Origin of the sequence: Penaeicola halotolerans (assembly GCF_016464625.1) — a bacterium.
GTDB lineage: Bacteria > Bacteroidota > Bacteroidia > Cytophagales > Cyclobacteriaceae > Penaeicola > Penaeicola halotolerans.
This window is the reverse complement of sequence record NZ_JAEAGO010000006.1, coordinates 1-50,387: the sequence shown is the minus strand read 5'-3', so window position 1 is coordinate 50,387 and position 50,387 is coordinate 1. Positions and strand designations below refer to the sequence as shown.

The following is a 50,387-nucleotide window of genomic DNA, read 5'->3' as shown; positions in this document are numbered from 1 at the left end:
AGTGGGAGTTGAGGGATTCGAACCCCCGACCCTCTGCTTGTAAGGCAGATGCTCTGAACCAGCTGAGCTAAACTCCCGATTAGCTTCGTAGCATGCGTAAATGCTATGAATTCGGACTGCAAATGTAACAGCTAATTTCTTACCTACAAACAGTAGCGCGGATAATTTAAAGAGAAAAATATAACCTATTGGCTTTTAGCTACTTTAATTCGCTTGCTTTCTAAGCGTTTGATCTCCTTGGGAGAAGGATAGAGGTCCTTGATCTTTTTTCGATAAATTTTTGAAAAAGCAGCATCTTCCAATATGTACTTTTTGGTCATACTGATGAAGTCATATAGACCATGCTCGATCGCATAATGATCAGCCCTCAACTCTGCTTCCCTCATAAAAGGTTCTGAGATCACATATCGCAGCCCAAAACTCAGCATGTCAACTTTAGAGCGGTGCAAATAATCTTGGATATGCCCTAGTTCATGCGCAAACCACCCTACTAAAACCTCTTCGGGCAGGTCAAAAATAGGGACAGACTCCCCGTCTATATTGACAGTTTCACTGATTTTGATGCGATATCTTCTGTTTTGCTTCTTGTCAAATAAGAGGCTCAGCACCTTAGGCTGCGCTTGCATCACGGCAGTTTTGAGTGGTTTGACTAGCTCGAAGCTGATATCAACTTCCGCTAGCTCGGGATAAGATGCCAAGGCAGTTTCTATAGAAGCACTCAGTGATGAGGGATAGGATTTGTAGGAGAATTGGACTTCGTCAGTAGGCGGATCTCCAGCCACTAATAAGCCAAGTGTGCCAATGAGGGCGATATAATTGTATAAAAAGCTGAAATACATAATTTTTTGAAGATACTAAAAATGCTTCTTTCTTCAAAAAATTAAATTATTTATTCTTGATGGAGTGAGTAATGTACAAATAAAAAAGACTTGCAGTGAACTACAAGTCTTGAGAGTGGAGAATATCGGAGTCGAACCGATGACCTCTTGCATGCCATGCAAGCGCTCTAGCCAGCTGAGCTAATCCCCCAAAAGCTTTGCAAATATAATAGTCCCCCGCAGGAAATTGCAAGGCACCTAAAAATTAATCCGTTTGATAATGGGTTCTCGTCAAGATGCTTCTTCCTAGGGTGATTTCATCTGTATATTCGAGTTCACCCCCTATCGGAATGCCTCTAGCGATGGTGCTGACTTTGATATTAAACTCCTTCAGCTTTTTCGTTACAAAGAAGGCTGTAGTATCTCCTTCCATGGTAGGGCTGAGCGCTAAGATGATCTCTTCTACGGGAGTCTCTGCCGTTTTGATCCTTTCTATGAGTTGCTCGATTTTAAGCTCGCTAGGCCCTATACCTCGCACTGGGGAGATGACACCTCCAAGTACATGATAGAGTCCTTGATACTGGGCAGTGTTTTCTATAGCGAGTACGTCTCTCGTATCCTCTACCACACAGATGAGCTGCTGCTGTCTGCGAGGGGAGGTGCAGATTTGGCATATCTCAGCATCAGAAATGTTGTGGCACTTTGCGCAGTACTTGATCTCTGTTCGCAGCTTTACGATCGCTTCGGCTAGTTGCATACTGCTGGATGTGTCTTCTTTCAAAAGATGCAATACCAATCTCAATGCTGTCTTTTTACCAATACCCGGAAGTCTGGATATCTCATTGACTGCATCTTCTATGAGTTTAGAGGGGAAGTTCAAAGGAGCCTAATTTGAGTTTATACGATTGCTGCATTGATGCCTGCATCGAGGATGCCTTGGCAGTAGGGCTTGAGTTCTTTTTGAGAACCTTTTTTCACACTGCATTTACCCTTGAAGTGTATGAGCCAAGTGCACTGTTCTGCTTGCTCTGGATTGTGCTTGCAGACTTTAATCAGCGTTTGGATGACATGTTCAAAGGTATTGACATCATCATTAAAAACCATCAGATCATGGGCATCATCAAGTGCCACATCATCCAAGAGGAGCTCCTCTAATGTGTCTCCTAATGTGTATTCGATAGCTTCCATATTCATTTGGCAAATTTAATAAATATCATCAACTTTAGCGGTTTCTAAAAGACAAAAGAAATGAATGCGCCCCTGATTCTCCTTGTTATAACAGTCTATTTTGCCCTCTTGTTTTTAGTTGCCCAGCTGACGTCTCGCAAAGTGACCGCTAAGTCATTTTTCACAGGAGATAGAGAGTCTCCATGGTTTTTGGTGGCCTTTGGTATGATCGGAGCATCGCTGTCTGGGGTGACTTTCATCTCTGTGCCGGGTGAGGTAGGAGGGTCGTATTTCAATTATTTCCAACTCGTGCTAGGCTATGTGCCCGGCTACTTGGTGATCGCTACGGTATTGATGCCGATGTACTACAAGTATAATTTGGTTTCTATCTACGCTTACCTAGACCAGCGCTTTGGTTTTTGGTCCTACAAGACAGGAGCTTTTTTCTTTATTTTATCTCGCACATTGGGCTCTTCTCTGCGCGTATTCTTAGTAGCCAATGTCCTACAACTGGTGCTTTTTGACTACTGGGGGGTGCCATTTTGGGTGTCTGTCGCCATTACCGTCTTATTGATTTGGGTCTATACTTTTAGAGGAGGGATCAAGACAGTCGTATGGACAGACTCCCTTCAAACATTCTTTATGCTAGCCTCTGTGGGAGTGAGTATTTACCTGATTTCCGATGAGCTAGGCATACACTCTCCTGCTGCGCTGATCAGTACGGTAGGAGAAAGTGAGCTTTCAACCATTTTCAATTGGGACTGGCAGTCTGGGAAGAACTTCTTTAAGCAGTTCTTCTCTGGTGCATTTATCGCCATCGTGATGACAGGACTAGATCAAGACATGATGCAGAAGAACCTTACTTGTAGAAATATCGGGGAAGCGCAAAAAAACATGTTTTGGTTTACCATCATCTTGGTGATCGTCAACCTGCTCTTCTTGACTTTGGGAGCCTTACTCTATATCTATGCAGAGGCCAAAGGTATCGCGATACCAGCTAGGACAGATGATCTCTATCCGATGTTGGCTACGCAGTATTTTCCAGCTTTGGCAGCGATAGTGTTTATCTTAGGGATCACGGCAGCCGCCTATTCGAGCGCTGACTCTACTTTGACTGCCCTGACTACGTCCTTTTGCTTTGACTTTTTGGACATCGAAAAACGCTATCCAGAAGAGCGTCAGCAGTCAGTGAGGATGCGCGTACATGTCATGTTTACTGCAATCATGTTTGTGGTCATCTTACTCTTCAGGTGGCTTAATGACCAAAGTGTCATCAACTCTGTCTTCACTGTGGCGAGCTACACCTATGGGCCGCTTTTAGGACTGTATGCTTTTGGTCTATTTACCAAATGGCAGATCAATGACCGTTGGACACCATTGGTGGCGATATTGGCACCAAGCATTGCTTTTGCCTTGAGTACTTATTCGCAGGAACTTCTCTTTGGCTATAAGTTTGGTTTTGAGATATTGATTGTCAATGGCCTATTTACTTTCTTAGGCTTGATGCTGATCAGGAAAAAATCAAATGCTTAAAGCCATGGCAGGATCCCAAAAGACCTTGTCAAAATCTTGAATCTGATCATTGATCACTTGGATGCCTTCTTGCTCGAGTAGCTCTTGCATGCGCGTAGGGGTTGAGAAGTGGTGCTTGCCTGTCAAAAGACCATTTCTATTGACTACACGCTGTGCTGGGATCCCCTCTATACTAAAGGAAGCATTCATCGCCCAACCTACCATGCGCGCACTGCCTTTGGCTCCCAGATAATTAGCGATAGCACCATAGGTAGTCACACGTCCAGCAGGGATTTGCTTGACTACTTCATAGACATCTTCAAAGAAATTAGCTTGATCCTTTTTCACTGGCTAAAGAGATGATATTAGCATTGATCAGTCGTTTGATTTTCTTTTCATCTTTCTGATCAGCTTTTGGTAGTAAGAACTGCAACTTGAATTTCACATAATCCTTTTTGACTTCCATCACTTTGAGCGAGAAGCTATTATCCAGAATATTGGATGAAAAGGGCTTGAGTATTTCTTTGAACACTACTTCTATCGCCTCTATAGAGGTGATTTTCTTGGGTTCTAACTCAAACTCAAAGTTTAGCTTCTTGATGTTCTGCTTAGAGTGATTGAGGATATTGGAGTTGAGGATAGTGGTATTAGGGATGTAGACGATGTCATCATCTTCGTTGAGAATGATCACATTGATGAGGGTCACATCGATGATTTTTCCCTTATGATCTCCAACCTTGATATGGTCATTAAGAGAAAGCTGGTCTGAAAACATGATGATGAGTCCATTGATCATGTTGGAAATGTAATCTTTAGATAAGATCGCCAAGGCTGCTGCAAAGATGGATATTGAAGCTAGGAGTCCTAGCGGATCTACTTTGAAGAAGATCAATACTGCCGCAATACCAAAGATGGCATTGATCACCGAAGCGATGCGGTTGATCCCAAGGATGAAATTGTTGTTTTTAGTTTCTGACAGGCCATTTTTATTCATGTAATAATACACTGTCAGGATCCTAGTCAAGGAGATCAGCACATTGGCCTCCAGAAAAATCAATAATGCACGAAGTGATCTGCTGAATAAGGTAGTACTATCAAACCATTCCTTTTGCGTTTCAGACAATACAACTAAGGCCCCCAAGAGGATAATCTTAATTAAAAATACAAAACGCTTACGTGGTTCTTTTTCCACTACATAGCGGGTAGTGTTGTTTTTAACTGCCGTTGGTTTGACCGTATTTTGCTTAGCTTTTCCTTCCAAAGTATTCAGATTTTAAAAATGACCAATAAGTACTAACTTGGTTGACGTAAAAATAACGATATTATGAATAAAGTAGCATTGATTACAGGAGTTGCAGGAAATTTAGGTAAAGCTGTTGCCGCAGCATTTTTAGCCGCAGGATATCAAGTCACAGGCACCATACTGCCAGGAGAGGGCGCAGGACTAGATCCAGCCATAGATGCCAAAGCAGTAGATTTGACCAGTGAGGAGGCCACTCAGTCGTTTATCAATCAGATAGCGCAGCAGTATCAGCAGATAGATGTGGCGGTATTTACGGTAGGAGGCTTTGCTATGGGTGATATCACAGAGACAGATTTATCCGCGATACACAAGATGCTGAAGCTCAACTTTGATACTGCTTATAATAGTGTCAGGGCTACTTTGCCTCTCATGAAAAAGGCAAAAAAGGGAAACATCACCCTGATCGGTGCTAGACCAGCCCTAGATCCTTCGGCAGGAAAGGGGGTAGTGGCTTATGCGCTGAGTAAGTCACTGATCTTTGAACTGGCTGCTATGGTGAATGCAGAAAAATCAGGCGTAGTCGCTCAAGTCATCGTACCAAGCATCATCGATACTCCTCAGAATAGAGCCGGCATGCCGGATGCTAATTTTGCAGATTGGGTCAAGCCAGAAGAGATCGCACAACAAATCTTGGCTGGTGTTTCCTCCAGTGCTTTGAGAGAGCCTATTTTTAAAATGTATGGTAATGCTTAGCCTTTGGCAACGAATTTGCGTTTAATCTTTTATCAAAAACCAAAAAACGATCATGATGAAATCTATCAAGCATTTTTTATTACTGACATTGATCCTTTGTGCGACTATCGTATCTGCACAGACTACGGAGACTACTCGAAATCTAGGTGCCTTTAACCTACTAGATGTGGGGAATGGTATCAAAGTAGAGCTGGTCAAAGGCGATAAGGAAACCATCAAAATCATCGCGAGAGGCATAGAGACCGAAAAGGTCAGAACAGAGATCAATAACAGACTTTTGAAAATTGATTTGAAGCCAGGTGTTTTTAAAAATATCGAGGTAAAAGTCATCTTGACTTATAAGGATATCTATGAGATCACTGCTTCTTCTTCTGCTGAAGTCAAGGCGACTGATGTGATCTCAGGAGATGATATCCGATTTAAAGTTTCGAGCAGTGCATATCTAGAAGCAGAAGTGGATGCGGAGTTTATCAACCTAGAAGCAGCCAGCAGTGGTAAGATGTATATCAAAGGGTCGAGTAATTCTCAACTTTCCAAGGCCATGTCTAATGGAGAGATCAATGCCCTAGAACTTAGTTCGGATGTGGTGAACGTAACTGCTAACTCAGCTGGTAAAGCGACTGTGCAAGCCAATAAAGAACTGAGTGCGAGTGCTGCCACCGCAGGCAAAGTCATCTATAAAGGTAGTGCTGCTAAGAAGGACGTGAAAAGCACGACAGGTGGTAGTGTAACGCAAAACTGATATGAACAAGAAAATCATCTTTTTACTGACTTGCCTCATCTGTCTTCAGGTGCAGGCAAGTTTTGTTTTGGCACAGGACAAGTCCACAGATGAAGCAGCTGTGCAGCAAGTGATCGAAAATCTCTTTGATGGGATGCGAGGGGCAGACTCTGCTATGGTAGCAAGTGCCTTTGCCGAAGGGGCTATCATGCAGACGATCAGCCAAAATCAAGCGGGGGAGACCGTAGTGAGGGGCAATGCTGTAGCGGCTTTTACGCGTAGTATCGCAGCACAAAATGCCAATACCCTAGATGAGCGTATCCAGGATTATGAGATCCGTATAGATGGCAATTTGGCCAGTGTGTGGACGCCTTATTCCTTTTACTTTGATGGCAACTTTAGTCACTGTGGGGTCAATTCTTTCCAACTGGTGCGGATGGCTGAGGGCTGGAAGATCGTGTACCTGATCGATACTAGGCGCAAGGAAGGCTGCGAATAAGCAGCCTAGCGTTTTTTGATGATAAACTCTCCGATGGTGAAATAGATGATGGTAAGCTCTGTCACCACAAAGGCTATGGTGAAGATGATCTGCCCGAGTTCGTTTTCTACTTGATTTTTGAGCAGCATAAAAAGTAAAAATATCACGATGCCAGCTACTATTCCTTTTACCATTTTGGTCATGCTTTAATTTTGCGACAATATACTAAATATTTTTTGGCTAGCGGCTAATCGAAGTCCTGAATCCTCTCTGCTTCTGTCAAGGAGCAAATTCATATCGATATCAACTGTTTAAAGAGACGCGATAAATCTTATAAAGACGCGATAAATCGCGTCTCTACGTGGAAACGCTAGATTCTGACATCCTCTTTCCTTATAATCCTTAAGGCTTTCTTGTATTAATCATCGATCTGTATTATTTTAAGAAAAAATTAATTCTTATGAAGTTTTTGGTCAGAGTGGTTTGCGGTGTTTTTGTGGCTATGCTTTCTTTTCATGCAGTGAAGGCGCAAGTGTATGTAGGTGGAGGCTGGTCGCTGATCCAGTTTAGTCCTTCGGGCTTGGATGAAACGCAGGGCTTTGGCTTGATGGTGCAGCGGCAGCTAGATTTGAAGCGAGATCGCTTTTCGCTCAGTCCGACACTGCAAGCCAATGTGCTCAATCAAAGGATCGATAATGATGTATTTGCAGAACTTTATGTCTCTATCGGTTTGGCTTCCCACCTCAATTATGACTTGATCCGCTGGGGGAAGTTTAGCTTTACGCCTTTTATAGGTCCTTCGGTCAACTGGGTCATGGGCTTGCGCAATAATCCTGTAGAGGTAGCGCCCAGAGATGTCAATTTTGTCCGGGTGGGGGTCGATGCTGGGGCTGCTCTGAGCTATGCTTTTTCGGAGGACTTTAGCCTTAAGTTTATCCCACTGATCTACACCTTTGGTAATCAAAACTATGTACAAGGCAATTTCTTTACCTTGCTTTTTCAGATTAAGTAATGAACAAATGAATAGAGATGAAAAAATAACGATTTTCGAGGCATATAAAGCCATGTTCAAATATTTAGAGAACCTCTATGAATTGACTGAATCTGATGATTTAGCGGGTTTTCTTGGGTCAATGACATTATTGGAAGATGGTAAACCAGCAGATCAAGCCGTATGGGATGATTGGGTTAAATCAATCAATAAAGTTATAAATAATGCATAGGATTAATTAATAAATTCATGTTTGGATTTGAGATAAGGTATAAGGGTCGGACCATTGAGGTAGGCATACCAGGAGGCAGCATATTACTGTATGCTGGCCTGCTGTCAAGGGATGCGCCTCAAATTTATCCCACTGATCTACACCTTTGGTAATCAAAACTATGTACAAGGCAATTTCTTTACTTTGCTTTTTCAGATTAAGTGAGGGATTTATTTCGTTACTAATTATTTGTATCAGCTATGATAAAACTTTCAAATTCGCTTCTGTTTTGCATTTTCATCTGTTTGCTAATTTTTAGCTGTACTGAAAAAAGAGCTAATGAAACGGTGTACTTTCCAGAGCATGGTTCCTTAGAATACATGACTTTCGATTCGATCAGCTATGTTTATGACTTTCCCAAAACCTTATTTATAGCCGAAGGGCAGCAAGTCGGAGAGGAGATCATTGGTCTATTGAACTTTGCCATTGAAGGTGACTTGCTCATCACTTCAGTCAGAGGTAACAAAGATTTGTTGCAAGTATCTAGGCTACCTGATATGCAACCTTATGGAAACTTTTTAAGCATAGGTCAGGGGCCTAAAGAAGTGTCTTCTACCCTTAGTGCGAATGATTTGCGTTTTGAATTTACTGAAATGGATACTTCGGCTCTGATTTATGATTTTCAGCGAGGTCGACTTTTGCGCTTGGATATGGATGAATCTGTTCGTCTGGGGAGAGACTCGATTCGAGCTGTGGATGAAAGCGTTTCCCCTTTTCTTTTTGACTTTTTGGTATTGGACTCAGCTTTCTATTTTGTCAGAAAGCCTGAGAATCGAGATCAGGCTCTAAACCGTTCCCTTGATTCTGCGGGAGTGTCCACCACTAGAGATGTATTGGAGCAGTTAAACCAGTCTCAAATTTCAAATAGTTTGAATATTGCCATCATAACATCTATGACACAGCTGCAGCCGGGGAAAGAAACCATTGCAGAGATGTATTTACAATTGAATTATTTTAATTTATATGCTCTTGATGGTTCACTAAAGAAGACTATTTGCCTTGAAAGTCAACCGGACAACTTGAGAGCTGTAGAGGCCTTGGGGCCGATGGATAGAAAGTACAGGTTTTCTGATTTGCGGGTATTTGACGATTATTTTGCTTTACTTCATTTGAATGAAGTGGAGAGCGATTTTGCCACTGAAAGGAAATCCAAGCCTGAAATTTTGTTTTTCGATTGGGAGGGGAAGCCTTTAGCCAAAATCGTGTCGGAGGATTTTTTCACCTCTTTCGATATTGATGAGACTCATCAAGTGCTTTACACCTTTGATGTTGAGACAGATACGTTTCTAAAATATTCTATGCCTAAATTTTAAGGTTCTAGAGGACCTCAAACTATGATTTTCATTATGACAATGGTAATGAATAGCTGATAATATTCGATTTAAATTAATTATATGTTTGGATTTGAGATACGGTATAAGGGGCGTATTATTGAGGTAGGCATACCAGGAGGCAGCATATTACTGTATGCTGGCCTGCTGTCAAGGGATGCGCCTCAAAAAGAAGTTAAATTTGAGGTCTCTGGATTTGACTCTATCAATGCGCAAAAATATCAATGGCTCGATGAAACAATGGACTTGGGCGATGAAATCGAGATTCGGGTCATCGATCAAGAAAGTTTTGATCCAGCTAGCTCGGTGGAACCCTATAAAAACAGGACAGATGAGGAGAAAGTTGCACACTTTTATGAGTTAAAAAAAACCTTATCCGATGAAGGACTCATTTAATACACCATGATGCAGGCATTTGAGATTAGGGTAAATCAGGAAACCAAAGTCATGGGGCATGAGGATGCCTCTGTGCACATCACGATGATAGCTTCAAACCAAGAAGGCAATGAAGATCTTCACTTTAGTGCTATGGGGAGTGACTTTAAAGCTTCTATTCGTCATCAATGGTTTTATCAAGCCTTGGCAGTAGGAGATAAGATTAGTATCAAACTCGTGGAGGTGGCCCAGGCTGATACTCCCATAATTACTCCGATAGAAGATTATAGAGAGACCCTCAAGCAAAGTAATCTGAGGGCCTATCATAAGCTCAAAAAAGAGCTAGAGGAGAAGGGATTGATAAGTAAGGGATGAAGATGATAGGATTATATTATAAAATCTGGGCAGATGCGATTCATCGAATAAAAAGAGTTTGTAGCATTCCCTATATTTATCCTCTGTCCGAAAATAGGGAAGGCTACACTTTCATTATAATAAATTGAATAGATATGGATAGAATAAGACATTTCTTTTTAGTATATCTATTCATATTAAAGAATTATTATGATAAAGGTGTTTATAGTAATAGCTCTTATACGAAGGCAATAAGTATCTTTATTTTACTTCTTTTATTTCATGTATCATTTATTTTTATCTTGTCAGATTTATACCTTTTATTTCCATATATAGAAAATTCATACTTACGATATTCTATTATCCTTTGTGTTGTTTACCTACTTTACTGGGTTTTAAAAAAGGTTTTAGATGAGGATGCTGTAAATTCTATTCATTTAAGTAAGCCAAAAATTAAAATTTACTCTATTCTAATTTTTTTTCACTGTTGTTTTACTGTTTTATTCTTTATTTACTTAGCCATAAAAAACAAGGCGTGACCAGAAAAACTAGTTTATTTTATCTCCTGCTAAGGTAGCAGGCTACTGAACATTTCAGAAAATTGACCTCAGATGGAAACGGTTTTAAAATTAAACTTTTCAGTAAATACACATAACATTTCTAATGCAATACTTTCTGAGCCAACTTGATATACAGAAAGGGATTTCAGAAGATATATTGTATTTTACTAAGTTTACATTATATCATTAGGTTACTCTTCCTCGACTTTACCTAGGGTTTCCCCAGGGTTATCCTCGACTCTTCCCCGACTCTTCCTCGAGTATACTTCGACATTATGCATTTTGGGGCGCGACATATGCGTCATTTAACGACAAAAGTGTCGATTTGCGACAAAAGCGACATTTTACGCCAAATGCGCCAAATGCGACAAAAGCGACATCTCATTTTTTTGTTCAATTCAGCCTCACTATTTTGCAATCATCAAACTAGAGAAGCTAAAGTCATGTAAATACAAAAGGAAGAGTTAGTGGACTTGAAAAAATAATAAGTCTATATGTTTAACCAAGTGAGCCACCTAGTGCCCAACTATCAAAATACTTAGAAAACAAAAAACCCTTGAACTCAGCTGAATTCAAGGGTTTTGGGATGTAAGGTTGCAGAGGAGGAGGGATTCGAACCCCCGGTACCTTGCAGTACAACGGTTTTCAAGACCGCCGCATTCGACCGCTCTGCCACTCCTCTAGGTCTGATACAGTGCGAGAGGATGACCCTCCGTGCCCTGTTTCGGTTTGCAAAGATAGCTCAAATCAATTTCAGTCCAAATCCTAGAAATGGAATTTTTTACTTTTTTTCGACCTGTCTGCTTAAGCGCTTCTCATTGAGCTCTTTAAGGTAGCCTTTTTTTACTTTGTCGATGGTGACATTGATCTCAAAGCAGATCAAAAGCACTAAGGACATGATGAATAGCCAGAACATAAAGGCTAGCATGGCACCGATGGATCCGTAGAGCTTGTTGTAGCTGGAGAAATTGTTGATATAGATGGCAAAGCCAAAAGAGGCGAGTGTGCAGAGTAGGGATGCTAGTACAGAACCTATGGAGAAGAACTTCCACTTGTCATGGATGGCAGGGGCATAGCGAAAGATGAATGAGATGGTCATCTGAAAGAGTAGGACCAGCGAAAGTGTCCTCAGCACAAGGATGAGGTAATAGGTAAAGGACTCTCTGAAGACATTGATCTGTACGAGGTAGTCTAAGACTTGCTGTCCTACGATCAGCAGTGCGATGGCTGCTAGAAAGCAAAATACGAGGACGAATAGCAGTCCGGTAGCCACCATTCTGGTGCGTAGAAAGCCTCGTTTGTCGGAGGTTTTGTACACGGCATTGAAGGCATGCATGAGTGCCAGTACGCCATTGGTCGCTAAAACGAGCGCGGCAACAAAACCAAAGGAAAGTAAGCCCTGTCGGGGTTTGGTGATGATGTCTTCTACGGTAGGGGCGATGTTTTCATATAGCGAGTAGGGCATGACATCATCTAGGTACTGCATGATGGCTTGGGTGTTGATCTCAGGATAAAACTCCTGTACAAAAGGCACCAAGTTGATCATAAAGAGTAGGGCAGGGAAGGTGGCTACTGTAAAGCTGTAAGCTACACTACTTGCACGCTCGGAGATCTCATCATTTTTGAGTTGATCTAAAAACATGTTGATGAGTACATAGAGGTTGGCCTCTGGGTCTCCAAAGTGTATCTTACTCAAGTAGTGGATCAGTCGATCTTTTTGAGCTTCATAAAAAGACTTGAGTGCTTCAATGAGCGCCATCGCTAAAATAAGGGTCTAATAAGTCAATAAGATACTGCGGTGGTCGACACGGCTTGCCTGTAAATTTATTGGCAAAGACCAAGGTCGTTTTCCCTTCGTTGATCAAGATGCCTGATTCATTTGTGATTTCATAGTAGAAAGTGATTTTTACGCTTGGCTTTTCTTTGAGCATCACCTTGATACTGAGCAATTCATCATACTTGCCAGGCTGGTGAAACTTGGTGTAATTCTCCATGACGGGCATCATGATGCCATCCTCTTCCATTTTTTTATACTCAAAGCCTGCTTGTCTGAGGGCCTCTACTCGGCCTACTTCATAGTACATGGCGTAGTTGCCATAGTACACGTAGCCCATTTGGTCTGTTTCTGCGTAGCGAACGCGTATTTGTGTGGTAGCTGCAAACATTATTTATAAACTCTGGCGCGGTTGAGCGCTTGCTGATAGATGCGGGCATTGCGGTTGTGCTCTGCTAGGTTAGTGGCAAAGCGATGATAGCCCGAAAAGTCCTCCTTGGCACAGAAGTACAGGTAGTTGTGTTGCTCAGCATCTAGCACGGCATTGATGGCGGAGATGTCTGGCAAGTTGATAGGCCCGGGAGGAAGGCCTCTGTACTTATAGGTATTATAAGGAGAGTCGATCTCTTTGTGTACATTTAGTACCCGCTTGATGCTGAAGTCATTGAGTGCAAAGACCAGTGTAGGGTCTGCTTGGAGTGGGATGCCTCTCTTGAGGCGATTAGTATATACACCAGCGATTCGCGGTCTTTCATCTGATTTGACACTTTCGGCTTGTACGATAGAGGCTAGGGTAGAGACTTCGACAGGGCTGAGCTTGAGGGCAGCTGCTTTGGCTAGTTTTTCTTCTGTCCAGAAGCGCTTGTATTCTGTATGCATGCGGTCAAAAAGTTCCTCTGCAGAAGTGGTCCAGTACACTTGGTAGGTGTTAGGAATAAACATGCTCATGACTGTCTCTGGCTTGAAGCCAAACTTCTCGATGTAAGCCGTGTCCAACAGTAAAGCTTCAAACTGCTCTGGTTTGATCATCAAGTTTTTGGTGATTTTTTCAGCCAAATCTCTCTTGGTACGGACATTATTGAAAGTGATATTGAGCGGCTGCTGCTGTCCAGAGCGGAGGAGGGTGACGAGTGAGCGATTGGTCATGTCTGGACTGATCTCGTAAAGCCCTGGTTTGACAGCTTTGTCATAATCCATCAGTTTGGCCACAAAGCTAAAAGCTACCAAGTCTTGCACAATGTCTTGGTCATAAAGTGAGTCTTGTACGGCCTTGAAGGTGGCGCCTTCATAGATTCTAAAAGTTCTCGCTTCCTTGTCTACGAGTACGTTTTCAGTAAAGAAAAGCTGGTAAAAGTAAAAGGCGAAAGTCGTCAAGAGCATGGAGAATGCGACCATCGCAATGAGTAATATTTTCTTTCTTTTGAGCATAAATCAATGATATAAGCGAATCGCTTGTTTAGATTTAAAACAGGATTTTCAGCGATAGCGTATGCCGCTACTCGGCAAAAATAGCTAAATTTAATGATTCATTTTTGACCAAAGCACAGAAGCGAACTCATGGCAGCAGAATTCATCAAATTGTACGAAGAGAATCCCGATATGAAAAAACTCCTACACATCGTGGATGTTTTGAGAAACGGGGGTGTCATCATCTATCCAACAGATACTGTCTATGGTATAGGCTGTGACATCCACAATAGTAAAGCTATCGAGCGTATCTGTCGCATCAAAGGAGTGAAACCTGATAAAAATAATTTCTCCTTTATCTGCTATGACTTGAGTAATATCGCTGAGTATGTGAAGAACTTACCTACTCCTACTTTTAAGTTGATGAAAAAAGCTTTGCCGGGGCCTTTTACCTTTATTCTGAATGCGAACAGTAATGTGCCCAAGCTACTCAATCATAAAAAGAAGACGGTGGGTATTAGGATCCCTAATCATCAGATCCCAAGGCTTTTGGTCAAAGAACTGGGACAGCCGATCATCACCACTTCGATCAGAGATGAAGATGAGGTCGTAGAATACTCCACAGACCCAGAGTTGATCTATGAGAAGTTTCAAAATCTAGTAGATGTCGTCATCGATGGTGGCTATGGCAATAATGTGGCCTCTACGATCGTAGATTGTACTGGGGATGAAGTGGAGCTGGTCAGAGAAGGTTTGGGAGACTTAAATGAACTCTTGTAATGCCAAATAATACTGTGCTGATAGAGCTTCACTACTTGCCTTCGATAGCTTATATGGCACTTTTGAGCCAAATGGATATCGTGGATTTGGATGTGAAAGCCCATTATGAGAAACAAAGCTTTCGTAACCGTACCAGACTCTTGGGGGCTAATGGGGTAGAGACTTTGATCGTACCTGTCCTGGGAGGCAATAAAAAACAGGCTTTTGATCAGATCAAAATAGATCATCAGCAGAAATGGAAGCAAGTACACCTGCGGTCTATTCAGAGTGCGTATGGCAAGGCTCCTTTCTTTGAGTTTTATTTCCCATATTTTTCAGCGATCTATGAGAAAGACTACGTATATCTAGCGGATTTTAATCTAGATCTACTGACAATATGTCTCAAGTTGCTCAAACTACCTGTCAAATTGCGTCTAAAGGAAAGTTTTGAAAAAACAGTCGGATCAGATGTTTTGGATAGTCGAAACTTGATTCATCCAAAGAAAAATCATGAATCTTTAGATTTTTTCGAAGCACCTACTTATCATCAACTTTTTGGCAAAAGCTTTGAGCCTAACCTGAGCATCATAGACTTACTGTTTTGTGAGGGGCCGAGATCTGAAGATTACTTGCGCTTGGCGACAAAAATAGAGTCGAACAAATAATTTAGGATTTGTGTTTTATACGCAATTATTCCTATATTTCTTAAAGGATTATCATTTCTAATGCTATCATCATATGGAAGCAAAATTTTCAAATAGAGTAAAAGAAGTCATCTCACTTAGTCGCGAAGAAGCACTAAGATTGGGACATGACTATATCGGTACAGAGCACTTGCTCCTTGGCATGATCAGAGAAGGCGAGGGAGTTGCTGTTTCCATATTGAAAAAGCTTGGGGTACCTATGGACGAGCTTCGCTTGACGATCGAGCGATCTGTCAAAGGTACAGCCAATCACAATGTGAAAAACTTAGCGAATATACCGCTGACAAGACAGTCAGAGAAGGTGCTAAAAATCACTTATCTAGAAGCTAAAATATTCAAGAGTCAGCTCATTGGCACGGAGCATTTATTGCTTTCGATCTTGAGAGATGATGAAAATATCGCTACACAGATCCTCAATAAGTTTGAGGTCAACTATGAAGTGGTCAAAGAAATGCTAGAATATCAAGGTGGTTCACCTATGTCAGGACCTGAAGCAGATGATGGAGACGAAGATTCTTCTAAACTCTTTGGAGCTTCTGGTAGAGGAGGAGATGCCCCTGCTGGCAAGGGTGCAGAGAAATCTCGTACACCGGTCCTAGATAACTTTGGTAGAGATCTCACTAGAATGGCTGAGGATGGCAAACTTGATCCGATCATCGGTAGAGAGAAGGAAATCGAGCGTGTAGCGCAGATCCTATCAAGAAGAAAGAAAAATAACCCTATCCTCATCGGTGAGCCAGGGGTAGGTAAGACAGCTATTGCAGAAGGTCTGGCTCTTCGCATCATTCAAAAGAAAGTGTCTCGTGTACTTTTTAATAAGCGAGTGGTGACACTTGATCTTGCCTCTTTGGTAGCAGGTACTAAGTATAGAGGTCAGTTTGAAGAGCGTATGAAGGCTGTCATGAGTGAGCTAGAAAAGTCAGCGGATGTTATTCTCTTCATAGATGAGTTACATACTATCGTAGGTGCTGGTGGCGCTAGTGGTTCGTTAGATGCTTCTAATATGTTCAAGCCAGCTCTGGCGAGAGGAGAGATCCAATGCATCGGAGCTACTACCTTAGACGAGTACAGACAGTACATCGAAAAGGATGGTGCACTTGCCCGTAGATTCCAGATGGTGATGATCGATGCGACTTCTCCAGAAGAGACTATTCAGATCTTGAACAATATCAAAGATAAGTACGAAGATCACCATAATGTCAACTATACAGATGAAGCCTTAGAGGCTTGCGTGAAGTTGTCAGACAGATATATATCTGATAGATTCTTGCCAGATAAAGCCATCGATGTGCTTGATGAAGCGGGTGCGAGAGTACACATCAACAACATCCATGTGCCAGATGAAATCCTCAAACTAGAGGAGGCAGTAGAGAATATCAAGAAGGAAAAAAATATAGTCGTCAAAAGTCAGAAGTACGAAGAAGCGGCTCAGTTGAGGGACAAGGAAAAGCGACTTCTAGAGCAGCTAGATACGGCTAAGCTGAAGTGGGAAGAGGAGAGCAAGTCTAAGAGATATACTGTGACAGAGGAAAATGTTGCAGAAGTGATCGCTATGATGACGGGTATTCCTGCCAAGCGAGTCGCACAAAATGAAGGGCAGAAATTGCTAAACATGGGTGAAGATCTCAAAGGGCGAGTTATCGGTCAAGATGATGCCATCAAGAAGCTCACGAAAGCGATACAACGTACAAGAGTAGGTTTAAAGGATCCTAAAAAACCAATCGGTTCATTTGTTTTCTTAGGGCCTACGGGTGTCGGTAAGACGGAGTTGGCTAAAGTGTTGGCTACTTATCTTTTTGACAAGGAAGACTCACTTATCAGAATCGATATGTCTGAGTATATGGAAAAATTCTCCGTATCTAGACTGGTAGGAGCGCCTCCAGGCTATGTAGGCTATGAAGAAGGTGGTCAGTTGACTGAGAAAGTGAGAAGAAAGCCTTATTCTGTCATCTTGCTAGATGAGATTGAAAAAGCACACCCTGACGTCTATAATTTGCTCTTGCAAGTATTGGATGATGGTATCTTGACGGATGGTCTTGGACGTAGAGTAGATTTTAGAAATACGATCATTATCATGACATCTAATATCGGAGCGAGAGATCTCAAAGATTTCGGTGCTGGGATAGGTTTTGCTACACAAGTGAAGCAAAACAATATGGATGATATCATGAAGTCTACTATCCAAAGTGCTTTGAAGAAAGCCTTTAGTCCTGAGTTTTTGAACAGATTGGATGATGTGATTGTGTTTAACTCCCTAGAAAGAGAGCATCTGCATAAGATCATCGAGCTATCTCTGAACAAGCTTTTTGTGAGAATCCAGTCACTTGGATACAATATCGAACTGACGGATAAGGCAAAAGACTTCTTGGCAGATAAGGGCTATGACCCATCTTACGGTGCTCGTCCACTTAACAGAGCGATACAGAAGTACCTTGAAGATGCTATCGCTGAAGAGATCCTCAAAGGCGACTTGGTAGAAGGGGATACTTTACTGGCTGATCACAAAGAAGGTGATGAACTCACACTGAGTGTGAAGAAAGCTAAGAAAGCAAAGAATGAAAATTGATTTAATTTAATAATCATATACACCCACTTGTCTTTGGATGAGTGGGTGTTTTGTTTTTAATACCCATAACGATATGAAGTATAATAGTAGTACACGTATCCTAATGGTGCGTCCGGCAGCATTTGGCTTCAATGAAGAGACAGCAGCTAATAATTTTTATCAGAAGCGATTAGATACCCGTCAAGAGGAAGTCATCCGCCTAGCACAAAGTGAATTTGATGCAGCGGTTAATCAATTACGCAAGTTAGGCATACAAGTAGAGGTCGTTGAAGATACGCTCTCACCGGTTAAGACTGATGCTGTTTTCCCAAACAATTGGGTGAGCTTTCATGAAGATAAAGCTGTTCTCTATCCCATGTACTCTACGGTGAGAAGGAGAGAGCGTAGATTAGATATCCTTCATCAGCTGGGCTATAAAGAGGTACTTCACTTGGAGGGTTTTGAAGCTAAAGAGCAGTACTTAGAAGGTACGGGTAGCCTTGTGCTAGATCGTGTGCATCAAGTTGCTTACGCTTGCCTTTCTGATAGGACACATCGTGCAGTATTAGATGCTTGGGCTAAAGAGATGGATTATGAGCTAGTCGTATTTGAAGCTTATCAAAAGGTGGGAGATAGCTATGCTTTGATCTATCATACCAACGTGATGATGTGTGTAGGAACTTCTTTTGCGGTGGTTTGCCTAGAGAGTATCAGAGATGCTCAAGAGCGCGAAAAGGTCAAGCGTAAACTTCAAGCAAATGGTAAGCAAATCATCGAGATCTCAGAGCATCAAAAGAATGCTTTTGCAGGGAATATGCTCGAGGTGAGAAATCCTAAAGGGGATGTTTTTGCAGTGATGTCTTCCTCTGCACTCCAAGCACTAAATGCCGAACAGATTAAACAAATCACTCAATACGCTAAGCCAGTAGCACTTGATATCCCTACCATAGAAACGATAGGTGGAGGTAGTGCTCGGTGCATGATTGCTGAGTTGTATTGAAATTAAAAGAGCAGCTTAAATGGCTGCTCTTACTTTTTAGATACCTGTATAGTTGAATGGACTGATTTGTCTGAGTTCTTTTTTGATGTCTTCACTGACTTCTAGGGTTTCGATGAACTCCTGAATCGTCTTTTCTGTGATTTTCTCGTTTTTACGAGTGAGTGCTTTGAGCGCTTCATAGGGTTGAGGATAGCTCTCTCTTCTCAAGATTGTCTGGATCGCTTCTGCCACTACTGCCCAGTTTTCACTGAGGTCGTGTTGAATAGCCGCTTCATTGAGCTCGAGTTTGCTGAGTCCCTTAAGCAAAGATCTAAATGCAATAAAACTGTGAGCGAGTGGCATGCCGACATTTCTCAGTACTGTAGAGTCTGTTAAGTCTCGCTGTAATCTAGAGATGGGTAGCTTGCCAGAAAGGTGTTCAAACAGCGCATTAGCGATACCAAGATTGCCTTCTGCATTTTCAAAGTCAATAGGGTTTACTTTATGAGGCATCGCTGAGGAGCCTACTTCACCCGCTTTGATTTTCTGCTTGAAGTAGTTCATAGCCACATATTGCCAGATATCTCTGGATAGGTCAGTCAGGATGGTGTTGATCCTTTTGAGACCGTCAAAACAGGCCGCTAAGTGGTCATAATGCTCGATCTGTGTAGTTGGGCTGCTTCTTTCAAGACCTAAGTCTTTTTCTACAAACTTATCAGCAAATGCTTGCCAGTCGATCTTTGGGTAGGCTACTTGATGGGCATTGAGATTTCCAGTAGCGCCACCGAATTTGGCTGCGTGAGGGACTTGATTAAGTAGCGAAAGTTGGTTGTGAAGCCTCACAATAAAAACTTTGATTTCCTTACCTAGTCTGGTAGGGGAAGCAGGTTGACCATGTGTTCTGGCTAGCATCGGGATGTCTTTCCAGTCATTTGCCAAAGCTTCTAAACTACTGATCACTGCATGCAACTCAGGAAGATATACCGTCTGAAGGGCATCTCTGAGCAGCATCGGGGTAGCGGTGTTATTGATGTCTTGAGAGGTCAATCCAAAGTGGATGAACTCCTTGTATTCGGCTAGGCCTAGTTTGTCAAATTTATGTTTGATAAAGTATTCTACTGCTTTGACATCGTGGTTGGTAGTCTGTTCGATGACTTTGATATCCGCAGCATCTGTTTCTGAGAAATTATCTACTATGGCTCTCAATGCAGGATAAACGCTCTTATTGATACCTGCAAGCTGTGGTAAAGGCAATTCACATAGCGCGATGAAGTACTCGATCTCTACTTTGACACGATACTTGATCAGGCCAAATTCTGAAAAGTAGGGAGCCAAAGACTCGGTTTGCTTTCTGTAGCGACCATCTATGGGGGAGATGGCATAGAGCGTATGTAATTGCATATCTGCTTTGTGATTTGAGTACGCAAAATTAACCTTTATCCCTTAATTGGCTAAATCTTCTTGAAAAGAATCCGACCCTTTAGCCTGAAAATTCACCATTTAGCATTTTAGGTTTTCTTTTTAGGGAAGCTGTCGGATATTTGCAGCGGGAATTTTTAAGGGAATATGAGAAGTATAGTTTGTTGGTTGGTTGGTGTGGCATGTCTGATAGTAGCTCCGGTGAAGGCTCAAGAGCGCTTTACAGACTATCAGTTGGAGATAGTAAAGACAACAGAAAAAATAGAGATTGATGGCTATCTGGATGAGGTCATTTGGTCTAAACTAGATCGTGCTTCTGGTTTTACACAAAACTTTCCTAATGAATTTGCTCCTGCGTCTAGCAAGTCTGAGGTGATGATGACCTATGATGATCAGTTTCTGTACGTAGCAGCTGTGATGTATGATGACCTGCCGGGAGACTATGTAGTGAGTTCACTTCGCAGAGACTTTGACTTTGATGATAATGATGCATTTGTCATCTATTTGGATCCATATAATGATGGCACTAATGGCTTTTCATTTGCAGTCAGCCCCTTCAATGTACAACGGGAAGCCTTGATCAATAATGGCAATAGAGAAGCTACGGATTGGGATAACCGCTGGTTTAGCCAAGTCAAGCGATATGATGATCGGTGGACTGTAGAGATGGCGATTCCCTTTAAGACTTTGCGTTTTAATGAAGGGAAGGACTTGTGGCGAGTCAATTTTGCTCGAAATGATCGGAAGCGATTTGAAGTGTCTAGCTGGATACCTGTCCCGATCAACTTTGATGTGTCTAGTTTGGCTTTTACTGGCTATCTGAATTGGGATGAACCACTCAAAAAGCCAGGAGCCAATGTAGCTTTGATACCTTTCGTAGCAGGTGGATTGCAAAAAGACTTCGAAGAAGGAACCGCCACTCAGACGACTTCTAGTGCAGGATTTGATGCGAAAGTAGCGGTGACGCCTGCGCTCAATCTTGACTTGACTTTCAATCCTGATTTCTCCCAAGTGGAGGTAGATAGACAGCAAACTAACTTGAATAGATTTGAGCTATTTTTCCCAGAGAGGCGTCAGTTTTTCTTAGAAAATGCAGACTTATTTAGTGATTTTGGATTCAGCCGCATTAGGCCATTTTTCTCCAGAAGAATAGGTATAGCCACTGACAGTATAGGTCGCACTAGTCAAAACAGGATACAATATGGTGCGAGACTTAGTGGTAAGCTAGATGATAACTGGCGTGTAGGCTTACTCAATATGCAGACAGCTGGGGACAATGGTATCGGTTTCCCTGCACAAAACTTTACAGTAGCAACTGTGCAGCGCAAAGTATTCGCTAGGTCCAACATTGCAGCCATTTTTGTCAATAGAGAGACGACTTCTAGTGCTGACCAAACCAATGTAGCAGCATACAATAGAGTAGTAGGCTTAGACTATAACTTAGCCTCCGCAGATAACAGATGGAATGGTAAGTTTTTTTATCATCAGTCTTTTTCTCCAGGAAATCCAACAGACAGTTACGCGCATGCTTCTTACTTAGGGTACAATGTCAAAGGGCTGCGGATCATGTGGAACCATGAGTATGTCGGAGAAAACTATAATGCGGAAGTAGGTTTTGTACCAAGGCAGAGCTATTGGAGACTGGAGCCTTCGATCAATTACCGCTTTTTCCCAGAAAACAGTCCAATTTTGAGACATGGACCGAGGGTGTACTTGGATCTTTATGCCAACAAATCTTTAGAGAAAACAGATGAAACGATCGAGTTTAGCTATCAGATAGATTGGAAAAATACCAGCTCACTGAATATCTTCACGAGCAACGAGTATTTAGTTCTTACTTTTCCTTTTGATCCTACGCGTACGGGTGGGGAGCAGCTACTTGCTGGCGCATCATACAGTTATTTTAGATATGGGGTGCAGTACAATTCAGACTTGAGAAAGCTGTTTAATTGGTCTGGGACAGTAGCACATGGGAAATATTTTAATGGAGACAGGTTTGAGATGAGTGGTGAACTCAACTACCGCTACCAGCCTTATGGGAGTGTTTCTGTAGCTTTTAACTACAATGAGATATCACTTCCACAGCCCTATAACTCGGCTACGCTCTTTTTAGTAGGGCCTAGATTTGATATTTCCTTTACTGATCAGCTTTTCATTAGTACCTTTGTGCAATATAATAACCAAATAGACAATATCAATCTGAATACACGCCTTCAGTGGCGCTTCAGACCAGTCTCTGATCTTTTCTTAGTGTACACAGATAATTACTTTCCAGAAAACTTGAAAGTGAAAAACAGAGCTTTGATTTTGAAGTTGTCTTATTGGATTAACGTTTAGTAGAAAGAGACTTATGTTTAGCTTATTTAAGAAATCAAAAAAGGATAATACACAAAAGCAGCAAGCAAACTATCGCTCGCTGAAAGTGAGGGAGGTGGTAAAGGAAACTGCAGATACAGTCAGTATCTATTTTGAGCAGCCAGAGGAGATCATGGACTATCAAGCAGGTCAGTATCTCACGCTGATCTTGACCATCGATGGCAAAGAAGTGCGCAGATCTTATTCACTTTGTACTTCTCCTTTTGTAGATCCATTTCCTGGAGTCTCTGTCAAAAGAGTAGCGGGAGGTCTGGTTTCTAACTATCTCAATGATCAAATGAAGCCTGGCAAGACCATAGAAGTGATGGATCCGCTAGGCAATTTTGTGACAGACTATCACTCAAGCAATGAGCGCCATGTGATGCTGTTTGCAGGTGGGAGTGGGATCACGCCTTTGATCGCTATCGCTAAATCTGTCTTGATCAATGAACCGAAGTCTACGATCACTTTGGTCTATGCTAATCGTAATGAGGAGAGTATCATTTTCAAAAAAGCACTAGAAGACCTGCAAGAAAAGTATGGGAAGTCAAGACTGGAGATCGTGCATGTCTTGAGTCAAGGAAGTGATCGCTGGGAGGGCAGAAAAGGTAGATTACATGAAGAAGTGATTTCGGAGATGATCTCTCAATATTGTGAAAATAAAAATACTGAATACTTCGTCTGTGGCCCTCAGGGGATGATGGAGTGTGTAGTTGACTGTCTCAATAAACTCAAGATATCAGAGGATAAGATCAAGAAAGAAAGCTTCTACAATGCGCCAAGTAAAGACAAGAAAGTAAGTGCTGATAAGATACTCACTCAGATGGTGACTATCATCAATGGTGGTGAGGAGAATTCCTTTGAAGTAGTACCAGAGAAATCTATCCTAGATGCGGGTTTAGATGAAAATATAGACATGCCTTATTCATGTCAGAGTGGACTCTGTACAGCTTGTAGAGGAAAGCTGATCAGCGGTCAGGTTAAAATGGATGAAGATGCAGGTTTGACCAAAGAAGAACTGGCCAAAGGCTATGTGCTCTGCTGTCAAGCACATCCACTTACTGACGATGTCAAGATAGAAATCGGATAATGGAAAGGCCTCAATCGAGGTCTTTTTTTATTAACTTATATCGAAAATGTAAAATAGGATATGAGAAGGACGATTGATATCACACTCTTCCTTGTTTGCTGGGCTACGGTGATAGGACAATTAATATTGATGATCATCAACAGGCAAACAGATCTGCTAGAGACCATGGTGAGATTTTTCAGTTTCTTCACCATCTTGACCAATTCTCTAGTAGCTATATACTTTACCGTTCGTGTAGTTGAGAAGCCTATTTTTCTTCGATCCCTATTGAACAAAGCTGGGAGTCTCACTGCTATAACAGTGTATATCCTAGTGGTGGGAATGGTATATCAAGTGTTACTTAGATCCTTGTGGACACCTGTAGGAATGCAGCGACTGGTGGATGAACTATTGCATACTTTTATTCCAGCTTTCATGCTTTTTTACTGGTTTTTCTTTGAAAATAAGGCGGTTTTAAAGTTTTCGATGATTGGCAAATGGCTTCTTTATCCACTGACCTATCTGGTCTTTATTTTGGTCAGAGGGGCTTTTTCTGATTTTTATCCTTATCCATTTGTTCAAGTCAATGAGTTGGGATATCAACAGGTATTGATTAATAGTTTTTTTGTGGCTGTCTTTTTTATATTCCTTTCTGGATTGTTGATACAGATCGCTAAGATCTCGGCTAAGATACCCAAGCAAGTCTGACAAAAGCCTATATTTGCTACATGAATGATGAAATGATCAAAACTTTAGCGGCCAAATTCGTCAGGTTTGAGCGGCTGTACTTACTAAGTGTTATGTTTCCTTTAGTGGCTTTTGCGGGAGTATATCTACGCTTGGGAGCGAGCGAAGAGTTGTCTAACTCACTAAAGGGTAAGCATTTTTTCTTTGTTCATCTGGCATTTTCTATATTGCTCACGTTGGGCCTACTCTATCAGCATACTTATATGCAAAACAAGCAGTCTTATTTGATGAAATTATCCGATGTCGAATTGCAATTTGATGGTATGATCAAAGCTTCTCAAATAAGATTTCTGATGCTGATGGTAGGAGGATTGATCACAGCCATAGCACTTTGGTGGACTAAAGAACAGCTTTATGCAGGCTGGTATGCAGTCTATCTTATAACCACTTCATCCAATAGGCCGACAGTACTCAAATGGTCTGAGAAACTCAGGCTGAAGGGTGAGGCTAAGGAAGCATTTGCGAAAATCTATACAGCAAATCGCACCCAATAAAAAAAGCATGTACCAAGACAAGTACATGCTTAAAAAAATGTGAGGAGAATGCTTACCAGATAAATCCGAAAGAGAATGCATTGACCTCAGGACCTCTGCCATCTCTGAAGACTTCATTGAGGTCATAAGTGACGAAAAAATCTGTTTGCTTAAACCCAATCTCTGCTCTGACACCATATCGGATATCACTCAAAAACATGTTGGACTTATCGTAAGTCTTTGTTTTGTCTCCGTTTTCATCATCAAAGACAAACTTGCTTCTTCCACCTATTCTATAACCTGCATAGGCACCTACACCAAATCTAAATCCTTCAGATCCTGCATCAAACTTAGGTACAAGAGATAAGTTGAGGTACGAAGCAGAGATTTTAGACCTTCTGGCATCGACCAGTTGATTTTCTAAAAAGATGACTTCTGTAGGACCTTTGAGTGCCTGTGTATTAGGATCATCAAACTTGAAGTTGTACCAGTTGACTCCTATGGCAGACTTAAGGTAGAAGTTCCCTACGATCTTAGTCTGCACGCCACTGTTGAGTCCTACATGCCAGCTTCCCCAAACTTTCGTGTCGGGTGCAGCCTCATTGCCAGTCCATACGCCTTTACCTAAGTCCACATCAAAAAAGGTAGAAGTTCTGCTTGTGAGCTGAGTCTTATAATTATCCTCTTGGCGAAAATCTCTTGCACCATTTTCGTATTTGATGATGTGATAAGATTTGCCAAGTATATGAATTGTTGACTCTTTTTTGACTTCACCCATTGGGCTTTCAGAGTCGCTTTTGATTTGCTCTTGTGCCAAAGTAGCTTGCGACATTGTAAAAAGTGCTATTGCAAAAAGTAACTTTTTCATGAGTTTAAAATTTAAGATTTAAAATAATTAAAGTGATATACCGATAGATATGGCATTGAGTTCAGGACCTCTATTGTTTCTAAAGACTTCATTGAGGTCATAGTTGAAAAAGAAGTCTACGCCTTTCCAGCCGATCTCCGTTCTGATGCCATATCTCAGATCAGACAGATAGAGATTTGATCTGTTTTTGACTCTTTGGCGATCGCCTTCTTCATCTCTATACTTATGCTTAGACCTGCTACCAAGCCTGTAACCTACATAAGGACCAACACCGATTCTTAAGCTGCTATTTGAGTTGCTCACTGCCCCAAAGTCGAACTTAGGGATCATAGAGAAGTTTAGGTAGCTAGCAGAGATCTTAGATTTAGTACCACTTATGCCTTGGAGTTCTGTGAAAAGCACCTGATCTGGCCCTTTGGTGATAGAGACATCGCGATTGTCTAGTTTCCAAGTATACCAGTGGAGGCTAGGACCCCACACCAGTTGGAAAGCGCCATTTTTAGAGAGATACGTGTAGTTTTTCCAGTTGAAGCCTATGTACCAGCTGCCCCAAGTCTTGACAGAGTAGTCATCTGAGCCAGCAGGAAATTCTCCCGTTTCTAAGTAATTGTTGAAGCCTAAGTCAAGGTCAAAGACATGGTTTCTTCTTTTGTAGGGCTTGCTAAATTTAGGTTCGCGAAAGATTTCTACCTCAGCATCTTCTCCAGGATTTTCCCTTACTTTGACATTGAGTCTGCCCAGTTTGAACTGATAGTCTCCGTTTATATCGTCTACTTTCGCACTGGCTATTTCTTTAGATTTATACTCGGGTAATTCTTTAAGCTCGCTCATTTGAACTACTTTGAGTTTGCCAGATGTGCTATCCATCTTGATCCCAAGCTCACTGACGATCTTATTGATGTCAAGTCCTTTGAGTCTTTTGAAGTCCTCTGCATTATCCACGATAATGACGAGTTTACCATTTTTGCCATACTCAATGATAACTGAGTCCTGAGGCGCTCTGAAGTCATGATCTGACGCGTAAGCAGCTGTCATACCTGCTACAATCACTCCGATGATTAAAAAAATTAGCTTTTTCATATTGGTTTATATTTACTTACTGTCCTTGTTTTTACTGAAAAATTGATTCTTTGCTTCCCTGATGTCGCCTATAGCATCATCAATTTCGGCTATTTCTTTCCCTATAGTGATGACTTTACCTAAGAGACTCTTTTTGACTTCTGTATCTTCGGATCTTGCAGTCGTTTGATTGATTCCAGAGTTGACGATTTTGATGGTCACAGCAGTCGTTTCAGGCTCTTTGAAAGCAGGTTCTTCTATATTGATCACTGGCTTACTTGAGATAGGGTTGGTGTCTACGACTACTTCTGCTATGAGCGATCTTTCACCTACTTTTTCTACGATTGGAGTTTTTTGCTTGTCTACTTTTTCTGATGTCACTTTTTCCTGTTGCACGTTTTGTACAGGTGCTTGCTTTTTCTCCGTGGTCACGACTTCTTGCACAGTAGGCATAGGCTCTTTTTCCACTGTAGGCAGCGCTAGCTGTGACAGCCCTTGATCTTCTGCTATTACTTGAGTGTCAGGCACATTTTTGAGCAGAGCGTCATTGCTATCAAAAGCCCACTTGGCACCTAACAAGAGTACTAGTCCTGCAGCTACCATTTGCCACCAGATGATTCCCTTTTTTTGGTTTTTCTTAGCGAGCTTGCGCTCTAGCTGATCCCATGCTACTGGCGCTGGTGCTTTGTCTAGCTGACCAAGTTTTTCTTTGAATAGCTGATCTATTTTATTTTCCATTTTCAGCATTGTTTATATTTTCCGAGGTATGCATCATTTTCTGCAAAAGCACTCTCGCCCGACTGAGCTGAGATTTTGAGGTGTTTTCGCTGATTTGTAGCATGTCTCCTATTTCCTTATGTGAGTAGCCCTCTATCGCATACAAGTTAAAGACCGTTCGGTATCCTACTGGTAGTGCTTTGACCATAGAGAGCATATCTTCCGCTTCTAAGTGATCCGACTGAAGGACTTCTTCCTTGAGTTCAGATCTCTCATCGTCCCAGTTCAGTTCCATGAGGGTAGCTCTGTTTTTGCGGAGTGTCATCAGCGCATGATTGACCATCAATCGCTTCATCCAGCCCTCAAAGCTTCCCTCATGTTTGAACTGTTCTAATTTTTCAAAAATCCTCATAAAACCCTCGATCAGTACATCTTGTGCCAAGTCATGATCTTTCATGTATCTCAGACAGAGTGCGAAGAGCTTGCCGCTATACTGATCATAGAGGTGCTTTTGTGCCTTTTGATCTCCTCTCAGGCAGCCTTCTATGAGTTGTTGGTCATCTTTAAAAAGTAAAGCTCTTATCATATTTCTTTCGCACTCAATAACAAGATGCAGCAGGTTCGATAGAGGTTGCACCTGTTTTTAACATTTTTTAAAAATTACTATAAAACAATGATTATCAATAACTAATGCTCATAAAAAAACCTTCACCTATTTCCAGATGAAGGTTTTTTGTTAGTAATATAAACTCAATAAGCTGCCATATAATTGATGAGAATTTCTACTCTAGAAATTTCCCCTCTGGTGACTTCCACTGGATTGATATGGCCAAAGGCATTGAACTCATTGGCAAAAAAGCCATTTTCCTCCTTGGTGAAAATGGAGTATACTCCAGGCGGCACAGCTACTTTAAATTTGCCGTTTTCTGACTGAGTTGTAGCGATTAGTTTTGTTTTGGGCATTTCAAAAAGCCCATCTACAAGTCTGACTTCGCTCATGCTGGTGAGAGCAAAGATATAGACCTCACGATCTACTGCTTTAGGTCGTGCAGGATTGGCATTTGGTCCGGGCATGAGGTTGCCTTCTACCCATTTGAGTTCACCTTGAATACCTTCATTCATTTTTTCACTGCTTTTGCATCCTGACAGGAGTACGATAAGGAATAAGATTGGATAGAGTGTTTTTGACATGATTTACTTGTAATGATGTTTCAAATATTGTCGAAAAGTTTGAAAGATTCCATGTATTCAGGAATAATTGCATCCCAGCCAAGTTTTTCTTTGATAGAAGCTTGAAATCCCAGCGCACTTTTTTCCTCTCCATGGATGATAAATGTCATCTTTGGTTCGCTGTCAAACTGACTCAGCCAATGTAGCAATTCCCCTCTATCTGCGTGTGCCGAAAGCCCCTCTATGTATTGCACATCGCATTTGATCTGATGAGACATGCCAAATATTTTGATAGGCTCTTGGCGGTCTAAAATCTTTCGGCCCCGAGTGCCTTCTGCTTGAAAACCTACAAACAATACCGTGTCTTGTGGATTTTTGAGTCGATTAGACAAGTGATGTAAAATGCGCCCACCAGTAACCATTCCGCTGGCAGAGATGATGATGGCATTGTCGTCTATGAAATTTAGTCCCATAGACTCTTCTTGCTCCTTGCGGTAGTGTAGCTGCTTGAAGTTGAGCGGGGAATCATGCTCACTAAGCTGAATTTCATCTAGCTTGTGGAAGTCAAAATACCTCTTATAGATATCATTGACTTTGATAGCCATAGGGCTGTCTATGTAGACTGGTATTTTGGGAATTTTTCCTTCTTTTATCAGGGTGTAAAGGTAATATAGTACTAGCTGTGTCCGACCTACTGTAAAGGCTGGAATCAAGACTACACCTCCTCGTCTTTGAGTGTCTTTGATCACCTCAGCGAGTTCTAGATCAGGACTAGCGTTGATATTGTCACGATCCCCATATGTGGACTCTACAAGAAGGATATCTGCTTCAGTGATGGCTTTGGGGGGATCTAGGACAGGGTCGCTGTATCTACCCAAATCACCTGAGAATACGATCTTTTTTCTTTGAGAGCTACCCATCAAATCCAAACTGACAATACAAGCCCCCAGTATATGTCCTGCTAAAGAAAAGGTCGCTTTGATCTGCGGGTTGATTTTGATGGATTTTTCGATATCGACTCCTTCTAGCAAAGAAAACACACGCTCAGCATCTTTGACCGTATAGAGCGGTTGTGGGTCTTCATGACTAGAGTAGCCTTTTTTCTTAGCATATTCGGCTTCTTCTTCTTGAAGTTTGGCACTATCTAGCAAGAGTACTTTGACGAGGTCTATGGTAGGTTCGGTCGCATAGATTTTTCCAGAAAAACCCTCTCTAACCAGCTTTGGGAGGTAGCCTGTATGATCTAGGTGTGCATGCGTCAATATGATGGCATCTATTTCAGCAGGATTTATGGGGAATTCTTCCCAGTTTCTAAGGCGCAAATCCTTGAGTCCTTGAAATAGTCCACAATCTATGAGCAGCTTGTAGTGATCAACCTCTAAAAGATATCGAGAGCCTGTCACAGATTTGGCACCTCCTAAAAATTTGATTCTTACATCCATGGGTTTGTTGGCTTAGTCTATCCAATTTGGTCATTTAGGGAGAGATAAAAAAATAAGAGTCAGAAATAATTCTGACTCTTAAGTGGGTGGTTTATTTGTTGATTAATATTTTACTCCGATAGTACGGTGTCTTGACTGACTTCTGTAGATTCATCAGCTTCTTCTTTAGAAGGAATGCAAGTGATGCATTTTATGCCATCCTTTGTTATGATCCAAGTATTATTACCCTGTAGCAAATACACGTAAGCATCACTTTTGTAGTAATAAGTATAATTTCGTATCAAATAGCGCATTTTCTCATCCAGTTTAAAAGGTTTATTGTATGGAAAATAGATGGTGATCTCCGCTTCTTGAAATCTAAACTTAGTGTCTTCAGGAAGCGTCACATTAGAGTCAAAAGTGAAAATAGAATCCTGAACAGTGATCCCATAGATCGTTTCACTGGCGATCTTTTCCGCTTCTGCTCTGTCAAATCCACGTGCTATCATTTTCTTCTCTATGCTAATCTCATTGGTTTCATGCCCCTTAAGTATGAGTCTAGCACCATCATATTCATCATCACCGACCTCATTGAGTGTTAGGTATGGAGTGCCTTGAGGGAGTGCATAGACTTTTTCCTCTTTGTATGTTCCCTGTTGCTTATATTGTTGTACTTGAAGCGGTATGCTCACAGCTAAAGTCACAATAGCGATCAGCCAAATACCGAAAAGAGACCAACCAATATAGGCTCTGATCAGATTGCGTCTGATGATGACCATGACTCCAAGGATGATCATTATAAGCGAAGGAACAAACACCCCAGCAAAGGCAGCAAATGCCATGTACAGCGGTATATTTTCATTGATAAATCTACTAGGTAACTCATTGAGGAATAGGATATCGCCACCAGCTACATTGAAGTAAGCTACGAGCATCACTAATATCCCAAAACTCAAACTACCCCCTACCAATATCAAGAATATACCAAAGATGATCCTAATCGCATCTATCAAAAAGTTTAGAATAGGAGAGAGGATGTTTCCAAGCCCTTTTAGCAAGTAAGAGATCAATCTGAATGGGAAGAGTAGTACTTTCAAGAAGACATTTTCCTTCTTATCCTCTGGTACATTGAGACTCGTTTTGATATTCTTCTCTATGTTATCTAGTGTGATCGGCTGACCCTGCATCTGCATCTTATCTGTAAGCGAGTTGGCAGTAGGTGTGATGATCCATAAGATCAAATAAAGTAAAATTCCTGATCCTCCGACAAAGGCTAGTATGATGAATAATACCCTCACGAGATCCTTGTCTATACCAAAGTATGCCGCTAAACCTGCACTGACTCCACCGAAAATCTTGCCTTCAGAGCTTCTAAATAGCTTTTTGGTTTTGCCATCTTCTTCGGCATAGTACTCTGCAGGAAGTACGATCCACAAGATGATATAGATGACTATCAGCGCTATATTGATACTGATGCTGTAATCCCCATCACTCGATAGCTTGATAAATCCGCTGAAAAATAATAGCAAGGCAAATAGTCTCAACCAAAGTGGGTCGATAGAAAAGTAGTGCGCGATCCCCGCAAATACTCCTCCCAATACCTTTTTCGCCTCATTTCTATAGAGTTTCTTAGGCTTTGCATCAGGGATATCGTAGTGCTTGTAGTCATTTTGGCTAGTAGACTCTTGTGTCTTTTTTTGTTCAGAGGTTTCCTCCTCGACAAGCGCTTCAGCAGCTTCAAAATCCGCTATAGTACCCATCGTATTGATGAGGCTGATGACATCGTCTTCTACGATGACCTGCTTGCCTCCTTTTAGTTTTTTGAGTAGGATTTCAGCTATTCTATTTTCGATATCATTGACGATTTCGGAGCTTTCATCATAGCTAGAGAAATGCTGATTGATAGCATCTAGATATTGCTTCAATCGGGGATAACTGTCTTCCTCTATGTGGAAGATGATACCGCTGATATTTATGCTAATGTTCTTTTTCATGTCGACACTATTTGTTGTTGATGATTTTGTTGGTTGACTCCACTAGCTCTTTCCAAGTGTCATCCAATTTATTTAAAAATTCTGTCCCCTCTGTAGTCATCAAGTAGTACTTCCTTGGTGGGCCAGTGGTAGATTCTACCCATTTGTAGTCTACTAGTCCTGCCTTGCGTAGTCTAGTGAGCAAGGGATAGAGGGTGCCTTCTACCACGATGATCTTGGCAGCAGTGAGCTCCTCTATTAAATCTGATGCATATACCTCTCCTCGAGAAATGATATGCAGGATGCAGAATTCCAGAATTCCCTTCCGCATTTGCACCTGTGTATTTTCTACATTCATATCACACTATTTTTTCTTTTCAAAACCTATGCAAATCATTTGCCTAAAGTACCTTGCATAACAAGGTACTTGATATAAACCTTATTTTAAACGTGTTTGAGTCATATTTTTATTTATGAGGGGTTGAATTCGACTCTTTCTAGTGTTCGAATGCGTTCATTAACCTGTCATCTTGCCGTACACTTTTCATAGTATTGAGCCATTTCATATTTTTTTAAAATGATGAAAGCTAAATATTTCCCCTTTTTGTAAGGCATTTTTTTATATGTTTCCTCTTATATTTAGGTTTTATAAAAATGTTGTTTGGATGAGTAAGTATTTATGTGTTGTGGGACTGTTGATAGGTGTTTTTTTTGACGCCTACACTCAAGGAGTCTCCTACACGCCCAAGTATAGTAATGAGTTTATGAATATCGGTGTCGGTGCTCGCGCGCTTGGCATGGGAGGAGCACATGTAGCATTAGTAGATGATGTGACAGCAACCTATTGGAATCCCGCAGGACTTATGGAAATCAAAAGTAAATATGAAGGATCGCTCATGCATGCTGAATATTTTGCGGGGATAGCTAAGTACGATTATGCGGCTTTTGCAGCACCTATAGATCGAAGCAGTCATATAGGTGTGTCGGTAATACGCTTTGCGGTAGATGACATCCCAGATACGCGTTTTTTATATGACGCCAATGGAGCTATCAACTATAATAATGTCACTTTCTTTTCCGCAGCAGACTATGGATTTGTGCTTTCTTATGCTAGAAATGTAGGTTTTGTGGAGGGTGATGAAGTAGCCAATGGTCTGAGATTTGGCTCTAATATCAAGGTGATTCACCGCAATGTGGGGAAATTTGCCAAAGCTTGGGGATTTGGTATCGATGTAGGTGCTATGTATTATCTCAATAAATATCAGTTTGGATTGATGCTGAGAGATATCTCTGGGACTTATAACTCTTGGTCTCATGAGACAGATCTAGTGGAGGATATCTTTAGTCAGACAGGTAATCAAATTCCTCAAAATGCTACAGAGATCACTTTGCCTAGGGCGATCTTGGGTGTAGCGCGTAAATTTGCTTTTAATGAACAGTTTTCGCTGCTAGCCACGGTTGATTTGGATTTCACTTTTGATGGGCAGCGGAATGTCTTAGTAGGTTCTCAGTTCGGCTCTTTAGATCCTAGAGCAGGGATGGAGCTTGGGTTTAAGGATTTGGCTTTTATCAGATTAGGAGCTGGTAATGTACAGCGTGTGAAAGACTTTAGTGGTCAGCGGTATATGACTTATCAGCCGAATTTCGGGTTAGGTTTTGTGCTCAGCAGTGTCACGATAGACTATGCGCTGACGGATTTGGCCAATCAGTCTGATGCACTTTACTCACATGTTTTTTCTGTCAAAGTTTCGCTTGAAAAGCTCGCATACAACTTCAGAAACTACAAAGGATTTTAATAGGGAAGAGGGAGACGAATGAAAAGAATTTTACTAACACTCATTTTATTTTACAGTGCTTGCCAGTTGTCTTTTGGTCAGAATGGAGACGAATGGATTAATTTTTCTCAGACCTACTATAAAATAAAAACAGCACAAGACGGCATCTACAGAATCACCTATGCTGATATGCAGGCTGCGGGTATTCCAGTGGCGAATATAGATCCTAGACGTCTTCAACTCTTCCATAGAGGACAAGAACAGGCTATAGAAGTAGTCACTGCTTCAGCTGATCAGTTGGCTAGCGGAGATTATTTCCAATTTTTGGGGAAAATAAATGATGGGACATTAGATGAAGCGCTCTATCCTAGTGCTGCTGCGCATACGCTGCCAGATTATAGTTTGTTTGCAGATAGCACGGCTTACTTTTTGACTTGGAGCACTTCGACCAACGGCAAAAGGATACCTACTCAACCCGCTAATAATATTACAGGATTGACAGATTTGACTTATCACATAGCGGAAGTCAAGCAGATTTTGAATGTCAATTTTTCTGCTGGAAGGATTTATCCTGAGGGTCTCTCTGCTACTTCTAGACTTTCTGGATATGATGAAGCTTCAGGTTGGACTGGAGCTCAGATCCGCAAAGGCCAGTCTGTCAACTATACCCTATCTGGCATCACTAATCCTGTGACGACAGGTCCAGTGCCTACATTAGAGATGACGCTAGTTGGTCGAAATAACCAACCCCACAATGTAGAGATCAGGGTAGGGCCAGATGTCAATAACCTGCGATTGGTACGGACTGTCAATTTCGAGTTTCAAAGGTTTGTGAATTTTTCGGATGATCTACAATGGACAGATATCTCCACGACCAACAATTCTATGATTGTCCAAGTGACGGTGGTTGGATTTCCTGAGATCGCAGCTGATTTAGTTTCCGTGAGTAAAATCGAGTTCAGATTTGCGCAAGCCACTAATCAAGCCAATCTCACTGCAAAGCGTTACGAATCTCAAACAAACGTCAATGGCTTTTATCGATTTACGAATAGCGGACCAAACTATTCAGTTTTAGACATCACTGATGAAAATAACATCACTAGACTACAGGGGCAAGTTAGTGGAACGGCTATCAATATAGCACTCACAGCAGGTGCCCAACCAAGAAAACTACTCCTCAATAGAAATGACAATGTCATCACTGGAGCTCCTATCAAAAGGGCTCGAATGAAAGACATCAATAACTCAAATGCGAACTATCTCATCATAGCGCACCAATCTCTGCATACCAGTGCGCTGAATTATGTGGATCCAGTAAGGGCATATGCAGGATATAGAGCCAGTACAGCAGGAGGAGGTTTTGATACGCTGACGATGGACATGGATCAGCTCTATGATCAGTTTAGTTATGGAGAAGAGACTCCTTTGGCGATTTATCGTTTTTTGAGAAAAATGTATAATCAGAGTAGACCAGACTACTTATTGCTCTTGGGTAAGGGAGTCGCGGTGACCACTACAGGTTCTAGAAATGTACGAAATGGCGCTACGCTCAGATATCCTAACTTGATTCCTCCAGCGGGCTTTCCATCCAATGACGACTTTTTCAGTGTAGGACTAGACCCTACCCAGCCAAATAATGCAGCGATCATGACAGGTAGAGTACCTGCTAAGAATCCGACTGAGGTAGCCAATTACCTCAATAAAATGAGAGAAAAAGAGGCTCAAGGATTAGCAGGTTTGTGGCAAAAGGACTTTGTTCAGCTCAGTGGAGGCTTGACAGCGGCTGAGCTTACCAGATACTCTAGATATACCGATGATTTCAAAGCTGTGGCAGAGGATCTTTACTTAGGTGCAAGAGTTACTACCCTTAGAAAGAGAAGTAATAGCTCAGTGGAGCTGATCAACATATCTAATGAAGTCAATAATGGTCTAAACCATGTGACATTCTTCGGGCATGCTGCCGCTACGCTCGTGGATATAGAGATAGGCTATGTGTCTGACGATACGTATGGGTATAGAAATAAGGGTAAGTATCCTGTACTTTTTGTCAATGGTTGTGATGCTGGAAATGGCTTTGCCCCAGGTGTGATTTCCTTTGGTGAGGACTGGATCGTGACAGGTGATAGAGGGGCTGCTAACTTCATAGCACACAGTGATATCGGTATAGATGTGGTCTTGAAGCGCTGGGCAGACATCTATTATGCTACGGCATTTGCAGATAGCAGCTATGTGTACAGGTCCATAGGGGAGATTAAAAAGGAAGTAAATAGAAGATTCTTAGAACAAAATAGTCCTACAGCTGTCAATCTCGCTCAAGTCCAGCAGAATATGCTCTTAGGAGATCCATTTAGCAAGCCATTTGGAGCTAAGAAGGTAGATTATGCAATAGACGAGGGGAGTTTATTTTTAGAAAGCTATGATGGCTCTACTATCAACTCACTGACAGACTCGCTTAGACTTGGTGTGATAGTTAAGAATATAGGGATCGTAGAAGAGAAGCCATTTAATATACATGTTAATAGGGTGCTTTCTGATGGGTCTCAGTTTGCCTACACTTCTCCAGAAATAGATCCGATAAGGTACAGAGATACGGTCTATATCAATTTGCCTAATTCGGAACTTGGAGCCTTTGGCGAAAACTTCTTCAATGTCACTCTTAATAGAGAGCGTACAATCGAAGAAGAAAACTACAATAATAATAGTCAGGTCTTGAGTAGGTTTATCCCACTTAGTGGTTCGATCAATCTACAGCCACTCAACTATGGTATCGTGGATAGTGTAGGTGTAAGACTTCTTGCTCAGACACCTGCTTATTTTGCGGCAGAGCGCAGCTTTACGTTCGAAATAGATACTGCGAGTACATTCAATAGTCCCAATAAGAAAACACAGACGGTGGTATCTTCCACCACAGCAGCATGGGATGTAAATCTTTTTGATAGAATTCCACAGAGAGACTCTGTGACCTTCTATTGGAGGACAAAATTTGCAGATCCGCGTCCTAATGAAGATACCGCTTGGGTCAACAGTTCCTTTACTTATATAGGAGGTAGTGAGGAAGGTTGGACACAAGCATCTTTCCCCCAGTTTCGAGGAAGTTTTGTGGAGGGATTAGAGCAAAATATGTTGACTAGGCAGTGGGAATTTGAGAAGACGAGAACTGAGGTTTCTGTATTCAACTTTGGGGATCAGACTCCAGGATTGACCAATAGAAATGTACAAGTGACGATCAATGGACTACCATACATTTTGGATAATGTCAATAATTTGAATAGTCGTCTTTGTCCAAATAATACTGTAGCAGCAGTGGCTTTTGATCATAATACTACTGCTCCTTATTTGGTGATTTTGCCTCCAAGCTTTGACGTGCTTTTCCCAAGAAGCTGCGGACGTACCCCTCAGGTCATTAATAATTTCCTCAAAGCAAATATAGAGGGAGCAGATCGACTACTCAATCAGTATATAGATGGAGTGGCAGCAGATGATTATGTTTTGATGTTTTCGATTGGGACGGTCACTTATGAGTCATGGCCAGCAGATGTTTTGGCTAAGATGCAGGAGATCGGAGCTTCTCAGACAGATATTCAAGGGCTTACTAATGGAGAGCCATTTATCCTACTGGGTAGAAAAGGCGCTCCCGCAGGTTCAGCTATTTTTATCAAAGCTGATGCAAGCTCAACTACAGCTCCTAGAAGCCAAGAGTTGACATATAATACTAGCGTTACAGGCTTGCTTGACTCTGGGGTTATTCTTTCTCCCAATGTCGGGCCATCAAGTGAGTGGATATCTTTCTTTAAAAGAGCGACTGCTCCAGAAAACTTCATCGAAGGAGAAGTTCGCTTTGATATCATTGGGGTGGATACGCAAGGAAATACTAATATATTGTTTCCAAATGTAAATGCTGACAATGTAGATCTTTCTTCAGTGAGTGCGGCTCAATATCCATTTTTGAGATTGAGATATGAAGTGGCGAATGCTGATACTGATGAAGCCCCACAACTCAAAAAACTACAAGTGCTCTATGAAGGAGTTCCAGAAGGCGTAGCAAAAATACTCAGTGAGGAATCTAACTTTGTGGTGGTAGAGGGTCAGGATGTCAATATTCGTTTTGGCTTTGAAAACATCTCTGGTAGAGACTTCCAAGACTCGATCACTGTCAGATATACCTTGCGCAATACCGCTGAGCAGATCAATAGAGAGGAGACATTTAAGATAGCTGCTGTCAGAGCGAGACAGTCTACTGAATTTGATTTGACATTCAATAGTCAAGGACTGAAGGGGAAAACGGATCTTTTGGTTTTTGTAAATCCACGTGAGCAACAAGAGCAAACTTTCATCAATAATGTCATCGAGATACAAGACTTCATTGAAGTGTCCTTTGATGATACTAATCCTATCCTAGATGTTGCTTTCGATGGACGATACATTTTGGATGGTGATATTATCCAAGCCTCTCCACTGATCACTGTTTCTCTAAAGGATGAAAATGAGTTTTTACTCAAAAGAGATACTTTAGGTGTGGAGATTCAGCTCAAGCAAAACTGTGAAGGCTGTGACTTCAGGAGAATCAACTTTAGTGACCCAAGAGTGAGATGGTATGAGGCGACCAATGAGAGTGACTTTAGAGTAGAATATCAGCCTGATCCACTTGAGGACGGTATATATACCCTACAGGTCAATGCCTCAGATGCTTCTGGCAACACAGCAGGCACTAGACCATATTCGATCAATTTTGAAGTAGTCAATGAGGCTTCGATTACTAATTTTTACCCATATCCGAATCCTTTCTCCACGAGTGTACGGTTTGTATTTACTGTCACGGGTGCGCAGGTACCAGATCAAATCAAGATACAGATCATGACAGTCACGGGTAAAGTAGTCAAGGAGATCCTTCAAGATGAGCTTGGACCAATCCGTATAGGGAATAACATCACAGACTATGCTTGGGACGGAAGAGACGAATTTGGAGACCAGCTGGCCAATGGCGTCTATCTATATAGAGTGATCGTCAGAAGCAACGGACAAGAACTTGAAAGAAGAGCCAGTGCGGGGGATAGAGGGTTTAAGCAGGGATATGGTAAACTGTATTTATTGAGATGACCTATACGGCCTAAATGCAGAGTAAACACCAATTGAAAATAGTTGATCCCTTGTAAGCACTTAAATTCTTAATATTAATTTAACTTTGGGGAAAATGCCAAAGGGAGATATGTTTAGGAGTGTTAAGTTATTAGCGATCAACTTTCTTTATTTTTTTATACTTAGTGTACTCTTGCGAATTACTTTTTTAGGTTATCACTATGACCTAAGCAGTGATTTGACTTTTGGAGAGATGTTGCTCACCTTTTATTATGGTGCAAAGCTTGATTTTTCTATAGCTGCATATGCGTCTTTTTTACCGCTCGTATTGACATTTTTATCTAGGTGGATGAATCCTCAGCTTTCGTTTAGGCTTTACAATGGTTATCTTTTAGTATTAAGTTTATTGATTGTCTTCCTATCGATAGCCGACTTGGAGCTTTTCAGTGCTTGGGGCTTTAGGATAGACACTACCCCATTACTTTATCTTAGCAACCCTAAAGAAGCTATGGCCTCTTCTAGCACTGCGCCATTTTTCTTGTTGGGGATTATACTAGTCGGACTTTCAAGTGTGGTGATCTGGTCTATACGAATTCTTCGAAAGCACGCTTGGATAGATTATACTCAAAAGACTCCGGTCGAGCATCTTATCACTTTAGCGTTACTTTTTGCATTGATTATCCCTGTGAGAGGTGGTTTTCAGTTGGCTCCTATGAATATTAGCCATGTTTATTTTTCTAGTAAGCCATTTGCCAACCAAGCCGCTATCAATGCTACATGGAATTTTCTTTATGACCTGAATATTGATCAGGATCAAAATCCATTTGAGTACTTCCCAGAAGATCAAGTTTCTGACTTAGCAAAACCACTTTTTTATGATTCATTATCGGATGATCGAATTCGTCTTATAAACACAGATCGCCCCAATGTCATCTTTATCATTTGGGAGAGTTTCACTGCCAAAGCTGTAGCATCGCTGGGAGGTAGAAATGTGACGAGCGATTTCGATAGATTAGTTTCTGAGGGAATATACTTCACAGGGCTGCACGCATCCGGTGATCGCAGTGACAAGGGACTGGTGAGTATCATGAGTGGATACCCTGCAGTAGGACAAAAATCTATCATGAAAACTCCTCGAAAGGCAGCAAAACTCCCGAATTTAGGAGATGTTATGCGTAATGCTGGCTATGAGACTGCTTACTACTATGGTGGTGAGATGGAGTTTGCTAATATGAAATCATACTTTCGAAACGGATTCGAGCATTTAGTAGATATGTATGCTTTCGATGAGAAGGATAGAAATAGTAAGTGGGGTGTACATGATCATGTTGTTTTAGAGAGATTCGAGACTGATATCAGTCAAGCTAAGCAGCCATTTTTCTACACGCTTTTTACACTGAGCAGTCATGAGCCGTATGAATATCCTAAAGCTCCATATTTTGAAGGGAGTGACAATGAGACGCTCTTTTTGAATTCTCTGCGATATACTGATGAGTCTATTTTTGATTTTATACAAAAGGCTAAGCAAAGCTCTTGGTGGGATGAAACGCTCATCGTGATCATGGCTGATCATGGCCACCCTTTTCCTGGGAGTTCTGAACCACATGATCCTGAGAAGTATCATGTGCCAATGCTATGGCTAGGTGGAGCAGTAGATCAGCGAGGCCTTGTGATCAATAAGATAGCTAGTCAAACGGATATACCAGCCACTATTTTGAGCCAACTAGACATTTCTTCAAAGCAGTTTGTGTGGAGTGAGGATATCATGAATCCTTCCTATGCTGGTAGAGCATTTTTTAATTTTAAAAATGGATTCGGTGTGATCACAGCTGGTGATACTGCCATCTATGATGCTATAGGAGATAAAGTCATCAAGCTATCGAGCAAGTCGGAAGATGCCCTAAATCAAGGAAAGGCGCTTTCTCAACAAGTCTATGATTTTTTCTTAGGACTGTAGTAGTCTGTTTTTTGTATTCACTTTTTTTTGTGCAGTATATTACCCTCGCTTCTATGAATAGTGCTATTGGACTGTTTTGAAACCTTCTTTTATCTTTTAGTGGTCTTATAGTCTGATGTTTACGTGGATCAGACGTGCTTTTATAATATTTTCGTATGCTATTATTTGGCTTTCAAATCTATTTTTATGTATTATTTGATTTTTGTCAATAAAATAAAATTCAAATTTTTTTTATTGAAATGCATTTTACTATATATTTGTGTCAAGAAAAGGGTAGGGAAATAGTCTTTCTTCAGACTTTTTGATTGGTGATTCGTTTATATGGTTATACTTTACTGATTGATTTTATGGGTTTCTCTGAGGGGGCTTTTTACTTAAAAGGCTCAATGGTTAAGATGGGAGCGGTATATCAGCTCTTATTTACACTATCAGTTCTAAAACTGTTCAGAAAAGCTTTGATCTTTTTTAAAGCAAATTCCTTCTCGAATACACTTTTTCAATACTGCTTTTTCTTCAGTGTAACAATCCCAATCACTTATTTATCAGTGATTTCAATTATGAGTGGTCTTTGTCAGCGTGCGATCGCACTTATCAATTCCCTTATGATGAACTCGCAAATTAGCCTAAGAGCTTTCGAATTGCCTATGTATTATCGTATATGTGATTTATACTCATTGGTTAACGGACAAATTTTCACAACTGAAAAGTCGATAGAGGGACTATACAATGTTTAAGGTGTTTGCACACGATATTCTACAAGCAATTTTTAAGATGATTTCTTTTGAAAGCAAAGGAAAACGCTATTCGTCACTTTTCGGTGCGCTTATTCTATTATTGACTGTTTTCGCAAGCTATACTGGCGTACATGCGCAAGTAGGTGGTGCTACGGGAATTTACACAGATTTTAATGGGTATTATGCTTCTAGGGTAGGATTGATCAATCCTGTCAGACCAGATAATTCACACAATCTTCTAGGATTTACTTGGCAAGGGGTGACATATTCTACAGGGGTAAATGATGCAACACTAACAGCTCAAGGAGTAACTTTCACTGCCAAAAACTTTCAGTCTTTCCCCGTAAGATCAGTTAATTTTGACAACAGCACTTTTGTAGGTCTTGGTCAATTGGTAGACGGAGTAAATAATGGGGTTTCTAGTCCTCCTCCTTTCTCTTTACCTGTTGATTCGGATATTTTAGCTTCTTTTTTGACTAGGGGTGCTAAAGGACTTGATTTTGGCTCTGGTCTCGCAAACGTAGCTGCGGGAACTTTGATTTTTGATTTTGGTGGTATCATTGATCCTACAAAGATCGGTGATGGTGACCCTGATTTTATCGTTTCCCAGTTTGCTGATCCATCAAGTAATTTGGATAGGATATTTTTTACAGATGCAGCTGGTAATGTCATTGGTAATCAAGTTCAAATCAATCAAACAACAGTACCTGTAGTGGGTAACTGGACGGCTGACTTTTATAGATTGAATGGAGCTTCTTTTCAGGCAAACACTAATAGACAGCTAAGACTTTGGGCGGCAGATTTATCTGCTTTTGGTATAACACCAGCCAATTACACTCAGGTAGTCAGTTTAAGATATCAGCTAAATGGAAGCAGTGACCCTGCATTTTTGGCGTTTAGTGAGGAAGTGATCCAATTGGTAACTGCTAATAATGATGTAGCGACTACACAAGAAGGCTCACCTGTATTAATTGATATTTTGGCGAATGACGGGCCAGCTTTTGCACTGAATATTTCTTCACTGACTATCACGCAGGCACCTACAAATGGTACACTAAGTATTAATCCAATCACGGGAGCGGTAAATTATACACCAAACCCTGGTTATGTAGGTGCGGATAGCTTTAGATACAGTATCTGTAACAATAATGCGGCTAATCCTCAGTGTGATGATGCGCTTGTTTCTATCACAGTGACACCATCACCTGCTCCAGCGATTCAAATCGTCAAGACAGCCAATACTCCAGTCTTTAGAAATGCAGGTCAAGTAATTACCTACACATTTGTAGTGACTAATACAGGGAATGTGCCATTGAATAATGTCACGATATCTGACCCTAGACCTAGTTATAGCCAAAATGTAGGTACGCTTAATGCTGGAGCATCAGTAACCAGAACTGTCAACTATACAGTAACGGCTGCGGATATGGGTAACGATGCACTGGATAATACAGCGAGTGTACAAGGTGTCTCAGCAGCTGGTGTGACGGTTAGCGATACAGACGTAGAGTCATTGTGTAGAGGTTTTAGTGAAAACTTTGACGCTGGAACGCCAGCTTGTTGGGAGTTTAGTGGAGCAAGTGTTTCTGGTGGTGAGATAAATTCAGGTAATCTCCCGTCTTCTGCTACAACACCTTTTTTAACTTTTTATGGATCAACTCCTATCTCATTTGACAGAAGTTCGGGTACTGATGGAAGAAGAATTCAAATACAAGTATTAAATGAATCTGGTGTAGTTCAGTCTACAACTAATGTTGATTTTAATTCTGGATCAGGTACGTATACTGGAACGCTGAATTATACAGGAAATGGTAGAATCAGATTCAACTTCGATTTTACAAGTGGTGGAGGTAATGGAAACCCTAGAAGGATATTTTTAGATAATCTATCTATAGGAGCTTGTTTAAATATTGCATTAGGTTGTACACCACCTGCTGTGGCGGATCTTTCTGTAGCAAAGACAGTTTCTAATACTACTCCAAACGTAGGTGATAATGTTGTTTTCCAGGTAACGGCTACCAATCTGGGAACATCCAACGCTACAGGGGTTGCTGTTCAGGATCTTTTACCATCAGGATATACTTTTGTTTCAGCGTCTTCAGGTGCATATAATGCAGGGACAGGTCTTTGGGTCATTGGTAACTTGGCCAATGGCGCAAATACAACCCTATCTATCACAGCGACAGTTAATCCAAGTGGGAGCTACGTCAATACAGCAGAGGTCTCCGCAGCAGAAGCAGATCCAAGTTTAGCCAATAATACAGCCTCAGCTACTCCTAGAGTAAGAGTAGCTAACAATACGATTTCAGCAGATCAAACCCTATGCGTTGGAGATGCTGCGGCTCAGCTCAATGGATCTACGCCAATAGGCGGAAATGGTAATACTTATACTTATCAGTGGCAAATATCTACCAATGGAACAACGTTCACTGATATTGCTGGAGCTACAGGCATTAATTACACACCTGCTGCGCTGACTGCAACGAGATTTTTTAGAAGAGTGGTTAGTTCAGCACCAGCTACAGGAGCTCCTATAACTAGTAATAGTAATATCGTCACGGTTACTGTAAATAATCCTCCATCAACTGCAGTTGCTGGAGCAGATCAGACAATCTGTGGTGTAACATCTACAGTCTTTGCTGGAACTGTACCAACTAGTGGCTTTGGAACATGGTCACTCGTATCGGGTCCAAATACACCAACCATTGTAAATCCTAACTCAGCCACCTCACCGGTTAATGGTTTGGTGCCTGGTACTTATGTTTTTCAGTGGACTGTTACAAATGGTGTGTGTACGGCTTCTTCTGATCAAGTAACTATTACAGTACAGCCAGCGCCAACTACAGCTGCTGCGGGTCCTGATCAAACGATATGTGTTTCTAACACAACCCTTGCGGGGAACACTCCAACAGTTGGTACTGGACAATGGACAGTGGTGAGTGGTACAGCGACTTTTGCTAATGCTGCCAGCCCTACCACAACAGTTACAGGACTATCAACTGGTACTAACGTTTTAAGATGGACGATCAGTAATGGTACTTGTACGCCAAGTACTGATGATGTGACTATTACAGTTAGTCAGCTACCAACTACATCAGCTGCGGGTCCTGATCAAACGATATGTGTTTCTAATACAACCCTCGCAGGTAACACACCAACAGTAGGCACTGGTCTTTGGACAGTAGTAAGTGGTACAGCTACTTTTGCTGATGCTACGAATCCAACAACAACAGTTACAGGATTGTCTACTGGAACGAACGTACTCAGATGGACGATCAGCAATGGTACTTGTACGCCAAGTACTGATGATGTGACTATTACAGTTAGTCAGCTACCAACTACATCAGCTGCGGGTCCTGATCAAACGATATGTGTTTCTAATACAACCCTCGCAGGTAACACGCCAACAGTAGGCACGGGACAGTGGACAGTGGTGAGTGGTACGGCTACCTTCGCTAATGCCACGAATCCTACCACAACAGTTACAGGACTATCAACTGGTACTAACGTTTTAAGATGGACGATCAGTAATGGTACTTGTACGCCAAGTACTGATGATGTTACTATTACAGTACAGCCAGCGCCAACTACGGCTGCTGCAGGTCCTGATCAAACGATATGTGTTTCTAATACAACCCTCGCAGGTAACACGCCAACAGTAGGCACTGGACTTTGGACTGTCGTCTCAGGTACAGCTACTTTTGCAGATGCTACGAATCCTACGACAACAGTTACAGGATTGTCTACTGGAACAAACGTACTCAGATGGACAATCAGCAACGGTTCGTGTGCGCCAAGCGAAGATCAAGTAACAATCACGGTTAGTGAGTTACCAACTACTTCGAATGCTGGAGCGGACCAAGCGCTTTGCGATACTGACAATACAACTTTAGCAGCAAACACACCAACGGTAGGTACCGGTTTATGGACTGTCATCTCTGGTACAGCAGTATTTGCTGATGCTACGAATCCTACAACAACCGTTACAGGTTTATCTACTGGAGCAAACGTACTCAGATGGACGATCAGCAATGGTTCGTGTGCGCCAAGTGAAGATCAAGTAACAATCACGGTAAGTGAGTTGCCAACTCCTTCAAATGCAGGAGCAGATCAGGAGCTTTGTGACACTGATAATACAACTTTAGCAGCAAACACACCAGCAGTAGGTACCGGTTTATGGACTGTCATCTCTGGTACAGCAGTATTTGCAGATGCTACGAATCCTACGATAACAGTTTCAGGTTTATCTACTGGAGCAAACGTACTCAGATGGACGATCAGCAATGGTTCATGTGCGCCAAGCGAAGATGAAGTAACGATTACAGTAAGTGAGTTACCAACTCCTTCAGATGCAGGAGCAGATCAGGAACTTTGCGATACTGACAATACTACACTAGCTGCTAACACACCAACAGTAGGCACTGGACTTTGGACTGTCATCTCTGGTACAGCAGTATTTGCAGATGCTACGAATCCTACCACAACAGTTACAGGTTTATCTACTGGAGCAAACGTACTAAGATGGACAATCAGCAATGGTTCGTGTGCGCCAAGTGAAGATCAAGTAACAATTACAGTAAGTGAATTACCAACTACTTCGAATGCTGGAGCGGATCAGGAACTATGCGACACAGATAACACTACTTTAGCAGCAAACACGCCAACAGTAGGTACTGGTCTTTGGACAGTAGTAAGTGGTACAGCAACTTTCGCTGATGCTACGAATCCTACCACAACAGTTACAGGACTATCAACTGGAACAAACGTACTCAGATGGACAATCAGCAACGGTTCATGTGCGCCAAGCGAAGATCAAGTAACGATTACGGTAAGTGAGTTGCCAACTCCTTCAAATGCAGGAGCAGATCAGGAGCTTTGTGACACTGATAATACAACTTTAGCGGCAAACACACCAACAGTAGGTACTGGACTTTGGACTGTCGTCTCAGGTACAGCAACTTTCGCTGATGCTACGAATCCTACGACAACAGTTACAGGATTGTCTACTGGAACGAACGTACTCAGATGGACGATCAGCAACGGTTCGTGTGCGCCAAGCGAAGATGAAGTAACGATTACAGTAAGTGAGTTACCAACTCCTTCAAATGCAGGAGTGGATCAGGAACTATGCGATACTGACAATACTACACTAGCTGCTAACACACCAGCAGTAGGCACTGGACTTTGGACTGTCGTCTCAGGTACAGCAGTATTTGCTGATGCTACGAATCCTACAACAACTGTTACAGGCTTATCAACTGGAGCAAACGTACTCAGATGGACAATCAGCAATGGTTCATGTGCGCCAAGCACTAGCGATGTTACAATCACGGTTAGTGAGTTGCCAACTCCTTCAGATGCAGGAGCAGATCAGGAACTTTGCGATACTGACAATACAACTTTAGCAGCAAACACACCAACGGTAGGTACAGGTCTATGGACTGTCATCTCTGGTACAGCAGTATTTGCTAATGCGACTAACCCGACAACAGCAGTAAGTGGACTTTCAGTAGGTACAAACGTATTAAGATGGACGATCAGTAATGGTACTTGTACTCAAAGTACTGATGATGTGACTATTACAGTTAGTCAGCTACCAACTACATCAGCTGCTGGAGCAGATCAGGAACTTTGCGATACTGACAATACAACTCTTGCAGGTAATACGCCAACGGTTGGTACTGGACTTTGGACAGTAGTGAGTGGTACAGCAGTATTTGCTGATGCGACTAACCCGACAACAACAGTAAGTGGACTTTCAGTAGGTACAAACGTATTAAGATGGACGATCAGCAACGGTTCGTGTGCGCCAAGTGAAGATCAAGTAACAATCACGGTTAGTGAGTTACCAACTCCTTCAAATGCAGGAGCAGATCAGGAGCTTTGCGACACAGATAACACTACTTTAGCAGCGAACACACCAGCAGTAGGCACTGGTCTATGGACAGTAGTAAGTGGTACAGCAGTATTTGCTGATGCTACGAATCCAACAACAGCAGTAAGTGGACTTTCAGTAGGTACAAACGTATTAAGATGGACGATCAGCAATGGTTCGTGTCCTTCAAGTGAAGATCAAGTAACAATTACAGTAAGTGAATTACCAACTACTTCGAATGCTGGAGCAGATCAGGAACTTTGCGACACTGACAATACAGCTTTAGCTGCTAACACACCAGCAGTAGGTACTGGACTTTGGACTGTCGTCTCAGGTACAGCTACTTTTGCTGATGCTACGAATCCTACGACAACAGTTACAGGTTTATCCACTGGAGCAAACATATTAAGATGGACAATCAGCAACGGTTCATGTGCACCAAGCACTAGCGATGTTACGATCACGGTTAGTGAGTTACCAACTCCTTCAGATGCAGGAGCAGATCAGGAACTTTGCGATACTGATAACACTACCCTTTCAGCAAACACACCAGCAGTAGGCACTGGTCTATGGACTGTCATCTCTGGTACAGCAGTATTTGCTGATGCGACTAACCCGACAACAGCAGTAAGCGGACTTTCAGTAGGCACAAATGTACTCAGATGGACGATCAGTAACGGTTCGTGTGCGCCAAGCGAAGATGAAGTAACAATCACGGTAAGTGAGTTACCAACTCCTTCAGATGCAGGAGCAGATCAGGAACTTTGCGATACTGACAATACAACTTTAGCAGCAAACACGCCAGCAGTAGGCACTGGACTTTGGACAGTAGTAAGTGGTACAGCAGTATTTGCTGATGCTACAAATCCAACAACAACAGTTTCAGGTTTATCTACTGGCACAAACGTACTAAGATGGACGATCAGCAACGGTTCGTGTCCTTCAAGCGAAGATGAGGTTACAATCACGGTTAGTGAGTTACCAACTCCTTCAGCTGCAGGAGCAGATCAGGAGCTTTGCGATACTGACAATACAACTTTAGCAGCGAACACACCAGCAGTAGGCACTGGTCTTTGGACTGTCATCTCTGGTACAGCAGTATTTGCTGATGCTACGAATCCTACGACAACAGTTTCAGGTTTATCTACTGGCACAAATGTACTAAGATGGACGATCAGTAACGGTTCATGCGCGCCAAGCACTAGTGATGTTACGATCACGGTTAGTGAGTTACCAACTCCTTCAAATGCAGGAGCAGACCAAGCACTTTGTGATACTGACAATACTACACTAGCTGCTAACACACCAGCAGTAGGCACCGGTTTATGGACTGTCATCTCAGGTACAGCAACTTTCGCTGATGCTACGAATCCAACAACAGTAGTAAGCGGACTTTCAGTTGGAACGAACGTACTCAGATGGACGATCAGCAACGGTACTTGCACACCTAGTACAGATGATGTTACTATTACGGTAAGTGAGTTACCAACTCCTTCAAATGCAGGAGCAGATCAGGAGCTTTGTGATACTGACAATACTACACTAGCTGCTAACACACCAACAGTAGGTACCGGTTTATGGACTGTCATCTCTGGTACAGCAGTATTTGCTGATGCTACGAATCCAACAACAGTAGTAAGCGGACTTTCAGTAGGCACAAACATATTAAGATGGACGATCAGTAACGGTTCGTGTTCTTCAAGCGAAGATGAAGTAACGATTACAGTAAGTGAGTTACCAACTCCTTCAAATGCAGGAGTGGATCAGGAACTATGCGACACTGACAATACAACTTTAGCAGCAAACACGCCAACAGTAGGCACGGGACAGTGGACAGTGGTGAGTGGTACGGCTACCTTCGCTAATGCTACGAATCCTACGACAACAGTTTCAGGTTTATCTACTGGAGCAAACGTACTAAGATGGACGATCAGCAACGGTTCATGTGCGCCAAGCGAAGATGAAGTAACGATTACGGTTAGTGAGTTACCAACTCCTTCAGATGCTGGAGCAGATCAGGAACTTTGCGATACTGACAATACTACACTAGCTGCTAACACACCAGCAGTAGGCACTGGTCTATGGACAGTAGTGAGTGGTACAGCAACTTTCGCTGATGCGACTAACCCGACAACAGCAGTAAGCGGACTTTCAGTAGGCACAAACGTACTCAGATGGACAATCAGCAACGGTTCATGTCCTTCAAGCGAAGATGAGGTTACAATCACGGTTTATGAAGCTGTTACTAATAATCTAATTAGTTCAGATCAGACAATTTTAAATGGAGAGATACCAGCGGAACTGATAGGTTCTCTTCCAGTTGGAGGTAATAGTACTTACGATTATCAATGGCAATCTTCAACAAACGGAGGTTTAAATTGGAATGATATTACATCAGCTACTGGACAGAATTTTCAGCCTGGAGCTTTATCTCAAACAACATTATTTAGAAGAGTAGTCTCTAGTGCTAATTGCGCAGATGTAATTAGCAACACTGTCTTGATCACTGTTGATCCAGCTACTGATCTTGCCATTTTAAAAACAGTTAATAACAATGCGCCAAATGTTGGAGACAATATTGTTTTCCAACTTTCAGTAACTAATAATGGGCCAAGTTCAGCTACAAATGTTGAAGTTAATGACCTTCTTCCTAATGGCTATAACTATGTTTCTGATAATGGAGCAGGAGCTTATAATAGTGCCACTGGTATTTGGACTATCGGAAATTTAGGGGTTGGCGCAAATATTACCTTAGAAATCACTGCTTCAGTAAATGCTAGTGGAGATTTTACCAATGTAGCGATTGTGTCTGGTGATGAGACAGATCCAATTTTGACTAACAATCAAAGTAGTGTAACTGTAAATCAAGTGAATGTTATCGTAGCCAACGATGATCCAGAGACGATCAATGGTTTTGTAGGCGGCAGCTTCAATGTATTGGCAAATGATACATACAA

The 50,387-nt window shown here is 41.7% G+C and carries 39 protein-coding genes and 3 tRNA genes; 21 read left to right on the top strand and 21 right to left on the bottom strand.

Going from position 1 to position 50,387, the window contains the following annotated elements:
* Positions 1–2 precede the first annotated feature (2 nt).
* From I5349_RS13565 to I5349_RS13545, 5 genes are all read right to left on the bottom strand, one after another.
* Positions 3–77: transfer RNA gene (locus I5349_RS13565), tRNA-Val, on the bottom strand.
* Between the two features lie 108 nt (positions 78–185).
* Positions 186–839 (bottom strand): hypothetical protein, encoded by a 654-nt coding sequence (locus I5349_RS13560; protein ID WP_226391327.1) that lies wholly within the window; start codon positions 837–839, stop codon positions 186–188.
* 116 nt (positions 840–955) lie between these two features.
* A tRNA-Ala gene (locus tag I5349_RS13555) sits at positions 956–1,029 on the bottom strand.
* A 54-nt stretch (positions 1,030–1,083) separates the two neighbouring features.
* The gene (recR, locus tag I5349_RS13550) at positions 1,084–1,698 is read right to left on the bottom strand and encodes a recombination mediator RecR (RefSeq protein WP_226391326.1); all 615 of its coding nucleotides are present in this window, start codon (positions 1,696–1,698) and stop codon (positions 1,084–1,086) included.
* A 17-nt stretch (positions 1,699–1,715) separates the two neighbouring features.
* Entirely contained in the window at positions 1,716–2,006 is a 291-nt protein-coding gene (locus tag I5349_RS13545; protein ID WP_438865901.1) for an ATP-dependent Clp protease adaptor ClpS, read from the bottom strand.
* Between the two features lie 60 nt (positions 2,007–2,066).
* Between I5349_RS13545 and I5349_RS13540 the strand changes: the two genes are divergently transcribed.
* Entirely contained in the window at positions 2,067–3,518 is a 1,452-nt protein-coding gene (locus I5349_RS13540) for a sodium:solute symporter (RefSeq protein WP_226391324.1), read from the top strand.
* On the opposite strand, the gene I5349_RS13535 is transcribed toward I5349_RS13540, so the two are convergent.
* Positions 3,507–3,845 carry an MGMT family protein gene (locus tag I5349_RS13535; protein WP_226391323.1) on the bottom strand — a complete coding sequence of 113 codons (339 nt, stop codon included), beginning with the start codon at positions 3,843–3,845 and terminating at the stop codon, positions 3,507–3,509. The two genes, I5349_RS13540 and I5349_RS13535, sit on opposite strands and share 12 nt — an antisense overlap.
* On the bottom strand, positions 3,826–4,758 hold the full coding sequence (locus tag I5349_RS13530; protein ID WP_226391322.1) for a mechanosensitive ion channel family protein: 933 nt from the start codon (positions 4,756–4,758) through the stop codon (positions 3,826–3,828). The genes I5349_RS13535 and I5349_RS13530 overlap by 20 nt, the downstream gene beginning before the upstream one ends.
* Before the next feature lie 63 nt (positions 4,759–4,821).
* On the opposite strand from I5349_RS13530, the gene I5349_RS13525 reads away from it, so the two are divergent.
* From I5349_RS13525 to I5349_RS13515, 3 genes are read left to right on the top strand one after another with little or no spacing between them, the layout of a single operon-like run.
* On the top strand, positions 4,822–5,493 hold the full coding sequence (locus I5349_RS13525) for an SDR family NAD(P)-dependent oxidoreductase (protein ID WP_226391321.1): 672 nt from the start codon (positions 4,822–4,824) through the stop codon (positions 5,491–5,493).
* Positions 5,494–5,545: 52 nt separating this feature from the next.
* On the top strand, positions 5,546–6,235 hold the full coding sequence (locus I5349_RS13520; protein ID WP_226391320.1) for a head GIN domain-containing protein: 690 nt from the start codon (positions 5,546–5,548) through the stop codon (positions 6,233–6,235).
* A 1-nt stretch (position 6,236) separates the two neighbouring features.
* On the top strand, positions 6,237–6,713 hold the full coding sequence (locus tag I5349_RS13515; RefSeq protein WP_226391319.1) for a nuclear transport factor 2 family protein: 477 nt from the start codon (positions 6,237–6,239) through the stop codon (positions 6,711–6,713).
* Between the two features lie 5 nt (positions 6,714–6,718).
* Here the strand turns inward: I5349_RS13515 and I5349_RS13510 are convergent, their stop codons facing one another.
* A complete protein-coding gene (locus I5349_RS13510; RefSeq protein WP_226391318.1) occupies positions 6,719–6,895 on the bottom strand; it encodes a hypothetical protein in 177 nt (58 codons plus the stop codon).
* Positions 6,896–7,152: 257 nt separating this feature from the next.
* Between I5349_RS13510 and I5349_RS13505 the strand changes: the two genes are divergently transcribed.
* The 5 genes from I5349_RS13505 to I5349_RS13485 all read left to right on the top strand — a co-directional run bounded on the left by I5349_RS13505 (position 7,153) and on the right by I5349_RS13485 (position 10,035).
* On the top strand, positions 7,153–7,704 hold the full coding sequence (locus I5349_RS13505; RefSeq protein ID WP_226391317.1) for a hypothetical protein: 552 nt from the start codon (positions 7,153–7,155) through the stop codon (positions 7,702–7,704).
* A gap of 7 nt (positions 7,705–7,711) precedes the next feature.
* Entirely contained in the window at positions 7,712–7,915 is a 204-nt protein-coding gene (locus I5349_RS13500; protein WP_226391316.1) for a hypothetical protein, read from the top strand.
* A 239-nt stretch (positions 7,916–8,154) separates the two neighbouring features.
* Positions 8,155–9,267, top strand: a complete 1,113-nt coding sequence (locus tag I5349_RS13495) for a TolB-like 6-bladed beta-propeller domain-containing protein (RefSeq protein WP_226391315.1) — start codon at positions 8,155–8,157, stop codon at positions 9,265–9,267.
* 81 nt (positions 9,268–9,348) lie between these two features.
* A complete protein-coding gene (locus I5349_RS13490) occupies positions 9,349–9,681 on the top strand; it encodes a hypothetical protein (protein WP_226391314.1) in 333 nt (110 codons plus the stop codon).
* A 6-nt stretch (positions 9,682–9,687) separates the two neighbouring features.
* Positions 9,688–10,035, top strand: a complete 348-nt coding sequence (locus I5349_RS13485; protein WP_226391313.1) for a hypothetical protein — start codon at positions 9,688–9,690, stop codon at positions 10,033–10,035.
* A 1,136-nt stretch (positions 10,036–11,171) separates the two neighbouring features.
* On the opposite strand, the gene I5349_RS13480 is transcribed toward I5349_RS13485, so the two are convergent.
* The 4 genes from I5349_RS13480 to mltG all read right to left on the bottom strand — a co-directional run bounded on the left by I5349_RS13480 (position 11,172) and on the right by mltG (position 13,776).
* Positions 11,172–11,256 (bottom strand) — tRNA-Ser (locus I5349_RS13480).
* Positions 11,257–11,355: 99 nt separating this feature from the next.
* On the bottom strand, positions 11,356–12,333 hold the full coding sequence (locus tag I5349_RS13475; RefSeq protein WP_226391312.1) for a YihY/virulence factor BrkB family protein: 978 nt from the start codon (positions 12,331–12,333) through the stop codon (positions 11,356–11,358).
* The gene (locus I5349_RS13470) at positions 12,320–12,739 is read right to left on the bottom strand and encodes an acyl-CoA thioesterase (protein WP_226391311.1); all 420 of its coding nucleotides are present in this window, start codon (positions 12,737–12,739) and stop codon (positions 12,320–12,322) included. Before I5349_RS13470 ends, I5349_RS13475 begins: the two co-directional genes overlap by 14 nt.
* Positions 12,739–13,776, bottom strand: a complete 1,038-nt coding sequence (mltG, locus tag I5349_RS13465) for an endolytic transglycosylase MltG (protein WP_226391310.1) — start codon at positions 13,774–13,776, stop codon at positions 12,739–12,741. The genes I5349_RS13470 and mltG overlap by 1 nt, the downstream gene beginning before the upstream one ends.
* Before the next feature lie 129 nt (positions 13,777–13,905).
* Between mltG and I5349_RS13460 the strand changes: the two genes are divergently transcribed.
* From I5349_RS13460 to ctlX, 4 genes are all read left to right on the top strand, one after another.
* Positions 13,906–14,535, top strand: coding sequence for an L-threonylcarbamoyladenylate synthase (locus I5349_RS13460; protein WP_226391309.1), 630 nt, complete (start codon positions 13,906–13,908; stop codon positions 14,533–14,535).
* Positions 14,535–15,179, top strand: coding sequence for a WbqC family protein (locus I5349_RS13455; protein WP_226391308.1), 645 nt, complete (start codon positions 14,535–14,537; stop codon positions 15,177–15,179). Before I5349_RS13460 ends, I5349_RS13455 begins: the two co-directional genes overlap by 1 nt.
* A 73-nt stretch (positions 15,180–15,252) precedes the next feature.
* Positions 15,253–17,784: an ATP-dependent Clp protease ATP-binding subunit gene (locus tag I5349_RS13450; protein WP_226391307.1), complete on the top strand. Its 2,532-nt coding sequence runs from the start codon at positions 15,253–15,255 to the stop codon at positions 17,782–17,784.
* Between the two features lie 73 nt (positions 17,785–17,857).
* Complete coding sequence (gene ctlX / locus I5349_RS13445) at positions 17,858–18,763, top strand: citrulline utilization hydrolase CtlX (protein WP_226391306.1); 906 nt, start codon at positions 17,858–17,860, stop codon at positions 18,761–18,763.
* 36 nt (positions 18,764–18,799) lie between these two features.
* Here ctlX and purB read toward each other — a convergent pair whose 3' ends face one another.
* Entirely contained in the window at positions 18,800–20,143 is a 1,344-nt protein-coding gene (purB, locus tag I5349_RS13440; protein WP_226391305.1) for an adenylosuccinate lyase, read from the bottom strand.
* A 165-nt stretch (positions 20,144–20,308) separates the two neighbouring features.
* Here purB and I5349_RS13435 point away from each other — a divergent pair, with 165 nt between their 5' ends.
* The 4 genes from I5349_RS13435 to I5349_RS13420 are packed head-to-tail and all read left to right on the top strand — an operon-like array spanning position 20,309 to position 24,826.
* Positions 20,309–22,498, top strand: a complete 2,190-nt coding sequence (locus I5349_RS13435) for a DUF5916 domain-containing protein (RefSeq protein WP_226391304.1) — start codon at positions 20,309–20,311, stop codon at positions 22,496–22,498.
* A gap of 13 nt (positions 22,499–22,511) precedes the next feature.
* Positions 22,512–23,606 (top strand): ferredoxin--NADP reductase, encoded by a 1,095-nt coding sequence (locus I5349_RS13430; RefSeq protein WP_226391303.1) that lies wholly within the window; start codon positions 22,512–22,514, stop codon positions 23,604–23,606.
* Positions 23,607–23,666: 60 nt separating this feature from the next.
* Positions 23,667–24,293 (top strand): Pr6Pr family membrane protein, encoded by a 627-nt coding sequence (locus I5349_RS13425; RefSeq protein WP_226391302.1) that lies wholly within the window; start codon positions 23,667–23,669, stop codon positions 24,291–24,293.
* 20 nt (positions 24,294–24,313) lie between these two features.
* On the top strand, positions 24,314–24,826 hold the full coding sequence (locus tag I5349_RS13420) for a hypothetical protein (protein ID WP_226391301.1): 513 nt from the start codon (positions 24,314–24,316) through the stop codon (positions 24,824–24,826).
* Positions 24,827–24,878: 52 nt separating this feature from the next.
* Here the strand turns inward: I5349_RS13420 and I5349_RS13415 are convergent, their stop codons facing one another.
* From I5349_RS13415 to I5349_RS13380, 8 genes are all read right to left on the bottom strand, one after another.
* The gene (locus I5349_RS13415) at positions 24,879–25,673 is read right to left on the bottom strand and encodes a hypothetical protein (RefSeq protein ID WP_226391300.1); all 795 of its coding nucleotides are present in this window, start codon (positions 25,671–25,673) and stop codon (positions 24,879–24,881) included.
* Between the two features lie 27 nt (positions 25,674–25,700).
* Positions 25,701–26,753 carry a hypothetical protein gene (locus I5349_RS13410; protein ID WP_226391299.1) on the bottom strand — a complete coding sequence of 351 codons (1,053 nt, stop codon included), beginning with the start codon at positions 26,751–26,753 and terminating at the stop codon, positions 25,701–25,703.
* Between the two features lie 12 nt (positions 26,754–26,765).
* Complete coding sequence (locus I5349_RS13405; protein ID WP_226391298.1) at positions 26,766–27,470, bottom strand: hypothetical protein; 705 nt, start codon at positions 27,468–27,470, stop codon at positions 26,766–26,768.
* Positions 27,460–28,035: an RNA polymerase sigma factor gene (locus I5349_RS13400; protein WP_226391297.1), complete on the bottom strand. Its 576-nt coding sequence runs from the start codon at positions 28,033–28,035 to the stop codon at positions 27,460–27,462. Before I5349_RS13400 ends, I5349_RS13405 begins: the two co-directional genes overlap by 11 nt.
* A 164-nt stretch (positions 28,036–28,199) precedes the next feature.
* A complete protein-coding gene (locus tag I5349_RS13395) occupies positions 28,200–28,640 on the bottom strand; it encodes a carboxypeptidase regulatory-like domain-containing protein (protein WP_226391296.1) in 441 nt (146 codons plus the stop codon).
* 20 nt (positions 28,641–28,660) lie between these two features.
* Positions 28,661–30,061 carry an MBL fold metallo-hydrolase RNA specificity domain-containing protein gene (locus tag I5349_RS13390; protein WP_226391295.1) on the bottom strand — a complete coding sequence of 467 codons (1,401 nt, stop codon included), beginning with the start codon at positions 30,059–30,061 and terminating at the stop codon, positions 28,661–28,663.
* Positions 30,062–30,171: 110 nt separating this feature from the next.
* Positions 30,172–32,034 (bottom strand): PspC domain-containing protein, encoded by a 1,863-nt coding sequence (locus I5349_RS13385; protein WP_226391294.1) that lies wholly within the window; start codon positions 32,032–32,034, stop codon positions 30,172–30,174.
* Between the two features lie 7 nt (positions 32,035–32,041).
* Positions 32,042–32,371, bottom strand: a complete 330-nt coding sequence (locus I5349_RS13380) for a PadR family transcriptional regulator (RefSeq protein WP_226391293.1) — start codon at positions 32,369–32,371, stop codon at positions 32,042–32,044.
* Between the two features lie 307 nt (positions 32,372–32,678).
* Between I5349_RS13380 and I5349_RS13375 the strand changes: the two genes are divergently transcribed.
* The 4 genes from I5349_RS13375 to I5349_RS13360 all read left to right on the top strand — a co-directional run.
* Positions 32,679–33,809 (top strand): putative type IX sorting system protein PorV2, encoded by a 1,131-nt coding sequence (locus I5349_RS13375; RefSeq protein ID WP_226391292.1) that lies wholly within the window; start codon positions 32,679–32,681, stop codon positions 33,807–33,809.
* Between the two features lie 18 nt (positions 33,810–33,827).
* Positions 33,828–38,885 carry a putative type IX secretion system sortase PorU2 gene (gene porU2, locus I5349_RS13370; RefSeq protein WP_226391291.1) on the top strand — a complete coding sequence of 1,686 codons (5,058 nt, stop codon included), beginning with the start codon at positions 33,828–33,830 and terminating at the stop codon, positions 38,883–38,885.
* A gap of 94 nt (positions 38,886–38,979) precedes the next feature.
* Entirely contained in the window at positions 38,980–40,821 is a 1,842-nt protein-coding gene (locus I5349_RS13365; RefSeq protein ID WP_226391290.1) for an LTA synthase family protein, read from the top strand.
* 771 nt (positions 40,822–41,592) lie between these two features.
* On the top strand, positions 41,593–50,387 hold an 8,795-nt coding region (locus tag I5349_RS13360), incomplete at its 3' end, for a PKD domain-containing protein (protein ID WP_226391289.1).

Coding starts and splice junctions, on each gene's coding strand:
- I5349_RS13560 (WP_226391327.1), bottom strand. CDS start 839: ATGTATTTCAGCTTTTTATACAATTATATCGCCCTCATTGGCACACTT.
- I5349_RS13545 (WP_438865901.1), bottom strand. CDS start 2,006: ATGGAAGCTATCGAATACACATTAGGAGACACATTAGAGGAGCTCCTC.
- I5349_RS13540 (WP_226391324.1), top strand. CDS start 2,067: ATGAATGCGCCCCTGATTCTCCTTGTTATAACAGTCTATTTTGCCCTC.
- I5349_RS13525 (WP_226391321.1), top strand. CDS start 4,822: ATGAATAAAGTAGCATTGATTACAGGAGTTGCAGGAAATTTAGGTAAA.
- I5349_RS13520 (WP_226391320.1), top strand. CDS start 5,546: ATGATGAAATCTATCAAGCATTTTTTATTACTGACATTGATCCTTTGT.
- I5349_RS13515 (WP_226391319.1), top strand. CDS start 6,237: ATGAACAAGAAAATCATCTTTTTACTGACTTGCCTCATCTGTCTTCAG.
- I5349_RS13510 (WP_226391318.1), bottom strand. CDS start 6,895: ATGACCAAAATGGTAAAAGGAATAGTAGCTGGCATCGTGATATTTTTA.
- I5349_RS13505 (WP_226391317.1), top strand. CDS start 7,153: ATGAAGTTTTTGGTCAGAGTGGTTTGCGGTGTTTTTGTGGCTATGCTT.
- I5349_RS13500 (WP_226391316.1), top strand. CDS start 7,712: ATGAATAGAGATGAAAAAATAACGATTTTCGAGGCATATAAAGCCATG.
- I5349_RS13495 (WP_226391315.1), top strand. CDS start 8,155: ATGATAAAACTTTCAAATTCGCTTCTGTTTTGCATTTTCATCTGTTTG.
- I5349_RS13490 (WP_226391314.1), top strand. CDS start 9,349: ATGTTTGGATTTGAGATACGGTATAAGGGGCGTATTATTGAGGTAGGC.
- I5349_RS13485 (WP_226391313.1), top strand. CDS start 9,688: ATGATGCAGGCATTTGAGATTAGGGTAAATCAGGAAACCAAAGTCATG.
- I5349_RS13475 (WP_226391312.1), bottom strand. CDS start 12,333: ATGGCGCTCATTGAAGCACTCAAGTCTTTTTATGAAGCTCAAAAAGAT.
- I5349_RS13470 (WP_226391311.1), bottom strand. CDS start 12,739: ATGTTTGCAGCTACCACACAAATACGCGTTCGCTACGCAGAAACAGAC.
- mltG (WP_226391310.1), bottom strand. CDS start 13,776: ATGCTCAAAAGAAAGAAAATATTACTCATTGCGATGGTCGCATTCTCC.
- I5349_RS13460 (WP_226391309.1), top strand. CDS start 13,906: ATGGCAGCAGAATTCATCAAATTGTACGAAGAGAATCCCGATATGAAA.
- I5349_RS13455 (WP_226391308.1), top strand. CDS start 14,535: ATGCCAAATAATACTGTGCTGATAGAGCTTCACTACTTGCCTTCGATA.
- I5349_RS13450 (WP_226391307.1), top strand. CDS start 15,253: ATGGAAGCAAAATTTTCAAATAGAGTAAAAGAAGTCATCTCACTTAGT.
- ctlX (WP_226391306.1), top strand. CDS start 17,858: ATGAAGTATAATAGTAGTACACGTATCCTAATGGTGCGTCCGGCAGCA.
- purB (WP_226391305.1), bottom strand. CDS start 20,143: ATGCAATTACATACGCTCTATGCCATCTCCCCCATAGATGGTCGCTAC.
- I5349_RS13435 (WP_226391304.1), top strand. CDS start 20,309: ATGAGAAGTATAGTTTGTTGGTTGGTTGGTGTGGCATGTCTGATAGTA.
- I5349_RS13430 (WP_226391303.1), top strand. CDS start 22,512: ATGTTTAGCTTATTTAAGAAATCAAAAAAGGATAATACACAAAAGCAG.
- I5349_RS13425 (WP_226391302.1), top strand. CDS start 23,667: ATGAGAAGGACGATTGATATCACACTCTTCCTTGTTTGCTGGGCTACG.
- I5349_RS13420 (WP_226391301.1), top strand. CDS start 24,314: ATGAATGATGAAATGATCAAAACTTTAGCGGCCAAATTCGTCAGGTTT.
- I5349_RS13415 (WP_226391300.1), bottom strand. CDS start 25,673: ATGAAAAAGTTACTTTTTGCAATAGCACTTTTTACAATGTCGCAAGCT.
- I5349_RS13410 (WP_226391299.1), bottom strand. CDS start 26,753: ATGAAAAAGCTAATTTTTTTAATCATCGGAGTGATTGTAGCAGGTATG.
- I5349_RS13405 (WP_226391298.1), bottom strand. CDS start 27,470: ATGGAAAATAAAATAGATCAGCTATTCAAAGAAAAACTTGGTCAGCTA.
- I5349_RS13400 (WP_226391297.1), bottom strand. CDS start 28,035: ATGATAAGAGCTTTACTTTTTAAAGATGACCAACAACTCATAGAAGGC.
- I5349_RS13395 (WP_226391296.1), bottom strand. CDS start 28,640: ATGTCAAAAACACTCTATCCAATCTTATTCCTTATCGTACTCCTGTCA.
- I5349_RS13390 (WP_226391295.1), bottom strand. CDS start 30,061: ATGGATGTAAGAATCAAATTTTTAGGAGGTGCCAAATCTGTGACAGGC.
- I5349_RS13385 (WP_226391294.1), bottom strand. CDS start 32,034: ATGAAAAAGAACATTAGCATAAATATCAGCGGTATCATCTTCCACATA.
- I5349_RS13380 (WP_226391293.1), bottom strand. CDS start 32,371: ATGAATGTAGAAAATACACAGGTGCAAATGCGGAAGGGAATTCTGGAA.
- I5349_RS13375 (WP_226391292.1), top strand. CDS start 32,679: ATGAGTAAGTATTTATGTGTTGTGGGACTGTTGATAGGTGTTTTTTTT.
- porU2 (WP_226391291.1), top strand. CDS start 33,828: ATGAAAAGAATTTTACTAACACTCATTTTATTTTACAGTGCTTGCCAG.
- I5349_RS13365 (WP_226391290.1), top strand. CDS start 38,980: ATGCCAAAGGGAGATATGTTTAGGAGTGTTAAGTTATTAGCGATCAAC.